We start from the raw sequence: 57,289 nt of genomic DNA on the forward strand, positions 1-57,289 counted from the left end.
CGACCTGCACGAATGGTGTAACCATGGCCACGCTGTCTCCACCCGAGACTCAGTGAAATTGAAATCGCCGTGAAGATGCGGTGTACCCGCGGCTAGACGGAAAGACCCCGTGAACCTTTACTATAGCTTGGCACTGAACATTGACCCTACATGTGTAGGATAGGTGGGAGGCTGTGAAGCGGTGACGCCAGTTGCCGTGGAGCCGACCTTGAAATACCACCCTTGTATGTTTGATGTTCTAACGTTGGCCCCTAATCGGGGTTGCGGACAGTGCCTGGTGGGTAGTTTGACTGGGGCGGTCTCCTCCCAAAGCGTAACGGAGGAGCACGAAGGTTGGCTAAGTACGGTCGGACATCGTACGGTTAGTGCAATGGCATAAGCCAGCTTAACTGCGAGACGGACAGGTCGAGCAGGTGCGAAAGCAGGTCATAGTGATCCGGTGGTTCTGAATGGAAGGGCCATCGCTCAACGGATAAAAGGTACTCCGGGGATAACAGGCTGATACCGCCCAAGAGTTCATATCGACGGCGGTGTTTGGCACCTCGATGTCGGCTCATCACATCCTGGGGCTGAAGTCGGTCCCAAGGGTATGGCTGTTCGCCATTTAAAGTGGTACGCGAGCTGGGTTCAGAACGTCGTGAGACAGTTCGGTCCCTATCTGCCGTGGGCGTTGGATGATTGAGGGGGGTTGCTCCTAGTACGAGAGGACCGGAGTGAACGAACCGCTGGTGTTCGGGTTGTCATGCCAATGGCACTGCCCGGTAGCTAAGTTCGGAATCGATAACCGCTGAAAGCATCTAAGCGGGAAGCGAGCCCCGAGATGAGTCATCCCTAGAGCTTCGAGCTCTCTAAAGGGCCGTCCGAGACTAGGACGTAGATAGGCAGGGTGTGGAAGCGTAGCGATACGTGCAGCTAACCTGTACTAATGACCCGTGCGGCTTAACCATACAACACCCAAGAAGTGTGAGACCTTGCAGGTCGAGAACGAATTCATCAAAAGACAGCTTTTCCGGATTACCAGTTTATGCCTGGCGGCGATAGCGTTGTGGTCCCACCTGACCCCATGCCGAACTCAGAAGTGAAACGCACCCGCGCCGATGATAGTGTGGCAGCTGCCATGTGAAAGTAGGTCACTGCCAGGCACCCAAATTTGTAGCGTCGATTAAATTCGACCGGTCCACTGAAGTGGACCCTACAAACCGCTTTTGCGGAGCGGTAGTTCAGTTGGTTAGAATACCGGCCTGTCACGCCGGGGGTCGCGGGTTCGAGCCCCGTCCGCTCCGCCACTTTTAAGAAGCCCTTAGCTAGTTGATAGCTAAGGGCTTTTTCGTATTGGCTGCGCCGGACGGCGGGAGGATGTCGGCGCGCTGCGCCTCCGCCTCAAAGGCGGTGCCTTTGCCGCTCCGCCATCACATCAAAGCCCTGACCGTTGGCCAGGGCTTTTGCTTTTCTGTTGCCGCGACAAACTGCTCTGCCTCAGAGGGCGTGCGCGCCGGTGCCGCTGGCCTCCCGGTCGCACCTGGGTGCTGAGCATTGTCTGGCAAGACTCTGTTTATGCCGATGTTTTTTCATATCTACCGTGATCCGAATTCCAAATAGTGCTGGCTTAGCTAGTGCCCTTATGATTTAGTGAGAAAAGCCTCACGGATGGTAATCATCATAAACAATCACTTGCCGAGTGTTATAAAACGTCATAGCGTTAAAGTGTAATAAAGCTGTCATTGCACGGTGTTTTAACTGAGCAATGACCATGACAAGGGCCAAGCCCGGGGAGCATGCCTATGGACGGCAACGACCGTAAACGCTTTATTCTGGATACCAACGTACTCCTGCACGAACCCCTCTCCATCTATTCCTTCAAGGAACACAATGTCGTTATACCCATGACGGTGCTCGAAGAGCTGGATCGGATCAAGGACCGGCAGAAGGATGTCAGCCGTGATGCCCGTATCGCCATCAGGACCCTGGAAGATATCTTTCACGACGCAACCCCTGAGCAGATCGTCGCCGGTGTGCCCTTGGGATTGAAGGATGACGATGCCAGCGGCACCATTGCCATCATCTCGGACCGGCATTTACCGGAAGGATACGCCATCTTCACCGACGACGAGGCCGACAACCGTATCATCAATACCGCCCTTTATCTGCAGAAACACCATACCGAGGGCATGGCGGTGCTGGTGACCAAGGACATCAACATGCGGCTCAAGGCCAAGGGAGCCGGCCTGCAACATGTGGAGGACTATCGTTCGGACCAGTTGGTAGACGATATCCGTTTGCTGTCCAAGGGATTCTATCAGCTGGAGGACAGCTTCTGGGACAGGGTGGGCGAGTGTGAAAGCGAAACCCATGGCCGGGAGGTTATCCATACGGTTGCCGATGAAGTGCTGCCGGCGGCGCATATCAACCAGTACTTGCTTGACGATACCGACGACTTTGCCGGCCGGGTCCTGAGCAAGGAGAACGGCAAGGTGCGCTTTGTCGATCTGGGGCGGGAGCGGATGATGGGACGCAAGGCCTGGGGCATTCATCCCAAGAATATCTATCAGGCGATGGCGCTGGACGCGCTGCTGGATCCTCATATTGATCTGGTGATCCTGACCGGTCCCGCCGGTTGCGGCAAGACCTTGCTGGCCATGGCCACCGCCTTGGAAATGACCATAGAAAAGGGTATTTACGACAGGGTGATCGTCACCCGCAACACCCCCGAAATCGCCGAGAGCATCGGCTTCCTGCCCGGTACCGAAGAGGAAAAAATGGCTCCCTGGCTGGGCGCCATCACCGATACCCTGGAGGTGCTGCACAAGCAGGATGAATGCATGGATGGCTCGCTCAGCTACATCATGGGCAAGGCCAATATCCAGTTCAAGTCGGTCAACTTCATGCGTGGACGCAGTATCCAGAATACCTTCGTGCTGCTGGACGAGTGCCAGAACCTGACTGCGTCCCAGCTCAAGACCATCATTACCCGCTGTGGCGAAGGCACCAAGCTGGTGTGTTCGGGCAACCTGGCGCAGATCGACTCCAACTACCTGACCCCGGTGACCTCCGGGCTGACCTACATAGTGGAACGCTTCAAGGATTTTGAAGGCAGCGCCAACATCTATCTCAACGGCGTGGTGCGCAGCCGGCTGGCTTCCTTCGCCGAGGAGAACCTTTAACGACCCAGATAGGCCTGCAACGCAGGGGTACGGGGGGCTGACAACAGCCCCCTGTCGCCCTGCTCCATGATGCGGCCGTCGTAAACAAAGGCGATGCGGTCGGCGACCCTGGCCGCCTCATCCGGATGGTGGGTGACCAGCAATACCGTCAGGCCGAGCCGATCGGTCTGTGTCCGCAACAAATCCAGCAGTTCGAAGCGCAGGGCCGGATCCAAGGCGGAAAAGGGCTCGTCCAGCAAGAGTACCGGTGTCTGGCGTACCAGGCACCGGGCCAACCCCACCCTCTGCTGTTGCCCCCCCGACAGGCTCGCCGGCTTACGCTGGAGCAGGGGGCCTATGCCCACCTGCCGGGCGACTTGTTCCACTTCTGCCCGTTGTGCCGGTGTCAGCCGCAGGGAGGGAGACAGGCCGATGGCGATATTCTGGTAGACCGTCATATGCCAGAACAGGTTGTTGTCCTGGAACAGGGTGGTCACCGGCCTTTGGGCGGGTGCCAGAGGCAGCAGATCCCGGCCGTCGAGGTGCAGTTGTCCCGAGTCGACCCTGGCAAAGCCGGCGACCATGGCCAGCAGGGTCGACTTGCCGGCACCACTGGGGCCGATCAGGGCGGTGATTTCCCCCGCCTCTGCACGGAGAGAAAAGCACAGCTTCTGCTCCGGATAGTGGGAGCGAAGATCATCGAGTACCAGCATCTTTACCCCCCAGCACGCCTTCGATCAGGATGAAAAGCCCCAGGCTCAGCAACAGCAGGATCAGCGAGGTGGCCGCCGCTTCCGTCATCTGATAATTGCCCAGCTGTTGATACAGCAGCCAGGGCAGAGTTTGCAGATGCTGGCTGCCGAACATGGCGATGGCGCTGAGATCGCCCAACGACAGCATCATCGCCAGGGCCAGGGCCAGGGCGGCCGGCTTGCGCAGCAGGGGCCACTCCAGCTGTCGAAGCCGGTTCAGCCCCCCTATATCGAGGCTGGTACAGAGACGGTCATACTGGCGGGCAATCCGCTCCATGGGTTGCTGCAGGGCACGCAGCCCATAGGGCAGCGCCATCAGGGCATTGACCAGCAACACCAGCAAGGGACCCAGGGTGAACACATCGAACGAGCCGCGCAGCAGGATAAAAAGCCCGGTGGAGAGCACCACCGCCGGCAACACCAGGATCACCGAGCCGGTGGCTTCCATCAGCGCCGCTCCAGTCCTGTGATACAGCCGCAGCCTCAGATGACGGCTGCTGCTCAGCAGGCCCAGGGTGAGCAGCACCGACAGCAGGCCGGCGCCGCCGGCGATAAGCAGGGAACTGGCCGTGGCCCGCCACAGCAGGGAAGAACTCAGGGTCGTCCACAGGCTGGGGTTGAGGCCACTGACGACAATGGCCAGCAGGGGCGGCAGAAAGAGGCCGAGACAGAGGCTCAGTACCAGCAGATCCCAAAGAAAGACGCCGCTCCTGTTCCGGTCCGGCCGGGCGGACCGGAGCTGTCTCTCCTGAGAATGGAGCGCCGGCCTGCTCAGCCAGTACTGCAACAGCAGGAAGCCGCTGCAGAACAGCAACTGCAGCAGGGCCAGCATGCCCGCCAGGGGCAGGTCGAAATCGAAACGCAGGGCCTGGTAGATGGCCACCTCCAGGGTGGTGGACCTGGGCCCGCCACCCAGCGCCATGACGGTAGCAAAGCTGGTGAAGCAGAGCATGAATATCATGCTGGCCAGGGCGGGCAGGGCACCGCGCATGGCCGGCCACTCCAGCCAGCGGAACAGCTGCCAGCCGGTGAAGGCGAGCTGGCTGGCCATTCGCCACTGGCTGGGGGGAATGCCTTCGATGGCCTGCAGCAGGATCCGGGCCGCCAGGGGCATATTGAAGAACACATGGGCCAGCAGTATGCCGGGGAGACCATAGAGGTAGCTGACGGGCTCCAGGCCGAACAGCCCCAGCAACTGGTTGACCCAGCCCTGGCGGCCATGGACGGCGACGATACCGAATACCACCAGGATCACCGGCAGCACCAGCGAGAGCCCGAACAGGCGCAGCAACAGGGTTCGTCCCGGAAAGTGGCGGCGGGACAGGGCCTGGGCCAGGGGGATGGCCAGCAGCAGGCTGAGCAGGGTGGACAACAAGGCCTGATAGAAACTGAACCAGATGACGTGGCGCAGATAGGAGTCCGCGAACAGCTGTCCCAGAGACATCTGGCCGCCTTGCAGCAGCAGGGCCCCTATGGGCCCCGCGGTGAGCAGCAGTATACCGAGCAGGCTGAGGCTGCCCGGCAGCCACCAGTACCGGTTCGGCATCAGCGAGTCACGGCACCCAGCCACTGGCGCAGCCAGCCCTGGCGCTGTTCGGCGATTTCCTCGGCACTGAAGCTGAGGGTTTGTTCAGGGATCACCAGGGCGTCGAAGCCTGCGGGGAGCGCAACCTCGATCACCGGGTACATCCAGTTGCCGGCGGGAATGTGTTGCTGAAAGCCGGGTCCCACCATGAACCGCAGGAAACGATCGGCCAGTTCGGGCTGTTGACTGGTATTGAGCCTGGCGGCCACCTCCACCTGCAGGTAGTGGCCTTCCTCGAAGCCGGCGGCCCGATACTGGGTCTTCTGCTCCGCCTCGATATGGTAGGCGGGAGAGGTGGTGTAAGACAGCACCAGATCCGCCTCGCCCTTGAGGAACATACCGTAGGATTCGCTCCAGCCCTTGGTGACGGAGACGGTACGCTTGGCCAGGTTCTGCCAGACTTCGGGAGCCTGGTCGCCATAGAGTTTCTGCACCCACAGCATCAGGCCCTGCCCCGGGGTGCTGGTGCGCGGATCCTGATACAGCAGGGTCAGCTCGGGGCGTTCCAGCAGCTCGGCGAAGCTGGCGGGGGGATTGGCGAGACGCTCGGTGTCGTAGATAAAGGAGAAGTAGCCGTAGTCGAAGGGCAGGAACACCGGATCATTCCAGCCGCCGGGGACCTTGAGCCCCTCGGGAGATTGGCCATGCTCGGCCAGTAGGCCGGTGTCCTTGGCGGCCTGCAGCAGGTTGTTGTCCAGTCCCAGCACGATATCGGCCTTGGTGTTGGCGCCTTCGAGTCGCAGCCGGTTGAGGATGGATACTCCATCGTCCAGGGCCACGAACTCGAGATTACAGTCACATTCCGCCTCAAAGGCCTGCTCAATGGCTGGGCCTGGGCCCCAATCGGACGCAAATGAGCTATAGGTATAGATGGTCAGGGTCGGATCTTGCGCCACGGCCTGGCCGGCGGCGAGCAGGGGCAGGGCAATCAGGGCTTTTTTCACAGGGCCACTCCTTGTGGATAGGGTAGGGCCGAGTGCTCAAATTCCTACGCCGGCACGACCCGGATCAGGTGTACGAGTATGATCTCAGCGGCTGGCCGCACCCCGTTCGAGAATGGCCGCTATTGTAGGGCCATTCGTTTTGCTAAACCAGTTCTATAAGGAAGAAGGCCTATGATACCCGCCCATGAAGAACAACGGCTGTATAGCCGCATGCAACTGGATGCCAAGGTGATCCTGGCCACCACCAAGGAAAGGGTGGAAGGGATCTGCCGCAACCTCAGCGCCGAGGGGGTCCTGATGGAAGTCGCCGCCGGCAAGTGCCAGCTGGGGCAGGAATGGCGCCTGGTGCTGCCGTCGGCCGACGCCGGCGTGGAGCCCTTGACCGCCACGGCCAGGGTGATCCGGGTGGAAGCAGGTGAACAGACCGACCAGGTGGCCCTGGTGCTGAGTGAAGTCCACTGACCGGCGGATGTTAGTTGCATGTTTCCTGAATCAGGGTTAGGTTAAAAACTCTAAACTCATTCAGGAAGTATCACCATGCCCAAGGACGAAGCCCGTTTTCCGGTCAGCATCGAGATCCCCGTCGCCTGGGGCGAGATGGATGCGCTCAACCACGTCAACAACGTGGTCTATTTCCGTTACTTCGAAACCGTACGCATCGAGTACCTGCGCCGCATCGGCATGCTGGATGTACTGAGTACGGCGGGCGTGGGGCCGGTGCTGGCGGAAACCTCCGCCCGTTACCGCCGGCCGGTGACCTTTCCCGACACCCTGAGGGCCGAGGCCAGGGTCAGCCAGTTGGACGAGCACGGTTTTACCATGGAATACCGTATCCTCAGTCAGGCCCAGCAGACGGTGACCACCGAAGGCACGGCGCGGGTGGTGATGGTGGATTTCGGGACCGGGCGCAAGGCGCCGCTCGGCGAGGCGCTGAAGCAGCGGGTGCTGCAGCTGGAAGGATAAAACAACGCCGGCTTGCGCCGGCGTTGCAGTGATTACAGCCAGCCCGGCTGCCTGGCCTCGTAGGCGTCGATCTGATCCGCGTGCTGCAGGGTCAGGCCGATATTGTCCAGGCCGTTGAGCAGGCAGTAGCGGCGGAACTCGTCGATCTCGAACGGGAAGGCGTGCTCGCCGGCGCGCACCTGCTGGGCTTCCAGATCCACGGTGATCTCGGCACCCTTGTCGGCATTGACGTACTGGAACAGGGCTTCCACCTGCTCTTCGCTCAGCCGCACCGGCACCATGCCGTTGTTGATGGCATTGCCGTAGAAGATGTCGGCGAAGCTCGGCGCTATGATGGCCCTGAGGCCGAAGTCGGCCAGGGCCCAGGGGGCGTGCTCGCGGCTGGAGCCGCAACCGAAGTTTTCCCGGGCCAGCAGGATCACCGCCCGGTCGTAGGGCGCCTGGTTGAGCACGAACTCCGGGTTGGGCTGCTCGCCGGCGTCATCCAGAAACCGCGAGTCGTGGAACAGGTGCTTGCCGAAGCCGGACCGGGTCACCTTCTGCAGGAACTGCTTGGGGATGATCTGATCGGTGTCTACGTTGGCCGCGTCCAGGGGGGCGGCGATACCGGTTAATTGCTTGAATCCGCTCATGGTTTACCCCTTATAAATCCCGGATGTCGACGAAGTGACCGAACACGGCGGCGGCGGCGGCCATGGCCGGGCTCACCAGATGGGTGCGGCCACCGCGGCCCTGGCGGCCTTCGAAGTTGCGGTTGCTGGTGGCGGCACAACGCTCGCCCGGCGCCAGCCGGTCGTTGTTCATGGCCAGGCACATGGAGCAGCCGGGAAGGCGCCACTCGAAGCCAGCGTCGATAAAGATTTTATCCAGCCCTTCCGCTTCGGCCTGGGCCTTCACCTGCTGGGAGCCGGGTACCACCAGCGCCTGTACCCCGGCGGCCACCTTGCGGCCACGGGCCACGGCGGCGGCGGCGCGCAGATCCTCGATGCGGCTGTTGGTGCAGGAGCCGATAAACACCTTGTCGATTTGTACGTCGGTCAGCTTGCCACCGGCCTGGATATCCATGTATTGCAGCGCCTTGGCGGCGGACTGGCGCTCGATGGGATCCGCGAATTCATCCGGGGAGGGAATGGTGCCATCCACCGGCATCACCTGGCCCGGGTTGGTGCCCCAGGTGACCTGGGGCGCGATCTCGGCGCCCTCCAGCTCGACCACGGCGTCGAAGACGGCGTCCGCGTCGGATTTCAGGGTCTGCCAGTAGGCAACCGCCGCTTCCCACTGCTCGCCCTCGGGCGCGAAGGGACGGCCCTTCAGGTAGTCGAAGGTGGTCTGGTCGGGGGCCACCAGGCCGGCCTTGGCGCCGAGCTCGATGGCCATGTTGCAGATGGTCATGCGCGCTTCCATCGACAGGGACTCGATCACCGGGCCGCAGAATTCCACCACGTAGCCGGTGCCGCCGGCGTGGCCGACCTTGCCGATGATGGCCAGCACCACGTCCTTGGCGCTGATGCCCGGCTTGAGTGCGCCGTTGACCTGGATTTTCATGGTTCTGGCCCGGCCCTGCTTCAGGGTCTGGGTGGCCATGACGTGTTCCACCTCGGAGGTGCCGATGCCGAAGGCCAGGGCACCGAAGGCGCCGTGGGTGGCAGTGTGGGAGTCGCCGCACACGATGGTGGTGCCGGGCAGGGTCAGTCCCAACTCGGGGCCGATCACGTGCACTATGCCCTGATACTTGTGGTGCAGGTCATAGAGCGGAACGCCGAACTCTTCGCAGTTCTTGGCCAGGGTCTCCATCTGGATGCGGGCCATCTCGCCGGAGGCGGCGATGTCGTTGGTCTGGGTGGAGACGTTGTGATCCATGGTCGCCCAGGTGCGGTCCGGGCGGCGCAGCTTGCGGCCCTTTTCGCGCAGGCCGTCGAAGGCCTGGGGCGAGGTGACTTCGTGCACCAGGTGGCGGTCGATATAGAGCAGCGGGGTTTCGCCGGCTTCATCGCGCACCAGGTGGGCGTCGAAAACTTTCTGATAGAGGGTTTTGGCCATTAGCTTGCTCTCCTGATGCGCGCGACTATCTGCTCACCCATTTGACTGGTGCTCTGTACCGGATGTTCGGCAGCGGCACTGTAAAGATCACCGGTGAAGTAGCCGGCGGCCAGGGTTTCGCTCACGGCCCGCTCGATGGCCTGGGCGGCCTCTTCCTGTTTGAAGCTGTAACGCAGCATCAGAGCAGCGGAGAGGATCTGGGCGATGGGGTTGGCGATATTCTTGCCGGCGATATCCGGGGCGGTGCCGCCGGCCGGCTCGTACAGGCCGAAGCCTTTGTCGTTCAGGCTGACCGAGGGCAGCAGGCCCATGGAGCCGGTGATCATCGCCATCTCGTCGGAGATGATGTCGCCGAACAGGTTGGAGCACAGCAGCACGTCGAACTGGGACGGATCCTTGATCAGCTGCATGGTGGCGTTGTCGATGTAGATGTGGTTCAGGGTCACGTCCGGGTATTCCCTGGCCACTTCGATCACCACTTCCCGCCACAGGATGGAGGCCTGCAGCACGTTGGCCTTGTCCACCGAGGTGACCAGGCCGCGACGGCCGCGGGCCGCCTCGAATGCCAGCCGGGCGATGCGCTCGATCTCGTAACGGTGATAGACTTCGGTGTCGAACGCCTTCTCTTCGGGGCCCGAGCCTTCCCTGCCCTTGGGCTGGCCGAAGTAGATGCCGCCGGTCAGCTCGCGCATGCACAGGATATCGAAGCCGCGGGCGCTGATGTCGGCGCGCAGCGGCGAGAAGCCTTCCAGACCCTGGTAGATCTTGGCGGGGCGCATATTGCAGAACAGCTTGAAGTGGCCGCGCAGGGGCAGCAGGGCACCGCGCTCGGGCTGCTCGTTGGGGGGCAGCTTTTCCCATTTGGGACCGCCGACCGAGCCGAACAGGATGGCGTCGGCGGCTTCACAGCCGGCCAGGGTCGCCGCCGGCAGCGGAGTGCCGTGGTTGTCGATGGCGATGCCGCCCACGTCATGGTGACTCAGCTCCAGGCTGAAACCGAACTCGGCCTGTACCTTGTCCAGCACCTTGAGGGCTTGCGCCATCACCTCGGGACCGATGCCGTCGCCCGGCAAGACGGCGACCTTGTAGCTTGCACTCATACTCACACTGTCTCCATACGAATTTTCTTTTGGATTTCTTCTTTCTTCTCGGCCACCTGCTCGGCCCGGTAGATGCTGTTGATCACGTGCACCAGCGCCTGGGCGGAGGACTCGACAATATCGGTGGCCAGGCCCATGCCGTGGAACTTGCGGCCCTTGTATTCGGCCACGATGTCCACCTGGCCCAGCGCATCCTTGCCTTCGCCCTTGCTCTTGAGCTCGTACTTGTCGATGCGGATGTCGTAGCCGGTGACGCGATTGATGCACTGGTACACCGCGTCCACCGGGCCGTTGCCGACGGCGGCCTCGTCGACGGTTTCACCACCCACCAACATGCGTACGCTGGCGGTGGACATCACGTTGCTGCCGGACTGCACGCTCAGGTATTTGAGCTTGAACTGCTCCGGCTCTTCGTGGATCTGGCTGAAGAATACCAGCGCTTCGAGGTCGTAGTCGAACACCCGGCCCTTGCGATCCGCCAGGGCGAGGAAGCTCTGGTACAGGCTGTCGAGATCATAGTCCTGCTCGGTATAGCCCATCTCGCTCATGCGGTGCTTGATCACGTGGCGGCCGGAGCGGGAAGTCAGGTTGAGGTGGTTGGTGGGCAGGCCGATGCTCTCGGGGGTGATGATCTCGTAGGTGTTCTTGTTCTTCAGTACCCCGTCCTGATGGATGCCGGAAGAGTGGGCGAAGGCGTTGGCGCCGACGATGGCCTTGTTGGGCTGTACCGGCATGTTGCACAGGTTGCGTACCAGCTGGCTGGTCCGGTAGATTTCCTGATGCTTGATGTTGGTGTGCACCCCGAGCAACTCGCCCCGGGTCTTCATGACCATGGCCACTTCTTCCAGCGAGCAGTTGCCGGCCCGTTCGCCGATGCCGTTGATGGTGCATTCGATCTGGCGCGCACCCTGCTGCACCGCGGCGATGGAGTTGGCCACCGACATGCCGAGGTCGTCGTGGCAGTGTACGGAAATCACCGCCTGATGAATGTTGGGCACCCGTTCAAACAGGGTTTTGATAATGCCGCCAAACTCGCTGGGCACGGTGTAACCCACGGTGTCGGGGATATTGACGGTGCGGGCGCCGGCCTTGATGACGGCCTCGACCATGCGGCACAGGTTGTCGATGGGGGTACGGCCGGCATCTTCACAGGAAAATTCCACATCGTCCGTATAGCCACGGGCGTGCTTGACCGCGGCGACACTCATTTCCACCACGGAGTCGAAATCCTTGCGCAGCTTGCTCTGCACATGGATGTCGGAGGTGGAGATAAAGGTGTGGATACGGAACTGATCCGCCACCCGCAGGGCTTCACCGGCGGCGTCGATATCGGCCTTGAGGGCGCGGGAGAGGGCGCAGACCCGGCTGTTCTTGATATGGCGGGCGATGGTCTGCACCGACTCGAAGTCACCGGGGGAGGAGATGGGGAAGCCTACTTCCATCACGTCCACCCCGAGGCGCTCGAGGGCCAGGGCGATCTGCAGTTTCTCCTTGACCGTCAGGCTGGCGGAAAGCGCCTGTTCGCCGTCCCGCAAGGTGGTATCGAATATAATGACTTGGCTCGACATGTCGCTTCCCCTCTGTTGATCCGTGCCGCCCGCGACAGATATAAAAAACCCGTGCGGATGGCACGGGTTTTAACTTGAATATGTGGATGATGAATTCCAGCTACGCCCAACCCGTGCGCTTGTGCACCTCTAGAGTTAGTAGTAGTAGCTGAACACGCTTTTGCATATCACTCATCACCGAAGAAGAATCCGTTAACAACGCTATACCAATAACGGGAATCGATGCCGATGTCAATCGCCGCTTGTTATGATGCGATAAATGGAATTGGTTTATAAGGCTGCTGTTTTTATGATTATTGGTGTTTTGTATTGTTCATGTCTCATTGTGTGAATTCAAGCTCTGCATGGGCGGCGTTTTGTCGATCAAATCAATACATGCCTTTTATTGTGCTTTTTTGAGTCTGGAGAGAGGCTTGGCCCACACCGGCGAAGGCCGGTTACCGGGAAGGGGGAATGCGACGGTAGCCGACCGAGGGCGGGAAGTGTGGTGGCCTGGTCGCATGGTGGGAACTGGTTCCGTTTTTTCATCGTGAATGCTGCTATAAAATACTCTTCTGCCGGCTGGGCGGGGCGTTGTACAAAGCCATAGACAAGCGATTTAAAGCAGGTTAAGGTGATTTTTCATCCCTTTTCTGCTTATTTGTAGTCTAGCTAGCGGAAGTGTTTGTTTTATAAAGATAAAAAGCTGCTCGCTTTGTCATATTGCGATATGCCAGCCGGGCCAGGCTGTAAATATCGACAGGGGAGAGCGGCAAACGTGAACGGAGCAGAGCCTGGAGGGCTTACCATGGAGATGTTATCAGGCGCGGAAATGGTGGTACGAGCGCTGGAAGACCAGGGGATTGAGCATATCTTCGGTTATCCCGGTGGTTCAGTACTGGATATCTATGACGCCTTATTCGAAAACAGCAAGATTGAGCATGTGCTGGTGCGCCACGAGCAGGCGGCCGTGCACATGGCCGACGGTTATACCCGCGCCACCGGCAAGGTCGGCACAGTGCTGGTCACCTCGGGCCCGGGAGCGACCAACTGCATTACCGGCATAGCCACCGCCTACATGGATTCGATCCCCATGGTGATCCTGTCCGGCCAGGTACCGACCAACTACATCGGTGACGATGCCTTCCAGGAGACCGACATGATCGGTATTTCCCGGCCCATCGTAAAGCACAGCTTCCTGTGCAAGAAAGCCACCGACATCCCGCTGGCCATCAAGAAGGCCTATTACATAGCGGCGACCGGCCGTCCCGGCCCCGTGGTGGTCGACCTGCCGAAAGACGTGCAGAATCCGAGAGAGAAGCACCCCTATGCGTATCCCAGCTCGGTGGAAATGCGCTCCTACAACCCCACCGGCGTCGGTCACAAGGGCCAGATCAAGAAGGCCATGAAGGCCCTGGCCGAGGCCAAGCGGCCGGTCATGTACGTGGGGGGCGGTGCCGTCACCGCCGAAGCCAGCGCCCTGGTGGTCCAACTGGCGGAGCTGTTCAACCTGCCGGTGACCAACACCTTGATGGGCCTGGGCAGCATGCCCGGTACCCACAAGCAGTTCATCGGCATGCTGGGCATGCATGGTACTTTTGAAGCCAACAAGACCATGCATAACTCGGATCTGATCCTGGCCATCGGTGCCCGCTTCGATGATCGGGTGACCAACAACGTGGCCAAGTTCTGCCCCCATGCCACCATAGTGCATGTGGACGTGGATCCGACCTCCATTTCCAAGACCATCCAGGCCCATATTCCCATCGTGGGTTCGGCCGATACGGTGCTGGCGCAGATGCTGGACGCCATCCGCGAGCTGGGACTCAAGCCCGACAGCCAGGCCATGAGCGACTGGTGGACGCAGATCGAGCAATGGCGGGCCCGGCACTGCCTGCGCTACGAGAAGAGCGACAAGTACATCAAGCCCCAGCAGGTGATCGAATCGGTGTACCGCATCACCAAGGGCGAGGCCATGGTCAGCTCCGACGTGGGCCAGCACCAGATGTTTGCCGCCCTCTACTATCCCTTCGACAAGCCGCGTCAGTGGATCAACTCCGGTGGCCTCGGCACCATGGGCTTCGGCCTGCCGGCGGCCATGGGGGCCAAGATGGCGCGTCCGGATGCCGTTTCCGTCTGCGTGACCGGTGACGGCTCCATCCAGATGAACATTCAGGAACTCTCCACCTGCATGCAGTACAACATTCCGGTGAAGATCATTTCCATGAACAACCAGGCCCTCGGCATGGTGAAGCAATGGCAGAAGATGTTCTATGAAGGGCGTCAGAGCCACTCCTACATGGACTCACTGCCCGATTTCGTCAAGCTGGCCGAGGCCTATGGCCATGTGGGGATGCGGGTGACCGATCCGGCCGAGCTGGATGCGGCGCTGGAGAAATGCTTCTCCCTCACCGACAAGCTGGTGTTTATGGATATCCAGATCGATCCGGAAGAGCATGTCTACCCCATGCAGATCAAGACCGGCGCCATGGATGAAATGTGGTTAAGCAAAACGGAGAGAACCTGATGCGGCGTATTATATCCCTGTTGCTGGAGAACGAATCCGGGGCCCTGAGCCGGGTGGTAGGGCTGTTCTCCCAGCGCGCCTACAACATCGAGACCCTGACGGTGGCCCCCACCGAGGATCCCACCCTGTCGCGCATGACCATAGTCACCACGGGGGACGACAGGGTCATCGAACAGATCACCAAGCAGCTGAACAAGCTGGTGGATGTGCTCAAGGTGAGCGATCTGACCGACGGCGACCATATCGAGCGGGAAATCGTGCTGGTCAAGGTACGGGCCGACGGCGCCAACCGGGACGAAGTCAAACGCACCGCCGATATCTTCCGGGGGCAGATCGTCGATGTCACCCCGCACCTCTATACGGTGCAGTTGGTGGGCACCAGCGACAAGCTGGACGCCTTTATCCGCAACATGAGCGATACCACCGAGGTGGTGGAAGTGGTGCGCAGCGGGGTCTGCGGGGTGTCTCGCGGTGAAAAATCGCTGCGGGCCTGAAGCAAATATGGAGAACCGCCTGCGGGCGGTTTTTTTACGTCTTCAAAAAAAGTTGACATCTGGCATCATCGGTTGAAAATCGGAGCCAGATGTTTGGGTGGGAGCCAGAGATGCCAGCGGAAAGTGGGACAGCCCGTTCCCTCAAGAAGAGTGCGACCAAGCGCGTGTTCAGTCAGCAGGATCGGCAACTGCTGGCCGGGTACGCCGCCATGGTGGACGGTCTGGCCGAGATGTTCGGCAAGCATTGCGAAGTGGTGCTGCACTCGCTGGAAGACCTGGAGTGCTCGGTGATCAAGATTGCCAATGGCTTCAACACCGGCCGTACCCTGGGTGCGCCCATCACCGATCTGGCACTGCGCCTGCTGCCGGAGCTGGAGCAGCAGGGTCTGAGCCATAGCCAGGCCTATTTCACCCAGAGCCGGCTGGGCTCGCCGATGAAATCCTCGACCCTGGCCTTGCGCAATCTGCAGGGCGACATCATCGGCCTGCTGTGCATCAATCTGCACCTGGGGGCGCCTTTCCATGAATTCATGGCCGACTTCCTGCCCAAGGCCACCGAACTGACGGAAGTCTCGCCGGAAAACTTCAGCAACAACGTGGAAGAGTTGGTGACCCTGACGGTGGAGCGGACCATCGAGGAGATCAATGCCGATCCGGAAGTGGCCAACAACGCCAAGAACAAGCAGATTGTCACCACGCTCTATGAGAAAGGTATTTTCGACATCAAGGACGCTATCGCCATGGTGTCGAACAAACTGAATATATCCAAACACACCGTCTATCTTTATATTCGGCAAAAAAAACGCGATGACGAAGAACCATCGCCTAACCAGGAGTACCCATGACTAAAACCGTAATTGCCACCGACAAGGCGCCCGCCGCCATCGGTCCCTATGTTCAGGCCACCCGTATCGGCAACATGGTCTACACCTCCGGCCAGATCCCCCTGGACCCGGCCACCATGGATATCGTCGAAGGCGGCATTGAAGCCCAGACCAAGCAGGTGATGGACAACCTGATGGCGGTGCTGGAAGAAGCCGGTGCCGGTGCGTCCACCGTGCTGAAAACCACCTGTTTCCTGTCCGACATGAACAACTTCCTGGCCTTCAACGAGGTATATGCCAGTTATTTCCTGGCCGGCGCCCCGGCCCGTTCCTGCGTGGAGGTGGCCCGTCTGCCCAAGGATGTGTTGGTCGAAGTCGAGGCCGTGGCCTACGTCGAGTAAGTCTTTCCGGGGCGGTTCACGTCGCCCCGTTTTTGTCCGGATCCGCCGATGAACCCTTCTCCTCTTCGTTTTGCCCTGCTGGTTACCGGGCCCTGCTACGGTACCCAGTCCGCCGCCGACGCCTATCGTTTCGCCCGGGCCCTGCTGCGGCAGGGACATGTTATCGACAATGTCTTCTTCTATCAGGACGGGGTGCACAACGGCAATCTGCTGATCCAGCCGGCCGGGGATGAGGTCGACCTGTACCGGGCCTGGGTCGAGCTGGCCGAAGAGCAGGGGCTGGCACTCGACCTTTGCGTGGCGGCGGCGTTGCGCCGCGGACTCAGCGACCAGGCCTCCTCGCAGCAGGCCGGGCTGGCGCAGTGGAACGTGGCGGTGCCCTTTCGCCTCAGCGGCCTGGGGGCACTGGCGCAGGCTTCCTTGAGCGCCGACAGAGTGGTGCAATTCTGATGAACCGAATCGCCTTTATTTTTCGTACCCCGCCCCATGGCTCGGCCTCCGGCCGGGAAGGGCTGGATGCGGTCCTGGCCACCTCGGCCCTGAGCGAGGACATCGCGGTGTTCTTTATCGGCGATGGTGTCTACCAGCTGCTGGCGGGGCAGGATCCCGCCGCCGTGCTGGGCCGCCACCATGCGCCGACCTTCGGTCTGCTCGAGCTGTACGATATCGAGGCGGTTTACGTCTGCGCCGAGTCGCTGGCGGAGCGCGGACTGAACGGAACCGAACTGGTCATCGAGGCCAGCGCGCTGACGCTGCCCGAGCTGCAGCTGCACCTGGCCGGTTACGACGTGCGACTGAGTTTTTGAGGTGACTATGCTGCATACGGTCAAGGACTCCCCACTGAACCATCACACCCTGGCCCAGGCCCTGTGTTATATGCAGGTCGGAGATCGGCTATTGTTATGGCAGGATGCCGTCATCGCGGTGGCGGCGCCGGCCTGGCAGGCACGGCTGCAACCTTTGGCCGAGGCCGGTGGTCTATATGTGATGCAGGAGGATCTGCAAGCCAGGGGGCTGCACGCCGCCCTGGGGCAGCCCCTGACCATGGCGGGGCTGGTCACGCTGGTGGCGGAGCTGGGCAGCCCCCAGGCCTGGTGAGGCGGGGGAGAAATCACCGACGGGAATTGTATAAATCTTGACTCAAAATCGAGGCAAGCATAGAATTTTGCGTCCCCGCTTTCGGGGATGGATTTTTCACAACTGTAGAACGATATTTTTCAGGAGCTGTTAATGGCAACAATTAACCAGCTGGTGCGCAAACCGCGTCAAAAGAACGTAGCCAAGAGCAACGTTCCGGCGCTGGAAGCTTGCCCGCAGAAACGCGGCGTATGCACCCGCGTGTACACCACCACCCCGAAGAAGCCGAACTCCGCACTGCGTAAGGTGTGCCGTGTTCGTCTGACCAACGGTTTCGAGGTGAACTCTTACATCGGTGGTGAAGGTCACAACCTGCAAGAGCACTCCGTGGTGCTGATCCGCGGTGGCCGTGTTAAAGATTTGCCCGGTGTTCGTTACCACACCGTGCGTGGCGCACTGGACACCTCTGGTGTTTCCGCTCGTCGCCAAGGCCGTTCCAAGTACGGCGCCAAGAAGCCCAAGGCTTAATGGTTCTCCGTTAAGTAAGGCCAAACATTTTATTTTTTAACCTGTGTTTTGGGTTATCCCTGAAGTTACGGAGAGTTTGCAATGCCAAGACGTCGCGTAATCGGCCAGCGTAAAATCCTGCCGGATCCCAAGTTCGGATCCGAACTGCTGGCGAAGTTCGTAAACGTAGTAATGGTAGACGGTAAGAAATCTACCTCTGAAAAGATTGTTTATGGTGCTTTGGACATCGTTGCTGCCAAAACCAGCAAGGAGCAACTGGCTCTGTTCGAAGAGGCCCTGGACAACGTTCGTCCTACTGTTGAAGTGAAATCCCGCCGGGTGGGTGGTTCTACCTACCAGGTTCCGGTTGAAGTACGCCCCGTGCGTCGTAATGCCCTGGCCATGCGCTGGTTGGTCGACGCCGCCCGTAAGCGTGGTGAAAAATCCATGGCTCAGCGTCTGGCTGGCGAGCTGCTGGATGCGGCTGAAAACAAAGGCTCCGCGGTTAAGAAGCGTGAAGACGTGCACCGTATGGCCGAAGCAAACAAAGCGTTCGCACACTATCGCTGGTAATTGGATGGGCGCGGTCAAGGCCGCGCCCCTTCGGTTGCTGACTAAGGACAGCTGACCTTAGCAAGAGGATATCATTGTGGCTCGTACAACCCCAATTGAGCGCTATCGTAACATCGGTATCAGTGCTCACATCGACGCCGGTAAGACGACGACTACCGAGCGTATTCTGTTCTACACCGGTGTAAACCATAAGATCGGTGAAGTGCATGATGGCGCAGCTACCATGGACTGGATGGAGCAGGAGCAGGAGCGTGGTATTACCATTACCTCTGCTGCTACCACCTGTTTCTGGGACGGTATGGCGCACCAGTATCCCCAGCACCGTATCAACATCATCGACACCCCCGGACACGTTGACTTCACCATCGAAGTAGAACGTTCCATGCGGGTGCTCGACGGTGCCGTCATGGTGTACTGTGCGGTGGGTGGCGTGCAGCCCCAGTCCGAGACCGTATGGCGTCAGGCCAATAAGTATCACGTACCGCGTATTGCCTTCGTCAACAAGATGGACCGTACCGGTGCCAACTTCCTGCGCGTGGTGTCTCAGATCCAGAGCCGCCTGAAGGGTGTACCGGTACCGGTACAGCTGCCGATCGGCGCCGAAGAGGGCTTCCGTGGCGTGGTCGACCTGGTCAAGATGAAAGCCATCGACTGGAACGACGAAGACAACGGCACCAGCTTTGAATACCACGACATCCCTGCAGAGATGCAGGAGCTGGCCGAAGAGTGGCACCAGAACCTGGTGGAAGCCGCCGCCGAAGCCAATGAAGAGCTGATGGAGAAGTACCTGGAAGAAGGCGCACTGAGCGAGGAAGAGATCAAGTCCGCGCTGCGCAGCCGGGTACTGAACAACGAAGTCATCCTGGTGACCTGTGGTTCCGCGTTCAAGAACAAGGGCGTACAGGCCATGCTGGACGTGGTGGTCGACTACCTGCCGTCGCCGGTGGAAGTACCTGCCATCGCCGGTGTGAAGGAAGACGGTGAAACGCCGGACAGCCGTACCGCCGACGATGCCGCACCTTTCGCCGCCCTGGCGTTCAAGATAGCGACCGACCCCTTCGTGGGCAACCTGACCTTCTTCCGTGTCTACTCCGGCGTGATCAACTCCGGCGACACCGTGCTCAACTCCGTCAAGGGCAAGCGCGAGCGTTTCGGCCGTATCGTACAGATGCACGCCAACAAACGGGAAGAGATCAAGGAAGTACGCGCCGGTGACATCGCCGCCGCCATCGGTCTGAAAGACGTGACCACCGGTGACACCCTGTGTGCCCAGGACGCGCCTATCATTCTCGAGCGGATGGAGTTCCCTGAGCCGGTTATCTCCGTGGCCGTCGAGCCGAGAACCAAGGCCGACCAGGAGAAGATGGGCCTGGCCCTGGGCCGTCTGGCGCAGGAAGACCCGTCTTTCCGCGTGTGGACCGACGAAGAATCCGGTCAGACCATCATCGCCGGTATGGGCGAGCTGCACCTGGACATCATCGTCGACCGGATGAAGCGCGAGTTCAAGGTAGAAGCCAACGTGGGTAAACCCCAGGTGGCCTACCGCGAAACCATCCGTGGCTCCGTGGAGCAGGAAGGCAAGTTCGTGCGTCAGTCCGGTGGCCGTGGTCAGTTCGGTCACGTCTGGATCAAGATCGAGCCACAAGAAGCCGGTGCCGGCTACAAGTTCGAGAACGCCGTTGTCGGTGGTGTGATTCCGAAGGAATACATCCCCGCCGTTGACAAGGGCATTCAGGAGCAGATGAAGCAGGGCGTGCTGGCCGGTTATCCGATCGAAGACATCAAGATCACTCTGTACGATGGTTCCTACCACGATGTTGACTCTTCAGAAATGGCCTTTAAGATCGCCGGTTCCATGGCGTTCAAAGCCGGTTTCATGAAGTGCAACCCTGCGCTGCTTGAGCCGATGATGAAGGTTGAAGTAGAAACGCCGGAAGAGTACATGGGTGATGTGATCGGTGATGTTAACCGCCGTCGCGGCATCATCGAAGGCATGGAAGACGGTCCTACCGGCAAGATTGTCAATGCTTTGGTTCCGCTGTCCGAAATGTTCGGCTACGCCACCGACCTGCGTTCCCAGACCCAGGGGCGTGCTTCTTACTCCATGGAGTTTGCCAAGTATGCCGAAGTGCCTGCGAACATGGCAGAGGCGGTTATCGCTTCTCGTAAAGGTTAATTAATCTTTGTTTTAACTCCCCACCCGTGTTGCGGGTGGGATCAAACTAGGAAGGACTAGGTCGTGTCTAAAGAAAAATTTGAACGTAAAAAACCGCACGTTAACGTCGGTACCATCGGCCACGTTGACCATGGCAAAACCACTCTGACCGCCGCCATCACCAACGTGCTGGCCAAGAAATTCGGTGGTGCTGCCCGCGCATTCGACCAAATCGACAACGCGCCGGAAGAAAAAGCCCGTGGTATCACCATCGCCGCTTCTCACGTTGAGTACGACACCGAAAGCCGTCACTACGCTCACGTTGACTGCCCCGGCCACGCCGACTACGTGAAAAACATGATCACCGGTGCGGCCCAGATGGACGGCGCCATCCTGGTGGTTGCCGCTACCGACGGCCCCATGCCGCAAACCCGTGAGCACATCCTGCTGGCCCGCCAGGTAGGCGTACCCTACATCGTCGTGTTCATGAACAAGTGTGACATGGTCGACGACGAAGAGCTGCTCGAGCTGGTAGAAATGGAAGTGCGCGAGCTGCTGTCCGAGTACGACTTCCCGGGCGACGACATTCCGGTCATCCAGGGTTCCGCCCTGAAAGGCCTGGAAGGCGACCCCCAGTGGGAAGAGAAGATCCTGGAGCTGGCCAACGCCCTGGATACCTACATCCCCGAGCCCGAGCGTGCCATCGACGGTGCCTTCCTGATGCCGATCGAAGACGTGTTCTCCATCCAGGGCCGTGGTACCGTGGTAACCGGTCGTGTTGAGCGCGGTATCGTGAAAGTGGGTGATACCATCGAAATCGTCGGTATCAAAGACACCGTCACCACCACCTGTACCGGCGTCGAGATGTTCCGTAAGCTGCTGGACGAAGGCCGTGCCGGTGAGAACATCGGTGCCCTGCTGCGTGGTACCAAGCGTGAAGAAGTTGAGCGTGGCCAGGTTCTGGCCAAGCCCGGCTCCATCAAGCCGCACACCAAGTTCGAATCCGAAGTGTACGTGCTGTCCAAGGAAGAAGGTGGTCGTCACACCCCGTTCTTCAAGGGCTACCGTCCGCAGTTCTACTTCCGTACCACCGACGTGACCGGCACCATCGAACTGCCGGAAGGCGTTGAGATGGTAATGCCGGGCGACAACATCAAGATGGTGGTGACCCTGATCGCCCCGATCGCGATGGAAGACGGCCTGCGCTTCGCTATCCGTGAAGGCGGCCGCACCGTTGGCGCCGGCGTTGTTGCCAAGATCATCGAGTAATCGAGATCCGGCAATCGCTAAAAAAAGGAGGCTTCGGCCTCCTTTTTGCGTTTCAGGGCTTGCATGCCGATTTATTATTAGAATAGTCTAATTTAATTAGACTGTTGTCCCGAAGCTGGCAAGCTCAGGACGCCGTCGTCATTTCAGAGCGAGGCGCTACCATGGATATCAGGCAAGTGACCGCCACCTTCGCGGTGGCGGATCAAATCACCGAGGAAGATTTGCCCCTGTTGAGGGCCAGAGGCTTCGGGACCCTGATCTGCAACAGGCCCGATGGTGAGGTGGAGGGGCAGCCGGCGGCCGAGGTGCTGGCTGCCCAGGCTCGGGAGCAGGGCTTTGAGTGGCTCTGGATCCCTATCGCCTCCGGCAACTTCACTCCTGAGGCCATCCAGGCCTTCGAGCAGGCCTTGGCCGCTACCGAGCAGCCGGTGCTGGCCTTTTGCCGCAGCGGTACCCGCTCCATCACCCTCTGGGCCCTGGCTCAGTCCTCCCGGCAGACGGCGGCGGAGCTGCTTACCACCGCCGCCCGGGCCGGTTATGACCTGTCACCGATGGCCCCGTTGCTCGACGCCCGCTTCAAGGGCTGAGCCGTGCCGTTGCCGCTGTTCGACTGGTGTCGTCACTACGACAGGCCGACCCTGGTCCAGGATCTGGGGGCGGCGCTGATCGTCACCCTGATGCTGATCCCCCAGTCGCTGGCCTATGCCATGCTGGCCGGATTGCCGCCGGAAGCGGGGCTCTACGCCAGCATATTGCCGTTGCTGGCCTATGGGGTCTTCGGCTCGAGCCGCACCCTCTCGGTCGGGCCGGTGGCGGTGCTGTCGCTGATGACGGCCTCCACCCTGGGGCAACTGCAACTCGACGGGGTGCATTACCTGAATGGCGCCCTGGTTCTGGCCCTGATGAGTGGCGGTTGGCTGCTGTTGTTCGGGCTGTTGCGGCTGGGCTTTGTCGCCCATTTTATCAGCCATCCGGTGATGTCGGGCTTTATCAGCGCCTCGGCCCTGCTGATCACCCTCAGCCAGTTGGGCCCGCTGCTGGGGGTGGGGCTGGAGGGGCATCAGTTGCTGGCCCTGGGCTCCCTGGTGCGGCAGTGGGATGCCATTACCCTGGCCACGGTGGTGATGTCGGCGGCCAGCCTGACGCTGCTGCTCTGGTCCCGCTACCGACTGCAGGGCGTGCTGTTGCGTCTGGGGTTGGGCGAGGGGCTGGCCACTGCCCTGGTGCGCTTGACGCCGGCCTTGCTGGTGATAGCCGGCATGCTGTTGTCGTGGGGGCTCGATTTGGGCGTGCTGGGCGTCGCCCTGGTGGGCGAGGTGCCATCAGGGCTGCCTGCCTGGAGCTGGCCGCAGTGGTCCGGACTGCCCTGGCAGGCCCTGATCGTGCCGTCGCTGCTGTTGGCCTTGGTGGGTTTTGTGGAGTCGGTCTCGGTGGGGCAGACCTTGGCGGCCAAACGCCGCCAGCGGATTTCCGCCAACCAGGAGCTGATCGGCCTGGGGGTTTCCAATATCGCCGCCGGCCTGTCCGGCGGCATGCCGGTGACCGGCGGCTTCGCCCGCTCCGTGGTCAATTTCGATGCCGGGGCCCAGACCCCGGCGGCCGGCATCTACACCGCCGTTGGGATAGCGCTGGCCGGCCTCTGGCTCGCTCCCTGGCTCAGTGTCCTGCCCAAGGCGGTGCTGGCCGCGACCATAGTGGTGGCCGTGCTGGGGCTGTTGGACTGGCGCCAGTTTCGCCACATCTGGCGCTACTCCCGCACCGACTTTGCCGCCCTCGGCCTGACCTTCCTGGTGACTCTGGTGGTGAACGTCGAGTTGGGACTGCTGGCCGGCATTGCTGCTTCCCTGCTGCTGCACCTTTACCACAGCTATAAACCGCACTGGGCCGAGGTCGGCCTCATCGCCGGTACCGAGCATTTCCGCAACCGGCTGCGTCACCGGGTGGAGTTGGACCGAAGCCTGCTCTGCCTGCGGGTGGACGAGAGCCTCTACTTCGCCAATGCCGGCCAGTTGGAAAACATCGTCGCCACCCTGGTGAGCCTGCGTCCCGAGGTGCGGCACCTGGTGTTGCAGTGCAGTGCCATCAACCGCATCGATGCTTCCGCCCTGGATAGTCTGCAGATGATCAACGAGCGACTGCGTCTGGCCGGCATCGGTTTTCACCTGGCCGAGGTCAAGGGGCCGGTGATGGACCGGCTGCGGCAAAGCGCCCTGCTCGAGCGGCTGAATGGCCGGGTGTTTCTGACCATGTACCAGGCTTGGGAGGAGCTGACGGCCCAGCCCGAGTATGTGATCTGAGCGGTTTTTTTCGGCAAATAATGGCTTGCATTGATAACCACTATCATTTAGATTTATTCCATCGAGGCGGAGGATTTCTCTTATGTACGTGTGTCTGTGTAAAGGCATTACCGAACGTCAGCTTAAACAGGCTATTGCCGAAGGCAGCACCGAGTTCAAGCAACTGAAGCGTGAGCTGGGCACAGGTTCCCAGTGTGGCAAGTGCATCCCGGTGGCCATGGCCATACTGGCGGAAGAAAACGCCAAGACCCAGCTTTACTACGAAGTTGCCTGAAACCCCGCTGCTCCATTCTCCCCTGCTCCGTTTTTAGAAGACTTTTCACTGCCAGGCGCCCTGCTCGATGACAGGGAGCCCAAGATCATTTCCCACCTCAATGAGGTGCTGGGTAACGAGCCGATGACCTGCTCGAATTCATCCTGTTCCTTCAAGGCATCCCCAACCTGCAGGGCTTGGCCGGCTGTGCATCGGAGAAGATACCGAAGAGATGATCAAGGCAACCCCATCCTTGGAAATGGAGGGTATCCCCGGCCTCAAGAAGGCCATCGCCGATGTGGCGTCGGTGGGGGACGCTCGCTGAAGCACCATTGGGATCAGTTAGTTAACCGCCTGGAAACGAGGAGTGGATGGGCGGGTTCGTAACCCTGCTCGGACTTATCGACCGGGCTGGTATTCAGCGCTACCGGCAGGCCCGGGTTGTCGACGACGGCTGAGCTCGGATCGCGCACAGGAACCCACAGCCCGGCCGGGGCTTTTTCCGTTTGGGGGCTGCTCATCCGCCCCGGCTTTGGATACTATGGACCCAGACTTTAGCAAGGATGTCGATAGCGATGAAAAATACTCAAAGAACCCTGCCGCCCCACAAGAATGTCGCGCTGGTGGCTCACGACCATATGAAAGAGCAACTCCTGGAGTGGGTGGCCAGCCGGGCCGAACAGCTGAAGCTGCACCACCTCTACGCCACCGGTACCACGGGTACCATGCTCAGCCGCAAGGTCGGGTTGCCGGTGCGCTGCCTGCTGTCCGGCCCCATGGGGGGTGATCAGCAACTGGGCGCCATGATCGCCGAGGGCAAAATAGACGTGCTGATCTTTTTCTGGGACCCACTCAACGCCGTGCCTCACGACCCCGACGTCAAGGCCCTGCTGCGCCTGGCCACGGTGTGGAATATCCCGGTGGCGACCAATATCGCCACCGCCGACATGTTGATGGACAGCTCTCAGATGAGTCGGGATTTCAGCATCCGTATCCCGGATTACGAAGGTTACCTGAAGGAAAGAACCTCCGGCTGAGCCGGTGGCGCCCCGGCCCAGGCCGGGGTATTCAGTTCCGGCCCAGCTGCTTGTAGGCGTATTTTGGCCTGGTGTTGAGGATCAGGTTTTTCTGCTCCTCGGTCATGTTGGCGGGATTGAGGCCCAGTGCCTTGAAGGTGAGCAGGGGACGAGCTTCCAGAGTAATCATCAGTGGCTTGATGGCGTTGAGACCTGGCTCAACGGGCTCGCCATAGGCATAGGTCAGTATGCCCTGCTCCAACAAATTTTTGACGGCTGGCTCGGTGACCGGCAGTTTTATGACGCTCTTGCGTTGGATCACGAATTCCCGCAGTACCGCCTTTTCACCCGCATCCAGATAATCCAGCACTTCCTTCAGCAGTTTTTGCCTTACCAGTCGTTGCTTGCGATAAAACACGTGTTGAAACAGCAGTATGGCAGCATGGGCGAGGAAATAGGAAGCGGACACCACCATGCCCAGCACGAACAGCAAGCGGTAATCGGCCAGCCAGAGGCCGAAGCTACCGGCAAAGAGGCTATCCGGTAACAGGGTCACCAGGGTACAGCTCAGCAGTAACCAGCACATAAACCAGTTAAGCGGCGAAACCTCTCTTAAATCCAACATGCTTGTCTCCACAATACCGGGCCACGGGCCGATCTGTCTCTCATTTAAGCAATTGATGTGCCATCTATGGGTGAATGGGTATTAAGACCCATTCGGCCATTATCAAGAGGCCGAAGAGGTAACGGAAAATTTATTTTTACATTAAATGTATACAAATGATCTTAACATTGTGTCTTTTATGTGTTTTATTAGTACTCAATTTAGAGCCAGTGTTACAGCTGACAGGGAGTCCAGGTAATGAGTACAGTTACACTTGAGCAGGCACTGACGATTACGCGCGGTGCCTTACAGTACGGGCTAGAGGTGGGTGCGGCGCCGCTGACCGTCGCCGTGCTGGATAATGCCGGCAGGCTGGTGTCCTTGCAACGCCAGGACGGCTCCAGCCTGCTGCGGCCGGACATCGCCATCGGCAAGGCCTGGGGTGCCATCGCCCTGGGGCGCAGCTCCCGTGGTCTGGCAGAGATGGCCGCGGCCCGGCCGGCCTTCATGTCGGCGGTCAACGTGCTGGCCCAGGGCAACATAGTACCGGTGCCCGGCGGAGTGCTGATCCGTGACGAGGCCAACCGTCTGCTGGGTGCCGTCGGCATCAGCGGTGATCAGTCGGACGTGGATGAGGCCTGTGCGGTTGCAGGAATAAAATTGGCCGAACTGGTCGCGGATTGCGGCTAGTTCGGCAGCTTTGTGCAGTAACGCGTTGTTTTGGTCGAGGGGTAACCTTGGTTACTCATTTTTACGCGCCCGCTTCGGTGGGCGCTTTTTTTTATTAATTTTTACGGGATTCCGGTATGGTTAGCAAAAATAAATTTTCAATCTAATGGCCTGGAGCCTGAAACCCCGTATGTCCCGGATCAGAGTCAAGAACGAAGAAAAGATCATCCGTGCCGCCAGCCGGATTTTTGCCGAGAACGGCTATGCCGCCACCAAAACCGCCGATATCGCCGAACTGGCCCAATTACCCAAGCCCAACATCTACTACTATTTCGGCAGCAAGGAAAAACTCTACCGGGCGGTGCTGGAAAGCGTGACCGAGCCCTTGCTGGCGGCGTCCGTCCCCTTTATCGAATACCGGGATCCGGTGAAGGCCCTGACCGCCTACATCAAGGCCAAGTTGTTGATTTCCCGCGATTATCCCTATGCTTCCAAGGTCTTTGCCAACGAAATCATGCACGGTGCCCCCCATCTGCCGGAGGACATCATCGCCCGCCTGAGCGAGCAGACCCGCACGCTCAGTGCCAAGCTGAACGACTGGGTGGGACTGGGATTGATGGCGCCCGTCAATGCCCATCACTTGCTGTTCGCCATCTGGGCCTCCACCCAGACCTATGCCGACTTCAACTGGCAGATCACCATGGCGCTGGGCAAAGAAGAACTGGATGACGGCGATTTCGACCAGGCGGCGGAGGTGATCACCCGGCTGGTGATCGACGGTTGCCGGGTGAAATCCCTGGCGGCGGACTAAATAACTGATCCTAATAGTGCTACATCAACCGGGTCCCGCACACAGACACGCCGTGAACCCATCCCTGGCGCGGAGGGTCTGCTTAGCGAAACCCTGTCGCTGCCGGCGGTGATCTACCATTCGGAACGGTTATTTAGGGACGGGCGGGATCGTTCTTGGCGGTGTCCGCCAGGCTGGCGTCGGGCATCCACCACCCCAGCACCAGGCAGAGCAGGGCATAACCGGACAGGGCCAGGAATACCGGCATGATCCAGTCGCCGCCGCCGTTGCCCTGGTACTGCCAGCCTAACAGGGCCACCCCCAGGGTTCCGCCCAGTGAGCGGATAAAGTTCATCAGCGCCAGTCCCGATCCCAGCTGACGGGCGGGCAGGGCGTTCTGCACCGCGATGGAGCAGGCGACGATCAGAAAGCCGATGCCCACCCCGGCCGCGATCAGCGTCGGATAAAGCCATAACCCCGGCTCCTGCCGCTGGAACACCCAGCACAAGCCACCACAACCCAGGCCCAGGGCGATGCCACCCAGCCAGGGAAAAGGCCGGCAGAACCCCTGGCGGGCGATGCGCTTGCCGCTGACAAAGGTGCCCAGGGTCACGCTCAGGATAAACCACAGCAACACCAGGCTGGTCTGGGAGGGCGCCATCGCCAGTCGCTGCTCCAGCCCGAGGGGCACATAGACCAGCAGCGCCAGCCGGATGGCCTCCGACAGGGCCAACAACAGCACGGCGGTGCCGAACAGCCGCTCCTTCAGGAAACGCAGCGGCAGCACCGGCCCCGGATGCCGCCATTGGTGCCAGATCAGCAGCAGGCTGAGCAGGGCAGAAAGCCCCAGTAAGGACGCTTGGTAGGGGGCCAGCACCGGGGCGACCAGGGTGACATTGGTCGCCAGCCCCCAACCACTCCCCGTCAGCAGCAGCAGCAGGATGCCGACGCCGTCCGGCCGTCCTTTGGCGCCCTTGTGACCCAGATCCTTCAGCGCCCAGTGGTTGAGCCCCAGCGCCAGCAGCCCCAGCGGCACCTTGAAGATAAACAGCCAGCGCCAGTCGAACAGGCCGATGATAAAGGCACCGAGCAGAGGGCCGGCCACGCTGGAAATGGCGAAGAGGGCGGAGATATAACCCTGGTAACGGCCCACCTGGCGTGGCGGTATCACATCGGCGATCACCGCGAAAGACAGGGCGATCAGGCCGCCGCCGCCGGCCCCGGTCAGCAGCCGGGTGGCGAGCAGGAGCGGCAGGGCGTCGACCAGGCTGCTGGCGAGCGAGCCCAGGGTAAAGAGCGAAATGGCCATGGCCAGGCAGGGACGGCGGCCGAAGCGATCGCTTAACCGGCCGTAGATGGGCATGCTGAGGGTCATGGCGAAGAGGTAACTGCTTACCAGCAAGGGAGCCAGCTCCGGGGCCGAGAAGGCCCGGCCCAGGGTGGAGAGCGCCGGCATCAGCAGGGTGATCTCCAGTGCCCCCAGCATGATGGCCAGGGCCACCCCCATGAACACCCGCTGTATCCGCCGTCGTTCGGTTGGCGCCGTTGCTTGAATCATGTTCTTTCCGCTCCCGCTACACTTAACACAAAAGGCCAGAAAAACTGCTGTCACTAACGTACACAACTATTTAGTTAATTGCTTGTCCCGGCAACCACTTAACACCCGGTGGCAACAAAATGGTTACCCGGCTGTGAAATATTTGTTGACTCATGGGTCAGTTTTTTATTTTAATTACAGGTAAAGATACTACCATTCTGTTGGTCGGCAATGTGTGCAGTGTACTCGCTGAAGGAGGCAAGCCTTGATTAAGTTCTTACTTAACCAGGAGTTGCGGGAGGAGAAGGACCTTTCGCCAAATATGACGGTGTTGAATTATCTGCGTACCCGCGCGGCTAAGACCGGCACCAAGGAAGGATGCGCGTCCGGTGACTGCGGCGCCTGTACCGTGGTGCTGGGTGAGCGCGAAGGAGATCGGATCAGCTATCGTTCGGTCAACTCCTGCCTGACCTTCGTGTCGGCGCTGCACGGCAAGCAGTTGATCACCGTGGAGGATCTCAAATCGAAGGATGGCCGCCTGCACCCGGTGCAGCAGGCCATGGTGGACTTCCACGGCTCCCAGTGCGGTTTCTGCACCCCGGGTTTCATCATGTCGATGTTCGCCCTGAGCAAGAACAAGCCCGCGGCCGATAAGCACGACATTCTCGAGGCCCTGGCCGGCAACCTGTGTCGCTGCACCGGCTATCGCCCCATCGTCGATGCGGCCAAGGCCATCGCCGATCAGCCGCAGCTGGCCGATGACTTTTCCCGCTACGAGGCCGAGGTGGTGGCCAGGCTGGCCCAGATCGAGACCGATACCCTGGTGACCCTGGAAGGGGACGACAAGGTATGCTTCTCGCCCACCTCCAGCGCCGAACTGGCGACCCTGCTGGAACAGCATCCGGATGCCCGGCTGCTGGCCGGCGGCACCGATCTGGCGCTGGAAGTGACCCAGTTCCACCGGGAACTGCCCAAGATGATCTATGTGGGCAACGTGGCCGACATGAAGCAGCTGGAAGAAACCGATCAGGCTCTGGTGATCGGCGCCGCCCGCACCTTGAGCGACAGTTACGACGCGCTCAGCCGCAGCTACCCGGACTTCGGCGAACTGCTGCACCGTTTCGCCTCCCTGCAGATCCGCAACCAGGGCACCCTGGGCGGCAACATCGGCAACGCCTCGCCCATCGGCGACGCACCGCCGGTGCTGATCGCGCTCAATGCCCGCCTGGTGTTGCGCAAGGGTGAGCGGGTACGCGAGCTGCCCATCGAGGAGTACTTCCTGAGCTACAAGGTGACCGCCCAGGAAGAAGGCGAGTTCATCGAGAAGGTGATAGTGCCCAAGCCCGCGGCCAACCAGCACTTCAAGGTGTACAAGCTGTCCAAACGGATAGACGACGATATTTCCGCGGTGTGCGGCGCCTTCAACCTGACCATAGAAAACGGCAAGGTGACCGAGGCCCGTATCGGCTTCGGCGGCATGGCGGCCACGCCCAAGCGGGCTGCGGCCTGTGAGCAGGCGCTGGTGGGCCAGGACTGGAACCACGCCACCGTCAAGGCGGCGATGAAGGCCCTGGACGGCGACTTCCAGCCCCTGTCCGACTTCCGCGCCAGCAAGGAATACCGCGCCAAGACGGCGGCAAACCTGCTCTACAAGTTCTTTATCGAGCAACAGGATCTGAAACTGGAAACCAGGGTGACGTCTTATGTCTAACAAACCGCTGAACACGCTCACCATCGACGAAATGATGGAAAGGATCAAACAGGACCTGCAGACCGGCGTGGGCAAGAGCGTGCCCCACGACAGCGCCGCCAAGCAGGTGGCCGGCGAGGCCCAGTACATCGACGACCGGCTGGAGTTCCCCAACCAGTTGCACGTGTATGCCCGGCTGTCCGACAAGGCCCACGCCCGCATCACCAAACTGGATGTAAGCCCCTGCTACCAGTTTCCCGGCGTGGCCATCGCCATCACCGCCGAGGACGTGCCCGGCGAGCTGGACATCGGCCCGGTGCTGGCGGGGGATCCCCTGCTGGCCGATGGCAAGGTGGAATACTACGGCCAGCCGGTGCTGGCGGTGGCTGCCAACGATCTCGAGACCGCCCGCAAGGCGGCCATGGCCGCCATAGTGGAATATGAAGAGTTGCCGGCGGTACTGTCGGTGGAAGAGGCGCTGGAAAAAGAGCTGTTCGTGACCGAGAGCCACAAGCAGCAGCGGGGCGACTCTGCCGCCGCCCTGAAAAAGGCCAAGCACGTGATCGAGGGCAGCCTGCACATCGGCGGCCAGGAACACTTCTACCTGGAAACCCAAATCAGCTCGGTGGTGCCTACCGAAGACGGCGGCATGCTGGTGTTCACCTCCAGCCAGAACCCGACCGAGGTGCAGAAGCTGGTGGCCAGCGTCCTGGGCGTGTCCATGAACAAGGTCGTCATCGACATGCGCCGTATGGGCGGCGGCTTCGGCGGCAAGGAAACCCAGGCCGCGGGCCCGGCCTGCATGGCCGCCGTGGTGGCCCGGCTCACCGGCCGCCCGGCCAAGATGCGTCTGCCGCGGGTCGAAGACATGATGATGACCGGCAAACGCCACCCCTTCTTCAACCAGTACAAGGTAGGCTTTGACGACAACGGCCGTATCGAGGCGGCGGAAATCGTGGTGGCCGGCAACTGCGGCTACTCGCCGGACCTGTCCTCGTCCATCGTGGACAGGGCCATGTTCCACTCGGACAACGCCTACTACCTGGGCGACGCCACCGTCATCGGCCACCGCTGCAAGACCAATACCGCCTCCAACACCGCCTACCGCGGGTTTGGCGGCCCCCAGGGCATGATGACCATAGAGCACGTGATGGACGAGATCGCCTCCGTGCTGGGCAAGGATCCCCTGGAGATCCGCAAGGTCAACTTCTACGGCAAGGATGATCGCAACGTCACCCACTACCACCAGACCGTGGAGCACAACATCATCAACGAGATGGTGGCGGATCTGGAGCAGTCGGCCGAGTACGGCAAGCGGCGCGAGGAAATCAAGGCGTTCAACGCCCGCAGCCCGATCCTCAAGAAGGGCATCGCCATCACTCCGGTGAAGTTCGGTATTTCCTTCACCGCCACCTTCCTCAACCAGGCGGGGGCGTTGATCCACATCTATACCGACGGCAGCATCCACCTCAACCACGGCGGCACCGAAATGGGCCAGGGCCTCAACACCAAGGTGGCCCAGATAGTGGCGGAAGAGTTCCAGGTGGACGTGGATCGCATCCAGATCACCGCCACCAACACCGACAAGGTGCCCAACACCTCGCCGACGGCGGCCTCGAGCGGCACCGACCTGAACGGTAAGGCAGCCCAGAACGCGGCCCAGACCATCAAGCAGCGCCTGATCGACTGGGCGGCGGGCCACTTCAAGGTCAGCCCCGAGGACGTGGTGTTCAAGAACAACTTCGTGCAGATCCGCCAGCAGTTGCTGTCGTTTCCGGAGTTCGTGCAACTGGCCTATTTCAACCAGGTGTCGCTCTCCAGCACCGGCTTCTACAAGACGCCGAAGATCTACTACGACCACGCCACCGGCTCCGGTCGCCCCTTCTACTACTTCGCCTACGGCGCCGCCTGTGCCGAAGTGGTGGTGGACACCCTGACCGGTGAGTACAAGATACTGCGTACCGACATACTGCACGATGTGGGTGACTCCCTCAACCCGGCCATCGACATCGGCCAGGTAGAAGGCGCCTTTATCCAGGGCGTGGGCTGGCTGACTACCGAGGAGCTGGTGTGGAACGACCAGGGCCGGCTGATGACCAACGGTCCGGCAGGCTACAAGATCCCGGCGGTGGCGGACATGCCCATCGACTTCCGGGTCAAGCTGGTGGAAAACCGCAAGAACCCGGAAGACACGGTATTCCACTCCAAGGCCGTGGGCGAGCCGCCCTTTATGCTCGGCATGTCGGTGTGGTGTGCGTTGAAAGACGCCGTGGCCAGCGTGTCCGGCTACCGCCGCTACCCGCACATCGACGCGCCGGCCACCCCGGAACGGGTGCTGTGGGGCGTGGAGCAGATGCAGGCGCTGGTGGAGCAGGACGAGATCGCCACCCGGGTCGAGGATGTGTTGATCAAGTAAGGGCAGGGGCAGCCACTACTATGGCTGTCAGCTGCGTGCGGGGATGCCTTTTTCAGGACTCGATATTGCTGGTGGTTTGCCTGCGGGCGATGCCGGGACAGGGAGGAGGACAAAGGACGCCGCTCAGCCGACCCTCTGCGCCAGGGATGGTGCAGCGGAGCCCCCAGGGATGGGTTTACGGCGTGTCGGCGGAGAGGTGCCCTTTGGCCTACTTGCCAGGAACCCCAGGTGTTTGAGACGGAACCATCGTCTTCGAGGAGTAAGCTATGTTCAAGGATAACTGGATTCAGGCGCTGGCCGAGCTGGAACAAAAGGGGGAACCCTGTGTGCTGGTGACGGTGGTGGAGCACAAGGGCTCCACCCCGCGGGACAGCGGCACCAAGATGCTGGTGACCGAGCAGGGCTGCTATGCCACCATAGGTGGCGGCCACCTCGAATACAAGGCGCTGGAACTGGCCCGGGACATGCTGGCCCGGGGCGAGCAACAGATGAAGGTCGAGCGCTTCAACCTGGGCGCCAGCCTGGGGCAGTGTTGCGGCGGCATGGCCACCATCATGCTGGAGCCGGTGGTACGGCCCCGCCATCACCTGGTGCTGTTCGGCGCCGGCCATGTGGCCAAGGCGCTGGTGCACCTGCTGGCGACCCTGCCGTTTCGCATTACCTGGATAGACGAGCGGGCCGAGGAATTTCCCGCCGAGCTGCCCGCCGGTGTCACCCGGGTGGTGAGCGAGGATCCGGTGGACGAGGTCGACGACCAGCCCGCCGGCAGCTTCTACCTGGTGATGACCCACAACCACCAGCTCGATCTGGAACTGTGCGCCCGTATTCTCAAACGCAACGACGCCCGCTACTTCGGGGTGATCGGCTCGCGCACCAAGCGCAAGCGCTTCGATTACCGGCTGCGGGAGCGGGGCTTCGACGACGCGGCCCTGGCCCGGATGATCTGCCCCATCGGCCTGGCCGAAGTGACCGGCAAGCACCCGGCGGAAATCGCGGTGTCGGTGGCGGGACAGTTGATCGCCGCCTACCAGGCCGTACCGGTACCCATGACAGGGGCGGCGGAAGCCGCCGAAATCCACCCGCTTTAAGTTTTATTGATTGAAGGAGACGCACGACCATGACGCAGCCAAAGGCGTATCGTGCCGCGATTTTGCACAGCCTGGGCGATCCGGCCCAGGTCGGTCTGGAGGCCAGTTACGCCTACTACCCGGACGGCGTCCTGGTGGTGGCCGACGGTCGCGTCCGGGATATAGGCCCGGCCGACGAGGTGCTGGCGCGCCAGCCCGCCGGGCTCGACATCACCCGGTTTGAAAACCGGCTGATCACCTCGGGTTTTATCGACACCCATATCCACTTTCCCCAGACCGAGATGATCGCCTCCTATGGCGAGCAACTGCTCGACTGGCTCAACAACTACACCTTCCCGGAAGAGCGCAAGTTCGTCGACCAGGCCCACGGCGCCCGGGTGGCCGAGCTGTTCCTGGACGAGCTGCTGCGCAACGGCACCACCACCGCCATGGTGTTCGGCACCGTGCACAAGGCGTCGGTGGATGCCTTCTTCACCGCCTCCCACGCGCGTAACATGCGCATGATCGCCGGCAAGGTGATGATGGATCGGCACGCCCCCGACTACCTGCTCGACACGCCTGAGTCCGGTTACGCCGACAGCAAGGAGCTGATCGAGCGCTGGCATAAAAAAGGCCGCCAGCTCTATGCGGTGACGCCGCGCTTCGCCCCCACCAGCACCGCCGAACAGCTGGCGCTGGCCGGCAAGCTGCTGGCGGAATACGACGACGTCTATATGCAGACCCACCTGTCCGAGAACCAGCAGGAGATCGAATGGGTCAAGTCCCTGTTCCCGGAGCAGAAAGGCTACCTGGACGTGTACGATCACTTCGGCCTGCTGGGGGATCGCTCCGTGTTCGCCCATGCGGTGCACCTGGAGCAGGAGGAAGCGGCACGCATGGGGGAAACCGATTCGGTGATCTCCTTCTGCCCCACCTCCAACCTCTTCCTGGGTTCCGGCCTGTTCGACCTGCCCGGTGCCGAGCAGCGGGGGATCCGGGTCGGCCTGGGCACCGACGTGGGGGCCGGTACCAGCTTTTCCATGCTGCAGACCATCAACGAGGCCTACAAGATCCAGCAACTGCGCCGGCACAAGCTGCATCCGCTCAAGGCGCTCTATCTCGCCACCCTGGGCGGCGCCCGCTCGCTGCGGCTGGAAGACAAGGTGGGCAACCTGGCGGTGGGCAAGGAGGCGGACTTCCTGGTGCTGGACCTGCACGCCACCCCGCTGATGCAGGCGCGGATGAACAATGCACACAATCTGTTCGAGCAACTCTTCGTGCTGATGATGCTCGGAGATGACAGGGCCATCGCACAAACGTATATTTACGGCGAGTGCCGTTATCGGCGTGATCACTAGCCGGCGACGTCCTGCATTGCAGAATATCCGATAAACGCCCGTCAAGGGCGTTTTTTGTGTTCAGTCACAGACTTTGATATTCCGGCTGTCGAATCGGCAAAAACCCAGTAAGATTGTATACGAGAGCAATAACAATTTATTAACCGGCAAGGAATGCGGTACTCCGCCGTAGATACAGGCCGTAACTGGAAACCTAAACATGAGTTCACTCAGTCAACTGGAGCCAAGACCTGTCAAGTCGAGCTCAAACACTCAGGACGATATCGTTTACGAACATATCTTCGACGCCATTCTCGAACAGCGGCTGGCGCCGGGCACCAAGCTCAGCGAGGAAGCCCTGGGCGAGATCTTCGGCGTCAGTCGGACCATTATCCGCCGCGCCCTGCTGCGGCTGTCCCACGAGCAGGTGGTCAGCATCCGGCCCAACCGCGGCGCGGTGGTGGCGGCCCCCAGCGTGGAAGAAGCCCGGCAGATCTTCGCCGCCCGCCGGGTGGTGGAGCTGGCGGTGACCGAACTGGCGGTCGAGCACGCCACGCCCGAGAGCCTGGCCCGCATGCGCACCATGGTGCAGGAAGAGCAGGACGCCTTCGCCCGGGGCGATCGGGGCACCGGCATCCGTCTGTCCGGCGAGTTCCACCTGGAGTTGGCCCATATGGCCAACAACACGCCGCTGCTCAATTTCCAGCGCAGCGTGGTGTCCCAGACCTCGCTGATCATCGCCCAGTACGAGGTCGGCCACAAGGCCCACTGTTCCTTCAACGAGCACGAAGAGCTGCTCAAGGCCATCGAGTCGGGCGACAAGGACAAGGCCGTGACCATGATGAAGGAGCACCTGGATCATATCGAGGCCAAGCTGAACCTGGATAACGAGTCCGCCTCCACCGATCTGCACGTGGTGTTCTCCGGTGTGGTGAAAAAACAGAGTGGCCGCCGCCGCTGATACTCCCCAACGCGTGGGGCGGCCTGGCCGCCCACGCCGTTTCCTCTCTCTTCCTTTCACCTATCCATCTGATTTCCAAATACTTATTTTGTGGTCCAAGTCGATGCCGCCAACTGGCGCTACCGGTATCGAGGCCCGGCTCCTAATGTTGTGAACATGTAAACGGCAGTCCCGCTGCCGGTGTCCGTTCACCGCCACCTCCGGTGGCCAAGGGAGAATCTGATGTCAGCCGAAAACCAGAAAACCGTCGCCCTGCTCGAGCAGTTGTTCGCCGCCTTTAACCGCCACGATATCGAGGGCGTCATGGCCTGCATGGCCGACGACTGCGTGTTCGAGGGCGCCGCCGGCAGCGAGGCCTTCGGGACCCGCTTCAGCGGTGCCGAGGCCGTGGCCGCCGCCTTCGTCAAGGTCTGGACCACCTATCCCGACGTCAGCTGGCAAGGCACCAGCCACTTCGCCGCCGGCGACCGGGCCGTGTCCCAGTGGACCTTCTGCGCCACCTGTCCGGACGGCCGCCGCATCGAAGCCGACGGGGTCGATGTCTTCACCCTCAAGGACGGCAAACTGGTCCTGAAGCAAGCGTTCCGCAAGGACCGCCCCTTGCTGGATCCCCAGTAACCGCCACCACCTGATCTCGGGGAACACGAATATGGATATTGCCAACAACACCCAGGCGGAACTCCGCCAGCCGGCCCAGGCCAAAACCGTGCTGGACCGTTACGATCCCAGCTACGATCCCCTGGTGGCCGCCACCCCGGGACGGGGCCAGCAGTACGCACCGACCTACTGGGTGGCCACCGCCGGCACCCCGCCGGAAGACGACGGCCCGGTCACCGCCGACATGGACGTGGACGTGGTCATCATCGGCAGCGGATTTACCGGCCTGTCCTGCGCCGTCTTCTTGGCGAAGGAGCACGGCATCAAGGCCACGGTGCTGGAAGCCAACCAGGTCAGCTGGGGCTGCACCAGCCGCAACGGCGGCCAGGCCCAGAACGCCTCGGGCCGGCTCAGCCGCTCCCAGTGGATCCAGCGCTGGGGCCTGGACACCGCCCGGCGCATGCACGAGGAGGTGCGCGAGGGCTTCGACACCTTCAGGGGGCTGATCCGGGACGGCAACATCGACTGCAACCCCCAGGACGGCGGCCACCTCTACATCGCCCACCGGGACAAGGCCATGCGCAAGCTGGAGGCCGAGGCCAAGGTGCTGCGGGAGCAGTTCAACTACCACACCGAGCTGCTGGACAAGGCCACCCTCAGCCGCAACTACGTGAACGAGGCGGAGGCGGTGGGCGCCATGCACGAGCCGGACGGCATCGGCGTGCATCCGCTCAAGCTGGCCCAGGGCTATCACCGCATGGCGCGGGAGCTGGGCGCCACCATCCATCCCTCCAGCCCGGTGCTGGGCTGGGAGACCCGCAACGGCGTGCACTACCTGCAGACCCCGGGCGGGGTGGTGCGGGCCCGGGCGGTGGGGGTGGCTACCGGCGGCTATACCTCCCAGGGGCTGCACCAGAGCCTGCGCAGCAAGATCATGCCGATACTGTCCAACTCCCTGGTGACCCGGCCGATGACCGACAGCGAGATTGCCCAGTGCAATTTCATCACCAACGAGGTGATCACCGACACCCGTACCCTGCGCTATTACTACCGCAAGCTGCCCGACAACCGGCTGCAGATCGGCAGCCGCAGTTCCATCACCGGCGCCGATGCCCACAATCCCAAGCACCTGCAGGTGCTGATCGACGGCATGCACCGCAAGTTTCCGGCACTCAAGGGCATCAAGATCGACTACTCCTGGTGGGGCTGGGTGGACGTCAGCCACGACATGATGCCGCGCATCGCCCAGCCGGATGAAAGGGAGCAGATCTTCTACGCCCTGGGCTACGGCGGCAACGGCGTCATGTTCTCGGCCCATGCCGGCCGGCGCATGGCCCAGCGCATCGCGGGTATCCGCGAGGGGTTCGAGCTGCCCATCTACAACTCGCCGCTGCCGGGACACCTGTTCGCGCCCTTCCGCCGCCTGGGCCAGCGCATGCTCTACCACTGGTACCACCTGCGCGACGAACACCTGTAATGGTATAGAGCATCATATAGTTTAAAACTGAGGCGGCTCTGATACGCTTTTGGTCGAAGGCATTGTTGATTCTGGCGAGGCAGAGGCCGTCGGCCAAAGGGTGCTACTCCTCCGGCACGCCGTAAACCCATCCCTGGGGGCTCCGCTGCGCCCTCCCTGGCGCGGAGGGCCGGCGGAGCAGCGCTCTTTGTCCTCCCTATCGCCCCCGCTGCTGCCTGTTGGCACCGCCGCCAGCATCGCGAAGCGATGATACGGCGGTTGCCGCGACATCCGGCAGGTGCGAGCCTACAGGGGGCGAGCTTGCTCGCCGCGACGAGCGGTTTCGGCCTGACCGAACATCCAGTGAATGTTCGCAGCAGGCCGAAACAGCGAGTGTCATATTTTGCGGCGTGTCGGCGGAGGTGGCTCTGTTGACTCTCTCTAGGTTGCAACAGACAACAAATAGCTAATTGGTCGTTTTATGAATTGTTCGGTGCTCTAGTTCGCCAGAACCACGCCGGGAGCCGATGCCCCGGCGTTTCTATTTTGTTTTCAATATGTTGCCATGTGGTTTACAAGCGGCAGCAAAAAGGGTCAAACTGGGCTGTTCCGGCCCGCGGGGCCATGCATCGACAGGTAAGTTGAGTCACCATGTTCCAGCTGTTTCACCTCTCCACGGAAAAAAGCACCAGCCTGCAGCAGCAGCTGCGCGAGCAGATCGCCGCCGCCATCCTCAACGGCAACATCCCCCAGGACAGCCCGCTGCCCTCCAGCCGCAAGCTGGCCAAGCAGCTGTGCATCGCCCGCAATACGGTGGTGCTGGCCTACGAGCACCTGCTGGACGACGGTTATCTCATCGCCCGCGAGCGCAGCGGCTATTTCGTCAACCCCGAGATACTGTCGCGCCAGCCCGAGGTGCCGGCCAAGGAAAACCCGCTCGAGGGCGGCCATGCGCCCGACTGGGCCCGCAAGCTCAAGATCCGCCCGGGCAGCCAGCAAAACATCACCAAGCCCAAGGATTGGCAGAAGTATCCCTATCCCTTTATCTACGGCCAGTTCGACCCCAGCCTGTTCCCCAGCAACAACTGGCGCGAATGCTGCCGGGACGCGGTGAGCGTGCCGGCGATCCGGGACTGGGCCTCGGACCGCTTCGACAACGACGATCCCCTGCTGATCGAGCAGATCCGTACCCGGCTGCTGCCCCGGCGCGGAGTCTGGGCCTCGGCGGACCAGATACTGGTGACGGTGGGTGCCCAGCAGGCGCTGTACATGCTGGCCCGGCTGCTGCTGGACGGTGCCAGCACCATCGGCATCGAGGATCCGGGCTATGTGGATATCCGCAATATCGCCACCATGAACCCGGCCAAGGTGCGCCCGCTGCCGGTGGACGAACAGGGACTGATCGTCGACGAACGGCTCGATGGCTGTGATCTCGTCTACAGCACCCCCAGCCACCAGTGCCCCACCACGGTGACCATGCCGCTGGAGCGGCGCTATGCGCTGCTGGACAAGGCCAGCGAGCAGGACTTTTTGATCATCGAGGACGACTACGAGAGCGAGAGCAACTTCAGGACCAACCCCATTCCGGCCCTGAAGAGCCTGGACAAGAACGACAGGGTGCTCTATGTGGGCAGCCTGTCCAAGACCCTGGCGCCGGGACTGCGCCTGGGCTACCTGGTGGGGCCGGCCGAGCTTATCCGCGAGGCGCGCGCCCTGCGCCGGCTGATGCTGCGCCACCCGGCGGCCAACAACCAGCGTTCGGTGGCGCTGTTCCTGGAGCGGGGCTACCACGACGCCCTGATCATGAACATCGCCAAGGCCTACGAGGAGCGCTGGCAGGAAATGGGCGCGGCGCTGGATGAATACCTGCCGTCTTCCAGCCGCCAGCCCAGCTTCGGCGGCTCCTGCTACTGGGTGCGCGGCCCCGAGGGGCTGGACAGCCGCCTACTGCGCAAGGAGGCGGCGGACAGGGGGATCCTGATCGAACCCGGCGACATCCATTTCCTGGCCGAGCCGGTGCCGCTAAACTACTTCCGCCTGGGCTACTCTTCCATCCCCGCCGCCAGGATCCGCCCCGGCATCAAGGCACTGGTGGAGCTGATCCAGGATATGGTCTGAAGTGCGATACCTCGCTCGGCGATGGCCTGGCGCTAGCGATAAAGCGGTTGCGCCCTGGGCCGCTGACGATACTGGCCCGGTGTCATGCCGACCACCCGCCGAAAGTCGTGGATAAAGTGAGCCTGATCGTAATAACCGGCGTCGTGGGCCAGCTCGGTCAGCCGCCGGCCGTCCCCGGCCTTGAGGCGCTCCCTGACATGGGCGACCCGCAGCAAACGCCCGTATTCCTTGGGCGACAGACCAAGCCAGAGGGCGAACTGCCGCTCCAGCTGGCGCTGGCTCAGGCCGACGGCTGATGGCAGCCGGGCGATGGGAAGGCGGCCCTGGTGGAGCTGCAGCCACTGGAGGGCGCGACGCAATCCCCCCGGGGAATCCGGCGAGGACAGCAGCCGGGGAGCCAGTTCCCGTTCCAGCAGGGCCAGGCATCGACCGGCGTCCGCCTGTTGATAAAGCTGTTCCGCCAGGGCGCCGCCCGAAAAGTACAGTGCCAACTCCTCGGCCGATGCCTGTTGTCCGAGCAGGTCGCGCAAAGGGCGGGTGAAGAAGCCATAGGCGCTGCCGGGCCGGAACCTGACTCCCCAGGCATCGATCCGGCCGGACAGGGTCAGCCTCAGACTGTGCCGCATGGGGCCGCCTATCAGGCAGGAAGCCGGCGTATGCCGCCCATTGAAGATCAGGGGATCGCCCAGGTTGAAAATGATGCCGCTGCCACCTTCGGGATGCAGCCATTCGGTGGTGCTCTGTCCTGCGGGCAGGCTTCCCTGCAATCGCCAGTAACACTGAATGAAGGGGCTCAGCCCGGCGCTGGGCGGATAGCGCAAAAAATCGAGTCGGCTCATCGGAATCGGGTGCGTTGGTCTGGTCCGGGAACCAGCCTAGCAGAGTCGGCCCCCAAGGCGAATGTCGAAAATCTACAATTTCCACCTTCCCGGGCCCCCTACACTGGCGCAGACATCCATCACAAGCAGGAGTACCGCCATGTCTGTACGAATCGACTATCACCAGGTCGCCCCCGGCGCCGTTCGGGCCATGCTGGGGCTGGAGCAGTATCTGGCCGGCCAGAAAGGAGAGGAAGGCCTGCCCCCTTCGCTGCTGGAGCTGGTCAAGATCCGGGTATCGCAGCTGAACGGCTGTGCCTACTGCCTCGATATGCATACCAAGGATGCCCGAGCCGCGGGCGAGAGCGAGCAACGGCTGTATCTGCTCGGCACCTGGGAGGAGGCGCCCTGTTTCGATCCCCGGGAAAAGGCGGCGCTGGCCTGGGCCGAGGGCTTGACCCTGCAGGCTCAGAACGGGGTCACTGAGGCGCTGTTCCGCCGTACCCGGCAGCAGTTCAGCGAGCGTCAACTGGCCGATCTGACCCTGGCCATCGTCGCCATCAATGGCTGGAACCGCTTTGCGGTAGCGCTGGGGGCCGAGGTCGGCTCCTACCGGGCAGGGCAACAGGTTACGGCCTGAGGGGGGATTGATACGGACGGCAGGACGTCGACAGGCGTCCTGCCGTTTTTTCATGTCCGGGCAATGGTCCTTTAACACTGGCGTAACAGGGCGGATGAAACTGGTCCTACTCTCTTCCCCCCCCACTTCCTAATCTAGCTCCAGTGAATCACATCGCAGCCAGCAGGCGCCATTCGCCCCGCCGACATCCGGGAGGGGAAGCCCGGAACGAGGCGGCCGGCGGTGGCCGATTCACCACAGAACCAATAACAAACAAATGAAAACCTGCTTGAACCGAAACATTGGATTGAACCCTCCGGGGTGACGGCCACCACCGTCACCGACAGGAACCAGCAAAAAGGAAGACAGCTATGCCACGTATGACTCCCAGTGAAGCCATGGTCGAAACCCTGGCGGCCAACGGTGTAACCGATATCTTCGGCATCATGGGCTCCGCCTTCATGGACGCCATGGACATCTTCGCCCCGGCGGGCATCCGCCTGATCCCCACGGTGCACGAGCAGGGCGCCGGCCACATGGCCGACGGCTACGCCCGGGTCAGCGGCCGGCACGGCGTCTGTATCGCCCAGAACGGCCCCGGCATCACCAATTTCGTGACCGCCATCGCCGCCGCCTACTGGGCCCACAGCCCGGTGGTGTGCATCACCCCGGAAACCGGCTCCATGACCCAGGGCCTGGGCGGCTTCCAGGAGGCGCAGCAGCTGCCCTTCTTCGAGACCATCACCAAGTACCAGGGCCACGTGGCCAACCCGGCGCGGATGGCCGAGTTCACCGCCCGCTGCTTCGACCGGGCCATGCTGGAAAACGGCCCCACCCAGCTCAACATTCCGCGGGACTTCTTCTACGGCGACATCAACGTGGAGATCCCCCAGCCGATCCGTATCGAGCGCGGCGCCGGCGGCGAGCAGAGCCTGCAGCAGGCGGCCGCCCTGCTGGCCGAAGCCAGGAACCCGGTGATCATCTCCGGCGGCGGCGTGGTGATGGCCGATGCGGTGGAGGAGTGCAAGGCCCTGGCCGAGTTCCTGGGTGCCCCCGTGGTCAACAGCTACCTGCATAACGACTCCTTCCCGGCCAGCCACCCGCTGTGGTGCGGCCCGCTGGGCTACCAGGGCTCCAAGGCCGGCATGAAGCTTCTCTCCCGTGCCGACGTGGTGCTGGCGCTGGGCACCCGACTGGGTCCGTTCGGAACCCTACCCCAGCACGGCCTGGACTACTGGCCGAAGCAAGCCAAGATCATCCAGGTGGACTGCGACGCCAAGATGCTGGGCCTGGTGAAGAAGATTTCCGTCGGCGTGTGCGGTGACGCCAAGGCCGCCGCCGTCTCCATCCTGGAGCGGCTGCAGAACCTCAACGTCGCCTGCCTGGAGAACAAGGGCGCCCGCGCCGGCGAGATCGCCGCCGAAAAAGCGGCCTGGGAAGCCGAGCTGGATCAGTGGATCCACGAAAAGGACGACTATTCCCTGGACATGATCGCCGAGCAGGCGGAAGAGCAGGGCAGCTACCTGCATCCGCGCCAGGTACTGCGCGAGCTGGAAAAGGCCATGCCCGAGGACGTGATGGTGTCCACCGACATCGGCAACATCAACTCGGTGGCCAACAGCTACCTGCGCTTCGAGAAGCCGCGCTCCTTCTTCGCCGCCATGAGCTTCGGCAACTGCGGTTACGCCCTGCCGACCATCATCGGCGCCAAGACCGCCGCGCCTCATCGCCCGGCCATCTCCTACGCCGGTGACGGTGCCTGGGGCATGTCGATGATGGAGATCATGACCTGTGTACGCGAACACATTCCGGTGACCTCCATAGTGTTCCACAACCGCCAGTGGGGCGCGGAGAAGAAGAACCAGGTCGACTTCTACAACCGCCGCTTCGTGGCCGGCGATCTGGAAAACCCCAGCTTCGCCGACATCGCCCGCGCCATGGGTGCCGAAGGGGTGACGGTGGACAAGCTGGAAGACGTGGGCCCGGCCCTGAAGGCCGCCATCGCGCGCCAGATGGAGGAGGGCAAGACCACCGTCATCGAGATCATGTGCACCCGCGAGCTGGGCGACCCCTTCCGCCGCGACGCCCTGTCCAAGCCGGTGCGCCACCTGGACAAGTACAAGGACTATTGCTGATAAAGGAGGCTGCCCGCCACGGCGGGCAGCTCGGCTTTATCATCAAGCCGTCTGTTTTACTGGCATGAGCCGGCCAAAGGGCCCACTCCTCCGACACGCCGCAAGTACGTCCATGTAGGCTCGCACATGCCATCCCTGGCATGTGACGGTCGGCGGAGCGGTTCCCTTTGTCCGTCTCTTCTGACATGGGTGTCGCCTGTTTATGCCAGTCTGCCGATACCGGAACACAACCCGATGCCATTGTGTCAGTGGCCTCCGGTGGTCTTCTGTCGAACAGGAAGGGAATCATGCTCAATACCGCGCCCAAGGAATGCCCGCCCCGCTTGCTGGCCCAGGCCCGCCAGCACCCCAGGGTCACCACTGTGGTGATCAACCCGGTCAACGCCGTTTCCCTGGCCAGCGCCCGGCTGGCCCGGGAGCAGGGGCTGATCGAGCCGATACTGGTGGGGGATGTGGCCGTCATGCGGCATCAGGCCCAGGCCATGGGCTGGACGCTGGACGGCCTGCGCCTGGTGCCGGCCGCCGACGAAACCGAGGCCGCCCGGCTGGGCGTCGCCCTGGTCAGCCAGGGCGAGGCCGGCGCCATCATGAAGGGCCATGTGCATACCGATATCCTGCTGCGGGCGGTGCTGAACAAGTCCGCCGGGCTGCGTACCGACAGCCGGCTGAGCCACCTGTTCCACATGACGGTGCCGGGCAGCTGCAAGGCCCTGTGCATCACCGACGCGGTGATCAACGTCCAGCCGACAGTGCTCGACAAGCTGCACATCGCCCGCAACGCCATCGGCCTGATGCACGCCCTGGGCAACCCCGAGCCCAAGGTGGCGGTGCTGTCGGGCACCGAGGAGGTGAGCAAGAGCATGCCTTCCAGCCTGGACGCCGCCGAGCTGGTCAAGCTGGCGGCCATGGGGGCCCTGCCCGGGGCCCTGGTGGAGGGACCGCTGGCCTTCGACAATGCGGTCTCGGCGGAGGCGGCGGCCATCAAGGGCATCCACGGCCGGGTGCCGGGGCAGGCGGACATCCTGCTGGTGCCCAACCTGGAGTCGGGCAACTTCCTGTTCAAGCAGATGGTGTACTTTATGGGCGCCACCGCCGCCGGCCTGGTGCTGGGCGCCAGGGTGCCGATCATCCTCACCTCCCGCGCCGATCCGCCCGAGGCCCGGCTGGCGTCCTGCGCCCTGGCCGCCCTCCATTGTGCCCACCAGGCCAGCCGCGCCGCGGTGGCCTGAGCCTCGACCCGAAAGGAGCTGTCCATGTCACTCAGTCGTTATGGTTTTATCGTCAAGGGGCCGGATCTGGAGCTGTTCAAGCACCACGGCCGCATCAAGAGCGACGGCTTCGACATCGCCGTGGCCGGGGTGCGTACCCTGGAGGAGGCGGTCATGGCCGCGCAGGAAATGCTGACCCGGCGCATCGAGCTTATCGAGCTGTGCGGCGGCTTCAGCGCCGAGGAGGAAGCGCAGATCCGCGCGGCGATCCAGGATCACGTGCCCCTGGGGCGGGTAAGCTACCGGCCCGAAGACCAGGGGCGGGTCGACTGGCCCTGATCCCGTCGAGGCAGCTTTATGGCTGACGGCCGGCCCGGCGAGGACCGGCCGTTTCCAGCTCCCCCTGCCGGCTCAGCCGGTAGTGATCCAGATCCCGTGCAAGCACCAGCCTGCCCCCGTAATGGGCGCGGGCTTCCGCCGCTATCTCGTCGATATGAGGCGAGCCGGCACCGTCCTGGTAGCGGGGGCTGAAGTGGGTGAGGATCAGGTTGGGCAGGCCGGCCTGTTCGGCGAAGCGGGCTACCCGCTCGGCGTCGCTGTGTTGGGGCGCCGGTCCCAGGCGCTCGGCCACTTCCCGGGTGTAGGTGGCCTCGTGCACCAGCAGGCAGGCGCCCCGGGCGGCCTCCGCCAGCAGGGCGGGGCTGTCGTTGTCGCCGGCGATGATCACCTTGCGCGGCGCCCGTTCGGGCAGCCGGTAGTCCCGCCCCCTGAGGCGCCGTCCCTCGAACTCCAGCTCCTCCCCCCGGTGCAGCCGGCCCCACAGCGGGCCGGCGGGAATGCCCTCGGCGGTCAGCCGGGCCACATCCAGCTTGGCTTCCACCCGGGTTTCGGTAAACACATAGGCATAACTCGGTACCCGGTGGGACAGGGCCACCGGTTCCAGTATGAAATCCTGCACCGCCAGGGGGGCCTGCAGCGATTCGACCGGCACGAAATCGATGGGGAAGTCGAGCCGGAGATCGCTCAGCCGGGCCACGCACTCGATAAAAGCCGCGATGGGCGTGGGGGCGATGATGCGCAGCGGCGCCGTGCGACCGGCCAGGGCGGCGCTGGCCAGCAGCCCGGGCAGGCCGTAGCAGTGGTCGCCGTGCACATGGGTGATCAGCAGGGTGTCGAGCTGCATCGGCGACAGCCGGGTATGCAGCAGCCGGTGCTGGGTGCCTTCGCCGCAGTCGATCAGGCACCAGGCGCGGGCGCCGGCCCTGCGCAGGGCCAGGCCGGACACGTTACGGCTCTTGGTGGGGGTACCGGAGGAGGTGCCGAGGAAGATCAGTTCCATGCTCTGCGCCGACGAAAAAGGAGACCCTTGATGGTAACCGCAAGCGCCGGGATGGGGAATCCGGAGTCACTTTCTGGAGCATCATATAGTTTGAAATTCCTCCCTATCGCACCGCAGCCGCCTGCTGGCACCACCATCAGACGGCGTAAGGGCCTGAAAGAGGCAACAGGGATTGCCTCCGCCGACCGTCACATGCCAGGGGGCGCGAAGCGCCTTGCACCGCCGCCAGCATCGCGAAGCGATGATACGGCGGTTTCCGCGACATCCGGCATGTGCGAGCGTACAGGGGGCGAGCTTTCTCGCCGCGACGAGCGGTTTCGGTCTGACCGAACATCCAGTGAATGTTCGCAGCAGGCCGAAACGGCGAGTGTCATATTTTGAAGCGTGTCGGCGGAGGTAGCCCTGTTGCCTCTTCACTGGGGCATGACAGACAAGCTCTGTGAATATCCTAAACTGGCTCCCGGCAGAATGGCATCATTCAGCCGGCGCTCTTTTTCTCCGGCCGGGGCACGATCAGGGTGGGGATGCGCGACTCGCGCAGCACGTTCTTGGCCACGCTGCCGAGCAGGGTGTGCAGCCAGCCCTTTTCGTGGGCGCCCATCACGATAAGATCGCAACCCAGCTCCCGGGAGCGGCGGAGTATGGTCTGCACCGGGTAGCCCTCCACCACTTCGCAGCCGACGATCTTGGCGCGCAGCGCCTTTTCGGTGGGGGCGATCACCTCCCAGAAATAATCCTGCCGTTGCTGCAACTGGGCCCTGGCGTGGTTGAGCCGCTGGTGCAGGAATTCCTCCCGGCTGCTCTGGTTGAGGATGTAGGACTGCAGGGTCAGCTTCTCGTCACCGGACAGTTGCTCCACCACGTTCAGCACATGGATGTCGGCGCCGGTCTGCCTGGCCAGGTAGACGGCGTACTGGAAGGCGTAGGAGGCGTTCTTGGAGAGATCGGTGCAGTAGAGGATCTTGTTCACTTGGGGCAGCATCTGGACACTCCTTTTCGGTGATCAGGCTTCGGCATGGCGGCCTCTGGGTAACAGTATGGTGCCGCCGCCGGGGCTTGTCCTTGACCTGGGTCAGCCCGGCGGCGGCTTGCGCTAATAGCCCAGCAAGCCGGGCAGGAACAGGGCTATCTGCGGCACATAGGCGATGATGAAGACGGCGATCACCGACGTCAGGGCGAAGGGCAGGGCTCGTACCGAAATCTCCTCGATGGAGGTGCCCGACACCCCGGAGGCGATGAACAGGTTCTCGCCGAGCGGCGGGGTCTGGAAGCCGATGGACAGGCAGCACACCACCACTATGCCGAAGTGGATGGGGTCTATTCCCAGGTTGTAGGCCACCGGCAGCAGCACCGGTGTCAGTATCATGATGGCGGCCAGGGTCTCCATGAACATGCCCACGAACAGCAGAAAGAAGATGATCAGCGCCCAGATCAGGTAGATGTTGGTGGTCATCTCCAGCATGGAGGCGGCGACGATGGCCGGGATCTGGTTTTCCACCAGCAGGCGGCCGAACACGGTGGCGGTAAACAGGATCAGCAGCACCCGTCCGGTCAGCCAGGTGGTGGTTTCCAGCGAGCGCAGCACGTCCTTGAACTTCAGCTCCTTGTGCACGAGAAAGCCGATCACCAGGGTGTAGAAGATGGCGACGATGGCGGACTCGGTGGGAGTGAACAGGCCGCTGTAGATGCCGCCCAGGATGACGATGGGCGCCAGCACCGACCAGATGCCCTTGCGCAGGGCGGCCAGGGTGTTGCTGGCGGACCAGCCCTCGGTGGTGCCCTTGTAGCCGTGCTTGCGGCACAGGAAATAGTTCATGATCAGCAGGCCGCAGGACAGCACCAGGCCAGGCAGGAAGCCGGCGATAAACAGCTTGGGAATGGACACCGACTGGAACTGGCCGTGCTGGGCAATGGCCTCGGGTGGCGCCATCAGCCCCATGGCCGAGATGCCGAAGATCACCATGGGAATGGAGGGCGGTATCACCACCCCCAGGCCGCCGGAGGAGGCGGTGATGGCCGAGGCGTAGCCCTTGCCGTAGCCGCGCTGCACCATGGCCGGGATCATCAGCATGCCCACGGCGGCGGTGGTGGCCGGGCCCGAGCCGGAGATGGCGCCGAAGAACATGCAGGCCATGACGGTGGCGGCGGACATGCCGCCGGTGAAGGGGCCGGCGAAACTTTCGGCCAGGTCCACCAGCCGTTTGGAAATGCCGGCGGCCTCCATCAGGGCCCCGGCCAGGATAAAGGCGGGCAGGGCCATCAGCGGAAAGGAACCGACCGAGGTAAAGGCGATCTGCACGAACTTGATCGGGTTTTCGCCCAGGTAGAGAAAGGAGGCCAGCGCCGAGACGCCCAGCGAGACGCTGATGGGCGCCCCGAGCAGCAGCAGGGCCAGGAAGCTCCCGAACAGTATCATGACGACGGATGATTCAACCATGGGGGTGCTCCTGCCTTAACTCGACTTGGGTTGGCCCGAGGATTCGATCAACTTCTCGACCTCCAGGGACTCGGGATCCCGGATGTCGATGCCCCTGACCAGCTTGTAGTAGTTGACCTGCAGGATGCGCAGCGTCATCAGCGCGAAGGCGATGGGCAATATCATGTAGACGTACTTCATAGGAAAACCCAGGGTCTGGGATTTCCAGAACAGGTTCATCTTGTTGAACACGAAGTCGTAGCTCAGCCAGACGAAGTAGCTGTTGAAACAGACCCAGATCAGGTCCGCCAGGGCCTCCGAGATCACCGCCACTTTGGGCGGGAAGAGCTTGAACTGAAAGGTCACCCTGTTGTGGGCCGCCAGCTTGGTGGCATAGCTGGCGCCGAAATAGACGAACCAGACGAACATGTAGGTAGACAATTCCTCACTCCAGGACAGGGAGTGGTTGAACAGCTGCCGCGAAATAATCTGGATGAACAGGATCACCACAAAGGTGGCGAGCAGGGTGCTGCAAATCACCCTTTCTATGTTATCGAGGATCTTGAAGATCAGTTTGCCGATGGTCATGGCGTTTCCTCCCTGAGAAAAATGCACCCGGGCGCGGCCCGAGTGCATTTTTGCTGAGCCGGCGGCTTAGATGGCGTCGCGGCCCAGGGACTGCAGGATGCGGTTCAGGTTGTCCTTGCCGCCCAGCTTGTCGTAGTACTTGGGCCAGACCTTGCTGATGGCGTTGTCCATCCATTCCCGTTCGCCGTTGGCGGGCTCGGTGATGACCATGCCGCGGCCGGTCAGCTCGGCCTTGATCTTGTCTTCCTGCTCCACCAGCCAGCGGGCGCTGTGCTCGGTGGCCGCCTTGCCCGCCGCCAGTATGGCCTGCTGCACCTCGTCCGGCTGGGACTGGAACACCGCCTCGGACATGATCAGCGGCTCAATGGAGAACAGGTAGCGGATATTGGTGATGTACTTCTGCACCTCGTCGAACTTCATGGCGTAGACGGTGATGTAGGGGTTGTCCTGCCCGTCGACCACGCCCAGCTGCAGGCCGGTAAAGGTTTCGGACCAGGCCATGGGGGTGGGGTTGATGCCCCAGGCGCGGTAGGTGTCGATCATGATCTCGTTGTTGGGCACCCGTACCTTGAGCGCCTTGAGGTCACTCAGGCTCTGCACCGGCTGCTTGGAGTTGGTCAGCACCCGGAAACCGGAATAGGCCCAGCCGACGATGCGCACCCCGGCGTCGCGCACCGTGTTGTCCACCAGTTGCTGGCCCACCTCGCCTTGGGTCAGGGCCACGGCGTCGTCCAGGCTCTGCACCATGTAGGGCAGGGTCAGCACGCCCACCGAGGGGGAGAAGGGGGTGACGTTGTTGATGGCCAGGATGGAGAAGTCGAGCAGCCCCATGGCGGCGTCGTTGACCGTGGCCTGCTCGTCGCCGAGCTGGCCGTTGAGGAACATTTGGGTATCGTGCTGGCCGTTGGTGCGCGCTTTCAGCTCTTCCGAGAATTTCAGCCCCAGCTCATGCTGGGTGCCGCCGGCCCCGTCGCCTACCGCCACCCTGAAGGTTTTGGCCTGAGCCAGGCTGCTGGTGGCCGCGGCGGCGCCCAGGCAGAGGGCGAAGGACAGGGATTTCACAAAACGTTGCTTGAATATCATGGCTACTTGCTCCAGTTGCAATGGCCCGGCCGAGGGCGGGGCGCTGACCTTCCGTGATACCGGGCAACCGGGGTTGCCCACTGCTGGCTCGATGTCCGCCATCCCCTTGCGGGTCAATGGCGTCTGGTTGATTCGGGCCCGCCGAAGCGGGCTTGAGGTTCATCTTGAAATGAGGCCGCCGAAATGGTTAGGACCACTTCCCTTTTCATGCTGGGGCCAGGTGAAAAGTACATTAAAATCAATAAATTAAAAAACGATTTTGTAAATATTTTGTTAATTGCGGCGGCCTGACGCGCGCGCTTTGGCCAGCAGGGACAGGACCTCATCGAATACCCTGTTATCGAGGGCCTGGTCCAGATCCAGCAACTGGCTGTGGCGGTAATAGCCGCTCAGATCCAGCCCCACCCCCAGGGCGCAGAGCGCGAGCCGCCCCTCCCGCTCCAGCCGGCTGGCGACCTGGCGCAGGTGCAGGTCGAGGATGTCCTGGCGGTTGGCCTGGCGGGTGGCGGTGTCCATGGGGCAGCCGTCGGAGATCACCAGCAGCAGCCGCTCCCGCGCCGGCAGCGCCAGCAGCCGCTGTTCGGCCCACAGCAGGGCCTCGCCGTCCAGCCCCTCGCGGAACAGATCGCCCTTGAGCAGGGCGGCGATGTCCTTCTTGGCCCGACGCCAGGGCAGCTGTGCCGCCTTGTAGACGACATGGCAGCGTTCGTTGAGCCGGCCCGGCTCCGGCGGGCGCCCGTCGCGCAGCCACTGGCGCAGCGACTGGCCGCCGTTCCAGTGGCCGGTGGTAAAACCCAGTATCTCCACCCGGGCACCGACCCGCTCCAGGGCCCGGGCCAGGCTGTCCACCAGCATGGCGATGCTCTCCATGTGCGGGCGCATGGAGCCGGAGTTGTCGATCAGAAAGGTCACCGCCGCCTCTGCCCGGGGCTGCCGGCGCTCCTGCTTGAACACCCGCCGGTCGGCCAGGGAGGTGACCAGGGTCGGCAGCCGCCGGCCGTCGAGCCGGCCTTCCTCCTCGCCGAAGCGCCAGCCCTGCTCGACGGGGCTGGCCAGCAGCCGGCGCAGCTTCTTGGTGAGCAGGTTGAGGTTGAGGCCCTGCTCGCGGATGCGTTGGTCCAGGCTGTCGCGCAGCCGGCCGAGCAGCTCGGGGCGCACCCGCCGGTGGGCGGGCCACTCCCGGTCGAAGCGGTCGCTGTAGATGCGGTAGGCGAGGTGTTCGGCCGCCTGGTGCAGGCGGGCCTGCTGCTCCGCCGGGCTGCTGCCCGGCCCCTGGTCGCCCTCTCCCTCCAGCTCCAGCAAGAGGCCGAAGGCCTTCCTGGTGTCTTCACTCAAGGGCTCGCCCTTGCCGTCCGCCGCCAGCCGCTGCTGCAGCCCGTCCACCAGTTCGTGCAGGCAGAGGGCGATGTCGAGGGCGGGCTTGGCGAAGGCACCCTGATCCTGGCGATGGCGGCGCAGCAGGCCGAAGGCGGGGCCGATTTCCCGCAGCAGGAACATGCGGGTGGACTCGATCAGCATCTCGGTCGGCTCATCGAGCGGGCCGCCGCCGAGCTGGACCCAGCTCATCATGGCCAGGGTGAACAGCAGCAGGCCCACATGACTTTCGGTCTGGCCCGAGGCCAGGAACTGGTTGCTCCAGGCGCTGAAGCGGTGGTGCAGGTTGCGGCGGCTGCCCGGGTGATGGTCCTCGACCAGGGATTCCACCCTGAGCTGTTCCAGCAGCTCGAACACCAGCCGGGCGACCGGCGGGGCCGGCAGCCAGTGCAAGTGCAGGGCGGGATCCTGGTGGCGCAGGCGCAGGGCGATGGCGTCGGCGACGCCGCGAAAGGAGCCCAGATCGTCCAGGCCCGGCTCCGGGTGCAAATGGGGCGCGCGCAGGGGATAGGGGCGGCCCTGCCATTCCAGCTGGTGGCCCCGGTAGCGCACCGCCGGCTGGGCCGACTGGGCGCGGATCAGGGCGGCGCAGAGTTCTTCCAGCCGCTGCTGGCGACGGGCGGCGGAGGCCGGATCCTGGGGTGCATTGGAGGTGGTGGTCATGATTTCCATCCCGTTGATGATGCGGCTGGGCTCGGGCCGTGTTCGCTGTTGCCCTGAAGAAGAGGCAAAAGGGCTACCTCCACCGACACGCTGCAAGCACATCCCTGTGACGCTCGGCACATGCCGGATGTCGCGGAAACCGCCGTATCCTCGCTTCGCGATGCTACGGCGGTGCTAGGCGCTTCGCGCCCCCTGGCATGTGACGGTCGGTGGAGGCAATCCCTATTGCCTCTTCCAAGCCCCGCCGTGGGCTGATGATCGCGCCAACCGGCGACGCTGAACGTTGAGGAGGACAAAGGGTGCTGCTCCGCCGACCCTCCGCGCCAGGGATGGCGCGGCGGAGCCTCCATGGATGGATTTACGGCGTGTCGGCGGAGCAGTGCGCTTTGGCCGAGTGTTACAGATCGCAAACCGGCGCTTATATCATCGCCAGCCGCAGTGTCCGGGATTCGGCCAGTTCCTGATCGAAGCAGCGCTGGTAATATTCCGCCACCAGCCCGCGCTCCGCCTCGTCGCACTTGTTGAGGAAGGAAAGCCGGAAGGCCAGTGCCGGATCGCCGAAGATCTCGGTGTTTTCCGCCCAGGCGATCAGGGTGCGCGGCGACATCAGGGTGGACAGATCCCCGGCGGCGAAGCCGGCCCGGGTCAGCTCGGCCACCGCCACCATGCTGCTGATCAACTGGCGGCCACGTTCATCCGCATAACGGGGCACCTTGCCCTGCACGATGCGGATCTCGTCCTCCCGGGGCAGGTAGTCGAGGCTGGCGACGATGTTCCAGCGGTCCATCTGGGCCTGGTTGACCTGCTGGGTGCCGTGGTAGAGGCCGTTGGCGTTGCCCAGGCCCACGGTGTTGGCGGTGGCGAACAGCCGGAAATAGGGATGGGGGCTGATCACCTGGTTCTGGTCGAGCAGGGTGAACTTGCCGTCCTGCTCGAGAATGCGCTGGATCACGAACATCACGTCCGGGCGGCCGGCGTCGAACTCGTCGAAGATCAGCGCCACCGGCCGGCGCAGGGCCCAGGGCACCATGCCTTCCTGGAAACGGGTGATCTGCTTGCCGTCCTCCAGCACTATGGTGTCCTTGCCCACCAGGTCCAGCCGGCTGATGTGGCCGTCCAGGTTGATGCGCACGCAGGGCCAGTTGAGCCGGGCGGCCACCTGCTCGATATGGGTGGACTTGCCGGTGCCGTGCAGTCCCTGGATCAGCACCCGCCGGTTGCGGGTGAAGCCGGCGAGGATGGCCAGGGTCACGTCCGGGTTGAAGCAGTAGGCGGGATCCGCCTCGGGCACGTGCTCGTCCCGGTGCTCGAACACCGGCACCTCGAGGTCGGCGTCGATTTGGAACAGCTCGCGTACCGACACCCGCCGGCTGGGTCGCTCGTGGATCAGATCTGTCATGGGGCTTGGCCTCGCTGGCTGAAACTGGGTGGTAAACAAGATGTAACCAGTGTAACCGGCGGTCCTCGCCCGCACAGGGCCAGTTGCCCCCGGAGGATGCGGCCAGGGGCTTAGATAACGGATCCTCATTCTGCTACATCGAACGGGCATCGCACACAGACACGCCGTAAACCCGTCCTTGGGGGCTCCGCCGCGCCATCCCTGGCGCGGAGGGTCTGCTTAGCGAGGCCCGTTCGCTGTCTCGAGTGATCTGCTATTCGAAGCAGCCATTCAGGCCGGCTGCCGGGCAATCACCTCCTCGGGGGAGGGCAACTCGCCGGGCGGGGCGATATGGCACTCCCGGAAGATGCGGGCGGTGCAGGTCTTGCACACCGCCGGATCCAGCCGGTCGTAGATGCGGTGGATGGCCCGGCCCTTGTTGGGAAAGACATGATCCTCGCCTATCTCCTCGAGCAGGTTGTTGCGGGCCAGAAAGCGGCTGACCCCCTCCTTGAGGTTGGAAAAGTACAGATCGCCGCCCTCGGCCCGGCGACGCCGGACCTCCTGTACCAGCATCTCGGCGCCGACGATGTCCACGAAGTTGATGCCGCTGCCCACGATCAGCAGCCGGGGTTCGCGGATGCTCTGCAGGTACTCCTGCACATGGTTGACCGCCCCGAAGAACAGGGAGCCTTCGATGCGGATGATGCGCAACTGGGGGCAGTAGGGCAGGCGGCGGTGCTCGGCACTGACGAAGACGGGATGCTTGGCGTCCGGATCCGGCAGTATGGAAACGATGCGCGGCTGGGATGTCCGCTTGAGGTAGAACACCAGGGACAGCAGCACCCCGGCGTAGATGGCGAACTCCAGCGCCACCAGCAGGGTGGCCGCAAAGGTCACCAGCAGCACCGTGGCTTCGGAACGCGCGGCCCTGATGATCAGCCGGATATGGTGGAAGTCGACCAGGTTCCAGGCCACCACCAGCAGCAGGCCGGCCATGGCGGGCATGGGCAGCCAGGCGGTGAGATCGGAGAACAGCAGCAGGATGAGCAGCAGGAACAGGGATGCAAATACCGCCGCCAGCGGAGTTCTGGCACCGGAGGTATAGTTGACGCCGGTGCGGGTAAAGGAGCCGGAAGAGGCATAACAGGAGAAAAAGGCGCCGACCACATTCGACAGCCCCTGGCCGACAAACTCCTGGTTGCCGTCCAGCCGCTGATGGGAGCGGCTGGCCACGGCCCGGGCGATGGACGCGGCTTCGACCAATCCGAGCAGGCTGATGGCCAGGGCGCCGGGCGCCAGGGCGCTGATGCTGTTCAGGCTGAAGTCGGGCAGGCTGAACGGGGGAAGCCCGGCGGGGATGGCGCCGAGCAGGGCGATGTGTTGCCGGCCGGGATCGACCAGGGCGGTGGCCAGCGCGGCGATGATCAGCGCCAGTAGCATGTTCGGCCAGCGGGGGCGGTATTTGCGGATCAGGATGCAGCTCAGCAGGGTCAGCAGGCCGATGCCCAGGCTGTAGAGGTCGATCTCGGTCACATGCAGTACCAGCCCGGTCAGGGTATCGAGGACGGAGCCGCCGCTATCCAGGTGAATGCCGAGCAGACTTTGCAACTGGCTGACCGCGATGATCACCGCCGCGCCGGCGGTAAAACCGATGACCACGGAATGGGAGACGAAGTTGACCAGCACCCCCAGCCTGGCCGAGGCCAGCACCAGCTGGAAAATGCCCTTCATCAGGGTCAGCGTCAGCGCCAGCTTGATGAACATGTCGCTGCCAGGCTCGGCCAGCGGGCTGACGGAGGTGAACACCACCACCGACATGGCGGCGGTCGGTCCGGAGATCAAATGCCAGGAAGAGCCGAACAGGGCGGCGACGATGGCCGGTATGATGGCGGCATAAAGGCCGAACTCCGGTGGCAGGCCGGCGATCAGCGCATAGGCCACCCCCTGGGGCAGCACAATGATCGCATTGGTCAGCCCGGCCAGGGCATCGGCGTGCAGGGTACGGCCATTCACCATGGGTGCCCATTGCAGAAAAGGCAGGAGCCGCATCCAGGCCGTTTTGTCCTTGCCCCTGTTGTTCATGCCCAATCCCCCTTGCTGCGGCCAGGGTGGGAACCAGTCCCACCGGATACTGCTTATTAAAACATGTCTGCGACCGGATGGCAGTTTCGTGTGGGGCGGAGCCTTGTCCTGGCTCCCGCCGATCGGGATGGCTGGCTCTATCCCGGGATGATAACTGGCCTTTGTTGGTCGCCCTGGTGCCCGGTAACGTCGACCCAGGACGGAACCGCCCGCCGGGCGGCGGCAAGGACAAGAGGACGGCAGCATGACATTTATTTCCTTCAATCCGGCCACCGGCCGGCAGAATGGTGTGTTCGAGGCGCTGGATGGGAACCAGCTGGAACGCCGGCTGCAACAAAGCGCCGAGGCGGCAGAATCTTGGCGGCAGAGCCCTTTCGCCGAACGTGCCGCCCTGCTCAACCAGCTGGCCGCGCAGCTCTCGGCCAATCGCGAGCGACTGGCCCTGTGCATCACCCGGGAGATGGGCAAGCTGCTGAGCGAGTCCCTGGCCGAAGTGGATCGCTGTGCCCGGGAATGCGCCTACTTCGCCGCCCACGGCCAGGCCATGCTGCCGCTGGCGCGCAGCCCGGTCACCTTCGCCCCCCTGGGGGTGGTGCTGCTGCTCGGCTCCTGGCGCTTTCCCCTGTGGCAACTGTTCCGCGTGCTGGCGCCGACCCTGATGGCCGGCAACGCCGTGCTGCTGAAGCTGGCCGAAAACCTGCCCGGTTGCGCCCGGGAAATCGAGGTCCTGGTACGGGCGGCGCAAGCACCGGCGGGGCTGGTGACCAGTCTGGCTGTCGACAAGCCCCGGGTAGCCGAACTGATCCGGGATCCCCGGGTACGGGCCCTGGCCTTCGGTGGCAACCGGGAAGACGGCGCCAGGCTGGCGGCCCTGGCC

51 protein-coding genes, 1 tRNA gene, 2 rRNA genes and 1 riboswitch (2 of these 55 cut by a window edge) are annotated in these 57,289 nt (G+C 62.5%); of the genes, 36 read left to right on the forward strand and 18 right to left on the reverse strand.

What is annotated here, in order from left to right:
- From ACT7DK_RS02725 to ACT7DK_RS02740, 4 genes are all read left to right on the forward strand, one after another.
- Positions 1–947, forward strand: a 23S ribosomal RNA gene (locus ACT7DK_RS02725); it begins 1,944 nt to the left of the window's first position.
- Positions 948–1,027: 80 nt separating this feature from the next.
- Positions 1,028–1,142, forward strand: a 5S ribosomal RNA gene (rrf, locus tag ACT7DK_RS02730).
- A gap of 67 nt (positions 1,143–1,209) precedes the next feature.
- A tRNA-Asp gene (locus ACT7DK_RS02735) sits at positions 1,210–1,286 on the forward strand.
- 495 nt (positions 1,287–1,781) lie between these two features.
- The gene (locus ACT7DK_RS02740) at positions 1,782–3,161 is read left to right on the forward strand and encodes a PhoH family protein (RefSeq protein WP_445396093.1); all 1,380 of its coding nucleotides are present in this window, start codon (positions 1,782–1,784) and stop codon (positions 3,159–3,161) included.
- Here the strand turns inward: ACT7DK_RS02740 and thiQ are convergent.
- The 3 genes from thiQ to thiB are packed head-to-tail and all read right to left on the reverse strand — an operon-like array spanning position 3,158 to position 6,421.
- Entirely contained in the window at positions 3,158–3,853 is a 696-nt protein-coding gene (thiQ, locus tag ACT7DK_RS02745; RefSeq protein WP_445396095.1) for a thiamine ABC transporter ATP-binding protein, read from the reverse strand. The two genes, ACT7DK_RS02740 and thiQ, sit on opposite strands and share 4 nt — an antisense overlap.
- Positions 3,837–5,438: a thiamine/thiamine pyrophosphate ABC transporter permease gene (thiP, locus tag ACT7DK_RS02750; RefSeq protein ID WP_445396097.1), complete on the reverse strand. Its 1,602-nt coding sequence runs from the start codon at positions 5,436–5,438 to the stop codon at positions 3,837–3,839. Before thiP ends, thiQ begins: the two co-directional genes overlap by 17 nt.
- Entirely contained in the window at positions 5,438–6,421 is a 984-nt protein-coding gene (gene thiB / locus ACT7DK_RS02755) for a thiamine ABC transporter substrate binding subunit (protein WP_445396099.1), read from the reverse strand. Before thiB ends, thiP begins: the two co-directional genes overlap by 1 nt.
- Positions 6,422–6,445: 24 nt before the next feature.
- Positions 6,446–6,536, reverse strand: a riboswitch (TPP riboswitch).
- A 56-nt stretch (positions 6,537–6,592) separates the two neighbouring features.
- Here thiB and ACT7DK_RS02760 point away from each other — a divergent pair.
- Complete coding sequence (locus tag ACT7DK_RS02760) at positions 6,593–6,883, forward strand: PilZ domain-containing protein (RefSeq protein ID WP_445396101.1); 291 nt, start codon at positions 6,593–6,595, stop codon at positions 6,881–6,883.
- Positions 6,884–6,958: 75 nt separating this feature from the next.
- Positions 6,959–7,384 (forward strand): acyl-CoA thioesterase, encoded by a 426-nt coding sequence (locus tag ACT7DK_RS02765; protein WP_445396103.1) that lies wholly within the window; start codon positions 6,959–6,961, stop codon positions 7,382–7,384.
- Positions 7,385–7,416: 32 nt separating this feature from the next.
- Here ACT7DK_RS02765 and leuD read toward each other — a convergent pair whose 3' ends face one another.
- Genes leuD through leuA form a run of 4 tightly spaced genes read right to left on the reverse strand, consistent with a single transcriptional unit; the run spans position 7,417 to position 12,092 of the window.
- Positions 7,417–8,016 (reverse strand): 3-isopropylmalate dehydratase small subunit, encoded by a 600-nt coding sequence (leuD, locus tag ACT7DK_RS02770; RefSeq protein ID WP_445396105.1) that lies wholly within the window; start codon positions 8,014–8,016, stop codon positions 7,417–7,419.
- A gap of 10 nt (positions 8,017–8,026) precedes the next feature.
- Positions 8,027–9,424 (reverse strand): 3-isopropylmalate dehydratase large subunit, encoded by a 1,398-nt coding sequence (gene leuC / locus ACT7DK_RS02775; RefSeq protein ID WP_445396107.1) that lies wholly within the window; start codon positions 9,422–9,424, stop codon positions 8,027–8,029.
- Positions 9,424–10,524, reverse strand: a complete 1,101-nt coding sequence (gene leuB, locus ACT7DK_RS02780; protein WP_445402253.1) for a 3-isopropylmalate dehydrogenase — start codon at positions 10,522–10,524, stop codon at positions 9,424–9,426. Before leuB ends, leuC begins: the two co-directional genes overlap by 1 nt.
- 2 nt (positions 10,525–10,526) lie before the next feature.
- On the reverse strand, positions 10,527–12,092 hold the full coding sequence (leuA, locus tag ACT7DK_RS02785) for a 2-isopropylmalate synthase (protein ID WP_445396109.1): 1,566 nt from the start codon (positions 12,090–12,092) through the stop codon (positions 10,527–10,529).
- 787 nt (positions 12,093–12,879) lie between these two features.
- Between leuA and ACT7DK_RS02790 the strand changes: the two genes are divergently transcribed.
- The 15 genes from ACT7DK_RS02790 to ACT7DK_RS02860 all read left to right on the forward strand — a co-directional run bounded on the left by ACT7DK_RS02790 (position 12,880) and on the right by ACT7DK_RS02860 (position 25,485).
- Positions 12,880–14,598, forward strand: a complete 1,719-nt coding sequence (locus tag ACT7DK_RS02790; protein ID WP_445396111.1) for an acetolactate synthase 3 large subunit — start codon at positions 12,880–12,882, stop codon at positions 14,596–14,598.
- Positions 14,598–15,092 (forward strand): acetolactate synthase small subunit, encoded by a 495-nt coding sequence (ilvN, locus tag ACT7DK_RS02795; RefSeq protein WP_445396113.1) that lies wholly within the window; start codon positions 14,598–14,600, stop codon positions 15,090–15,092. The genes ACT7DK_RS02790 and ilvN overlap by 1 nt, the downstream gene beginning before the upstream one ends.
- A 110-nt stretch (positions 15,093–15,202) precedes the next feature.
- On the forward strand, positions 15,203–15,937 hold the full coding sequence (locus ACT7DK_RS02800; RefSeq protein ID WP_445396116.1) for a helix-turn-helix transcriptional regulator: 735 nt from the start codon (positions 15,203–15,205) through the stop codon (positions 15,935–15,937).
- Entirely contained in the window at positions 15,934–16,317 is a 384-nt protein-coding gene (locus ACT7DK_RS02805) for a RidA family protein (RefSeq protein ID WP_445396118.1), read from the forward strand. Before ACT7DK_RS02800 ends, ACT7DK_RS02805 begins: the two co-directional genes overlap by 4 nt.
- Before the next feature lie 48 nt (positions 16,318–16,365).
- Positions 16,366–16,767, forward strand: a complete 402-nt coding sequence (tusD, locus tag ACT7DK_RS02810) for a sulfurtransferase complex subunit TusD (protein WP_445396120.1) — start codon at positions 16,366–16,368, stop codon at positions 16,765–16,767.
- Positions 16,767–17,123, forward strand: coding sequence for a sulfurtransferase complex subunit TusC (gene tusC, locus ACT7DK_RS02815; protein ID WP_445396122.1), 357 nt, complete (start codon positions 16,767–16,769; stop codon positions 17,121–17,123). Before tusD ends, tusC begins: the two co-directional genes overlap by 1 nt.
- A gap of 7 nt (positions 17,124–17,130) precedes the next feature.
- Entirely contained in the window at positions 17,131–17,415 is a 285-nt protein-coding gene (gene tusB, locus ACT7DK_RS02820; RefSeq protein WP_445402255.1) for a sulfurtransferase complex subunit TusB, read from the forward strand.
- Between the two features lie 132 nt (positions 17,416–17,547).
- Positions 17,548–17,922 (forward strand): 30S ribosomal protein S12, encoded by a 375-nt coding sequence (rpsL, locus tag ACT7DK_RS02825; protein WP_094040575.1) that lies wholly within the window; start codon positions 17,548–17,550, stop codon positions 17,920–17,922.
- Positions 17,923–18,003: 81 nt separating this feature from the next.
- Positions 18,004–18,474, forward strand: coding sequence for a 30S ribosomal protein S7 (gene rpsG, locus ACT7DK_RS02830; RefSeq protein ID WP_445396125.1), 471 nt, complete (start codon positions 18,004–18,006; stop codon positions 18,472–18,474).
- A gap of 76 nt (positions 18,475–18,550) precedes the next feature.
- On the forward strand, positions 18,551–20,650 hold the full coding sequence (gene fusA / locus ACT7DK_RS02835; RefSeq protein WP_445396127.1) for an elongation factor G: 2,100 nt from the start codon (positions 18,551–18,553) through the stop codon (positions 20,648–20,650).
- Between the two features lie 63 nt (positions 20,651–20,713).
- Positions 20,714–21,898 carry an elongation factor Tu gene (gene tuf, locus ACT7DK_RS02840; protein WP_445396129.1) on the forward strand — a complete coding sequence of 395 codons (1,185 nt, stop codon included), beginning with the start codon at positions 20,714–20,716 and terminating at the stop codon, positions 21,896–21,898.
- A 161-nt stretch (positions 21,899–22,059) separates the two neighbouring features.
- Positions 22,060–22,485 carry a TIGR01244 family sulfur transferase gene (locus ACT7DK_RS02845; protein ID WP_445396131.1) on the forward strand — a complete coding sequence of 142 codons (426 nt, stop codon included), beginning with the start codon at positions 22,060–22,062 and terminating at the stop codon, positions 22,483–22,485.
- A 3-nt stretch (positions 22,486–22,488) separates the two neighbouring features.
- The gene (locus ACT7DK_RS02850; RefSeq protein ID WP_445396133.1) at positions 22,489–24,195 is read left to right on the forward strand and encodes a SulP family inorganic anion transporter; all 1,707 of its coding nucleotides are present in this window, start codon (positions 22,489–22,491) and stop codon (positions 24,193–24,195) included.
- 82 nt (positions 24,196–24,277) lie between these two features.
- Positions 24,278–24,469, forward strand: a complete 192-nt coding sequence (locus ACT7DK_RS02855; protein ID WP_445396135.1) for a bacterioferritin-associated ferredoxin — start codon at positions 24,278–24,280, stop codon at positions 24,467–24,469.
- A 554-nt stretch (positions 24,470–25,023) separates the two neighbouring features.
- Positions 25,024–25,485, forward strand: a complete 462-nt coding sequence (locus ACT7DK_RS02860; protein WP_445396137.1) for a methylglyoxal synthase — start codon at positions 25,024–25,026, stop codon at positions 25,483–25,485.
- A gap of 31 nt (positions 25,486–25,516) precedes the next feature.
- Here ACT7DK_RS02860 and ACT7DK_RS02865 read toward each other — a convergent pair whose 3' ends face one another.
- Positions 25,517–26,089: a superinfection exclusion B family protein gene (locus ACT7DK_RS02865; protein ID WP_445396139.1), complete on the reverse strand. Its 573-nt coding sequence runs from the start codon at positions 26,087–26,089 to the stop codon at positions 25,517–25,519.
- A 237-nt stretch (positions 26,090–26,326) separates the two neighbouring features.
- Between ACT7DK_RS02865 and ACT7DK_RS02870 the strand changes: the two genes are divergently transcribed.
- Positions 26,327–26,758 carry a GlcG/HbpS family heme-binding protein gene (locus ACT7DK_RS02870; RefSeq protein WP_445396141.1) on the forward strand — a complete coding sequence of 144 codons (432 nt, stop codon included), beginning with the start codon at positions 26,327–26,329 and terminating at the stop codon, positions 26,756–26,758.
- 169 nt (positions 26,759–26,927) lie between these two features.
- Positions 26,928–27,548, forward strand: coding sequence for a TetR/AcrR family transcriptional regulator (locus ACT7DK_RS02875; RefSeq protein ID WP_445396143.1), 621 nt, complete (start codon positions 26,928–26,930; stop codon positions 27,546–27,548).
- Positions 27,549–27,681: 133 nt separating this feature from the next.
- On the opposite strand, the gene ACT7DK_RS02880 is transcribed toward ACT7DK_RS02875, so the two are convergent.
- Entirely contained in the window at positions 27,682–29,085 is a 1,404-nt protein-coding gene (locus tag ACT7DK_RS02880; protein ID WP_445396145.1) for an MFS transporter, read from the reverse strand.
- Positions 29,086–29,329: 244 nt separating this feature from the next.
- On the opposite strand from ACT7DK_RS02880, the gene xdhA reads away from it, so the two are divergent.
- The 8 genes from xdhA (at position 29,330) to pdxR (ending at position 40,706) form a co-directional block, all read left to right on the forward strand.
- Complete coding sequence (xdhA, locus tag ACT7DK_RS02885) at positions 29,330–30,775, forward strand: xanthine dehydrogenase small subunit (protein ID WP_445396147.1); 1,446 nt, start codon at positions 29,330–29,332, stop codon at positions 30,773–30,775.
- Positions 30,768–33,170 (forward strand): xanthine dehydrogenase molybdopterin binding subunit, encoded by a 2,403-nt coding sequence (xdhB, locus tag ACT7DK_RS02890; protein WP_445396149.1) that lies wholly within the window; start codon positions 30,768–30,770, stop codon positions 33,168–33,170. Before xdhA ends, xdhB begins: the two co-directional genes overlap by 8 nt.
- Positions 33,171–33,436: 266 nt before the next feature.
- Entirely contained in the window at positions 33,437–34,258 is an 822-nt protein-coding gene (gene xdhC, locus ACT7DK_RS02895; RefSeq protein ID WP_445396151.1) for a xanthine dehydrogenase accessory protein XdhC, read from the forward strand.
- A gap of 29 nt (positions 34,259–34,287) precedes the next feature.
- A complete protein-coding gene (gene guaD / locus ACT7DK_RS02900) occupies positions 34,288–35,595 on the forward strand; it encodes a guanine deaminase (RefSeq protein ID WP_445396153.1) in 1,308 nt (435 codons plus the stop codon).
- Between the two features lie 199 nt (positions 35,596–35,794).
- Complete coding sequence (locus ACT7DK_RS02905; protein WP_096778381.1) at positions 35,795–36,535, forward strand: GntR family transcriptional regulator; 741 nt, start codon at positions 35,795–35,797, stop codon at positions 36,533–36,535.
- 222 nt (positions 36,536–36,757) lie between these two features.
- Positions 36,758–37,153 (forward strand): nuclear transport factor 2 family protein, encoded by a 396-nt coding sequence (locus tag ACT7DK_RS02910; protein WP_094039620.1) that lies wholly within the window; start codon positions 36,758–36,760, stop codon positions 37,151–37,153.
- Positions 37,154–37,184: 31 nt separating this feature from the next.
- Positions 37,185–38,609, forward strand: a complete 1,425-nt coding sequence (locus tag ACT7DK_RS02915; RefSeq protein WP_094039619.1) for an NAD(P)/FAD-dependent oxidoreductase — start codon at positions 37,185–37,187, stop codon at positions 38,607–38,609.
- Between the two features lie 630 nt (positions 38,610–39,239).
- Positions 39,240–40,706, forward strand: coding sequence for a MocR-like pyridoxine biosynthesis transcription factor PdxR (gene pdxR / locus ACT7DK_RS02920; RefSeq protein ID WP_445396156.1), 1,467 nt, complete (start codon positions 39,240–39,242; stop codon positions 40,704–40,706).
- Positions 40,707–40,738: 32 nt separating this feature from the next.
- On the opposite strand, the gene ACT7DK_RS02925 is transcribed toward pdxR, so the two are convergent.
- Positions 40,739–41,545 (reverse strand): AraC family transcriptional regulator, encoded by an 807-nt coding sequence (locus ACT7DK_RS02925; RefSeq protein WP_445396158.1) that lies wholly within the window; start codon positions 41,543–41,545, stop codon positions 40,739–40,741.
- Between the two features lie 139 nt (positions 41,546–41,684).
- Between ACT7DK_RS02925 and ACT7DK_RS02930 the strand changes: the two genes are divergently transcribed.
- From ACT7DK_RS02930 to ACT7DK_RS02945, 4 genes are all read left to right on the forward strand, one after another.
- Positions 41,685–42,164 (forward strand): carboxymuconolactone decarboxylase family protein, encoded by a 480-nt coding sequence (locus tag ACT7DK_RS02930; RefSeq protein WP_445396160.1) that lies wholly within the window; start codon positions 41,685–41,687, stop codon positions 42,162–42,164.
- Positions 42,165–42,514: 350 nt separating this feature from the next.
- Entirely contained in the window at positions 42,515–44,278 is a 1,764-nt protein-coding gene (gene xsc / locus ACT7DK_RS02935; protein ID WP_445396162.1) for a sulfoacetaldehyde acetyltransferase, read from the forward strand.
- A gap of 287 nt (positions 44,279–44,565) precedes the next feature.
- Complete coding sequence (locus ACT7DK_RS02940; RefSeq protein ID WP_445396164.1) at positions 44,566–45,507, forward strand: bifunctional enoyl-CoA hydratase/phosphate acetyltransferase; 942 nt, start codon at positions 44,566–44,568, stop codon at positions 45,505–45,507.
- A gap of 24 nt (positions 45,508–45,531) precedes the next feature.
- Positions 45,532–45,825, forward strand: a complete 294-nt coding sequence (locus ACT7DK_RS02945; protein WP_094039615.1) for a DUF6506 family protein — start codon at positions 45,532–45,534, stop codon at positions 45,823–45,825.
- Between the two features lie 16 nt (positions 45,826–45,841).
- Here ACT7DK_RS02945 and ACT7DK_RS02950 read toward each other — a convergent pair whose 3' ends face one another.
- The 8 genes from ACT7DK_RS02950 to ACT7DK_RS02985 form a co-directional block, all read right to left on the reverse strand.
- Entirely contained in the window at positions 45,842–46,825 is a 984-nt protein-coding gene (locus ACT7DK_RS02950; protein ID WP_445396166.1) for a ribonuclease Z, read from the reverse strand.
- 478 nt (positions 46,826–47,303) lie between these two features.
- Entirely contained in the window at positions 47,304–47,807 is a 504-nt protein-coding gene (locus tag ACT7DK_RS02955) for a universal stress protein (RefSeq protein WP_445396168.1), read from the reverse strand.
- Positions 47,808–47,918: 111 nt separating this feature from the next.
- Positions 47,919–49,262, reverse strand: a complete 1,344-nt coding sequence (locus ACT7DK_RS02960; protein ID WP_445396170.1) for a TRAP transporter large permease — start codon at positions 49,260–49,262, stop codon at positions 47,919–47,921.
- Between the two features lie 15 nt (positions 49,263–49,277).
- Positions 49,278–49,829 carry a TRAP transporter small permease gene (locus ACT7DK_RS02965; RefSeq protein ID WP_094039611.1) on the reverse strand — a complete coding sequence of 184 codons (552 nt, stop codon included), beginning with the start codon at positions 49,827–49,829 and terminating at the stop codon, positions 49,278–49,280.
- A gap of 66 nt (positions 49,830–49,895) precedes the next feature.
- Positions 49,896–50,912, reverse strand: a complete 1,017-nt coding sequence (locus ACT7DK_RS02970; RefSeq protein WP_094039610.1) for a TRAP transporter substrate-binding protein — start codon at positions 50,910–50,912, stop codon at positions 49,896–49,898.
- Positions 50,913–51,185: 273 nt separating this feature from the next.
- Positions 51,186–52,949 carry a cobaltochelatase CobT-related protein gene (locus ACT7DK_RS02975; protein WP_445396173.1) on the reverse strand — a complete coding sequence of 588 codons (1,764 nt, stop codon included), beginning with the start codon at positions 52,947–52,949 and terminating at the stop codon, positions 51,186–51,188.
- A gap of 418 nt (positions 52,950–53,367) precedes the next feature.
- The gene (locus ACT7DK_RS02980) at positions 53,368–54,348 is read right to left on the reverse strand and encodes an AAA family ATPase (protein WP_445396175.1); all 981 of its coding nucleotides are present in this window, start codon (positions 54,346–54,348) and stop codon (positions 53,368–53,370) included.
- Positions 54,349–54,618: 270 nt separating this feature from the next.
- Positions 54,619–56,412, reverse strand: a complete 1,794-nt coding sequence (locus tag ACT7DK_RS02985) for a SulP family inorganic anion transporter (protein WP_445396177.1) — start codon at positions 56,410–56,412, stop codon at positions 54,619–54,621.
- 244 nt (positions 56,413–56,656) lie between these two features.
- Between ACT7DK_RS02985 and ACT7DK_RS02990 the strand changes: the two genes are divergently transcribed.
- Positions 56,657–57,289, forward strand: the beginning of a protein-coding gene (locus ACT7DK_RS02990; protein WP_445396179.1) for an aldehyde dehydrogenase family protein. Its footprint extends 687 nt past the window's final position; only the first 633 of its 1,320 coding nucleotides appear in the window; its start codon is at positions 56,657–56,659; its stop codon lies beyond the right edge, outside the window.

The organism is Zobellella sp. An-6 (genome assembly GCF_052487945.1).

Coding starts and splice junctions, on each gene's coding strand:
- tusB (WP_445402255.1), top strand. CDS start 17,131: ATGCTGCATACGGTCAAGGACTCCCCACTGAACCATCACACCCTGGCC.
- ACT7DK_RS02975 (WP_445396173.1), bottom strand. CDS start 52,949: ATGACCACCACCTCCAATGCACCCCAGGATCCGGCCTCCGCCGCCCGT.
- ACT7DK_RS02845 (WP_445396131.1), top strand. CDS start 22,060: ATGGATATCAGGCAAGTGACCGCCACCTTCGCGGTGGCGGATCAAATC.
- rpsL (WP_094040575.1), top strand. CDS start 17,548: ATGGCAACAATTAACCAGCTGGTGCGCAAACCGCGTCAAAAGAACGTA.
- ACT7DK_RS02765 (WP_445396103.1), top strand. CDS start 6,959: ATGCCCAAGGACGAAGCCCGTTTTCCGGTCAGCATCGAGATCCCCGTC.
- thiQ (WP_445396095.1), bottom strand. CDS start 3,853: ATGCTGGTACTCGATGATCTTCGCTCCCACTATCCGGAGCAGAAGCTG.
- tusC (WP_445396122.1), top strand. CDS start 16,767: ATGAACCGAATCGCCTTTATTTTTCGTACCCCGCCCCATGGCTCGGCC.
- xsc (WP_445396162.1), top strand. CDS start 42,515: ATGCCACGTATGACTCCCAGTGAAGCCATGGTCGAAACCCTGGCGGCC.
- ACT7DK_RS02905 (WP_096778381.1), top strand. CDS start 35,795: ATGAGTTCACTCAGTCAACTGGAGCCAAGACCTGTCAAGTCGAGCTCA.
- pdxR (WP_445396156.1), top strand. CDS start 39,240: ATGTTCCAGCTGTTTCACCTCTCCACGGAAAAAAGCACCAGCCTGCAG.
- ACT7DK_RS02910 (WP_094039620.1), top strand. CDS start 36,758: ATGTCAGCCGAAAACCAGAAAACCGTCGCCCTGCTCGAGCAGTTGTTC.
- ACT7DK_RS02930 (WP_445396160.1), top strand. CDS start 41,685: ATGTCTGTACGAATCGACTATCACCAGGTCGCCCCCGGCGCCGTTCGG.
- ACT7DK_RS02740 (WP_445396093.1), top strand. CDS start 1,782: ATGGACGGCAACGACCGTAAACGCTTTATTCTGGATACCAACGTACTC.
- leuB (WP_445402253.1), bottom strand. CDS start 10,524: ATGAGTGCAAGCTACAAGGTCGCCGTCTTGCCGGGCGACGGCATCGGT.
- ACT7DK_RS02985 (WP_445396177.1), bottom strand. CDS start 56,412: ATGAACAACAGGGGCAAGGACAAAACGGCCTGGATGCGGCTCCTGCCT.
- ACT7DK_RS02880 (WP_445396145.1), bottom strand. CDS start 29,085: ATGATTCAAGCAACGGCGCCAACCGAACGACGGCGGATACAGCGGGTG.
- ACT7DK_RS02950 (WP_445396166.1), bottom strand. CDS start 46,825: ATGGAACTGATCTTCCTCGGCACCTCCTCCGGTACCCCCACCAAGAGC.
- xdhC (WP_445396151.1), top strand. CDS start 33,437: ATGTTCAAGGATAACTGGATTCAGGCGCTGGCCGAGCTGGAACAAAAG.
- ACT7DK_RS02790 (WP_445396111.1), top strand. CDS start 12,880: ATGGAGATGTTATCAGGCGCGGAAATGGTGGTACGAGCGCTGGAAGAC.
- ACT7DK_RS02970 (WP_094039610.1), bottom strand. CDS start 50,912: ATGATATTCAAGCAACGTTTTGTGAAATCCCTGTCCTTCGCCCTCTGC.
- ACT7DK_RS02860 (WP_445396137.1), top strand. CDS start 25,024: ATGAAAAATACTCAAAGAACCCTGCCGCCCCACAAGAATGTCGCGCTG.
- leuA (WP_445396109.1), bottom strand. CDS start 12,092: ATGTCGAGCCAAGTCATTATATTCGATACCACCTTGCGGGACGGCGAA.
- thiP (WP_445396097.1), bottom strand. CDS start 5,438: ATGCCGAACCGGTACTGGTGGCTGCCGGGCAGCCTCAGCCTGCTCGGT.
- ACT7DK_RS02980 (WP_445396175.1), bottom strand. CDS start 54,348: ATGACAGATCTGATCCACGAGCGACCCAGCCGGCGGGTGTCGGTACGC.
- tusD (WP_445396120.1), top strand. CDS start 16,366: ATGAACCCTTCTCCTCTTCGTTTTGCCCTGCTGGTTACCGGGCCCTGC.
- ACT7DK_RS02955 (WP_445396168.1), bottom strand. CDS start 47,807: ATGCTGCCCCAAGTGAACAAGATCCTCTACTGCACCGATCTCTCCAAG.
- ACT7DK_RS02945 (WP_094039615.1), top strand. CDS start 45,532: ATGTCACTCAGTCGTTATGGTTTTATCGTCAAGGGGCCGGATCTGGAG.
- ACT7DK_RS02915 (WP_094039619.1), top strand. CDS start 37,185: ATGGATATTGCCAACAACACCCAGGCGGAACTCCGCCAGCCGGCCCAG.
- ACT7DK_RS02865 (WP_445396139.1), bottom strand. CDS start 26,089: ATGTTGGATTTAAGAGAGGTTTCGCCGCTTAACTGGTTTATGTGCTGG.
- ACT7DK_RS02965 (WP_094039611.1), bottom strand. CDS start 49,829: ATGACCATCGGCAAACTGATCTTCAAGATCCTCGATAACATAGAAAGG.
- ACT7DK_RS02940 (WP_445396164.1), top strand. CDS start 44,566: ATGCTCAATACCGCGCCCAAGGAATGCCCGCCCCGCTTGCTGGCCCAG.
- ACT7DK_RS02855 (WP_445396135.1), top strand. CDS start 24,278: ATGTACGTGTGTCTGTGTAAAGGCATTACCGAACGTCAGCTTAAACAG.
- ACT7DK_RS02870 (WP_445396141.1), top strand. CDS start 26,327: ATGAGTACAGTTACACTTGAGCAGGCACTGACGATTACGCGCGGTGCC.
- xdhB (WP_445396149.1), top strand. CDS start 30,768: ATGTCTAACAAACCGCTGAACACGCTCACCATCGACGAAATGATGGAA.
- leuD (WP_445396105.1), bottom strand. CDS start 8,016: ATGAGCGGATTCAAGCAATTAACCGGTATCGCCGCCCCCCTGGACGCG.
- ACT7DK_RS02805 (WP_445396118.1), top strand. CDS start 15,934: ATGACTAAAACCGTAATTGCCACCGACAAGGCGCCCGCCGCCATCGGT.
- ACT7DK_RS02875 (WP_445396143.1), top strand. CDS start 26,928: ATGTCCCGGATCAGAGTCAAGAACGAAGAAAAGATCATCCGTGCCGCC.
- guaD (WP_445396153.1), top strand. CDS start 34,288: ATGACGCAGCCAAAGGCGTATCGTGCCGCGATTTTGCACAGCCTGGGC.
- ACT7DK_RS02925 (WP_445396158.1), bottom strand. CDS start 41,545: ATGAGCCGACTCGATTTTTTGCGCTATCCGCCCAGCGCCGGGCTGAGC.
- ACT7DK_RS02760 (WP_445396101.1), top strand. CDS start 6,593: ATGATACCCGCCCATGAAGAACAACGGCTGTATAGCCGCATGCAACTG.
- leuC (WP_445396107.1), bottom strand. CDS start 9,424: ATGGCCAAAACCCTCTATCAGAAAGTTTTCGACGCCCACCTGGTGCGC.
- ACT7DK_RS02960 (WP_445396170.1), bottom strand. CDS start 49,262: ATGGTTGAATCATCCGTCGTCATGATACTGTTCGGGAGCTTCCTGGCC.
- ACT7DK_RS02800 (WP_445396116.1), top strand. CDS start 15,203: ATGCCAGCGGAAAGTGGGACAGCCCGTTCCCTCAAGAAGAGTGCGACC.
- ilvN (WP_445396113.1), top strand. CDS start 14,598: ATGCGGCGTATTATATCCCTGTTGCTGGAGAACGAATCCGGGGCCCTG.
- rpsG (WP_445396125.1), top strand. CDS start 18,004: ATGCCAAGACGTCGCGTAATCGGCCAGCGTAAAATCCTGCCGGATCCC.